The following is a 47,873-nucleotide window of genomic DNA, read 5'->3' on the forward strand; positions in this document are numbered from 1 at the left end:
CGATTGGGTGGAAGACGGCTGGAACCCGGACGAAACCGTTGAGCTGGCGCGACGCCTCCAGGCGTTGGGCGTGGACCTGATCGACGTTTCGTCAGGCGGTACGGCGGCCAATGCCGAAATTCCGACAGGCCCCGGTTATCAAACCCGCTTCGCCGAGCGCGTGCGCAAGGAGTCGGGGATTGCCACAGGCACGGTCGGCATGATTACCGAACCGGCCCAGGCCGAGCATATCTTGCGCACGTGCCAGGCGGACATCATCTTCCTGGCGCGGGAACTGTTGCGTGATCCGTATTGGCCGCTGCATGCCGATGATGATCTGGGAGGGCGCAAGGCGATCTGGCCGGCGCAGTACCAGCGGGCGACGCACCGGGAACAGCCGATTCATGAGTCGGATTTGCGTGACTGAGTGAGGCTCTGAAAACAAAAAGCCCCGATCGTTGTGATCGGGGCTTTTGTGATTTTTGGCCGGTATTTTTGTAATACTGGACCGGCCCCATCGCCAGCAGGCTAGCTCCCACAGTTGATCTTTGTCATACACAAAATCTGTGTCTTATGGCGATCCACTGTGGGAGCTAGCCTGCTGGCGAAGGGGCCAGCCCAGGCACCCAATGACTATCAGGTGTACTTACGCTTGTCCGGCGCCGGCGGGAAGTACTGGTACAACCAGGTCTCGCTCAGCGTCCGGTCATTGGTCCGAATGAACAACCTCAGCTCCACCGGCTCGACGCTATCATTGGTCGGGAACCAGTCAAAGGTAATGCGGTAACCCTTGATGTCATCCAGCACCAACACGTTGAAGTCCTTCACCTGTCCGTTGGAGCACGTCACCACCGGCTCAATCCCGGCACCTTCCGGTAAGCGATCCAGACCACCACCGGTGAAGTCCACCGCAAAGCGCCGTGCCCAGACTTCCGGGTAATGCTCGCCCGGCGCCCATCCTTCGGTGAAGCCGCCCATGCCCGAACGGGTCGCGTTGACCCGCGCCAGCGGCGTGCCGACTGGTGGCAGCGCGCTCCAGTAGAGCTTGTAGCCGTAATTCAGGGAATCCCCGGCCAGCACCGGTTTTTTCGGGGTCCAGAATGCGACGATGTTATCCAGCGTCTCGCCGGTTGTAGGAATTTCCAGCAGATCGATAGAGCCTTCGCCCCACGCGGTTGTAGGTTCTACCCACAGGCTCGGGCGCTTGCTGTACCAGTCGACAGTGTCCTGATAGCTGGCGAACTCATGGTCGGTCTGGACCAGGCCGAAACCCTTTGGATCGGTGTCGGCGAAGGCATTGAATTGCAGGGTCGCCGGGTTGTTCAGCGGGCGGCAGATCCATTCACCGTTACCGCGCCACATCGCCAGACGATCCGAATCGTGGATCTGCGGGTGAATGGTGTCGCACATGCGCCGCTCATGGGTACCGCAGCTGAACATGCTGGTCATCGGCGCGATGCCCAATTGCTCTATGGCGGTACGCGCGTTGATATGGGCATCGACACCCATGACAACCTGGTTGGCCTGGCAATCGATGTCGAAGCGGTAAGCGCCGGTGGCACTCGGCGAATCCAGCAGGGCATAGACCACAAAGCGGGTGCTGTCCTTGTCCGGTGTCTCGAACCAGAACTTGGTGAAGTCTGGAAACTCCTCGCGCTTCTTGCCGTACGTATCAATCGCCAGCCCGCGTGCCGACAGCCCGTATTGCCCGGTGTTATCCACCGCACGGAAATAACTGGCGCCGAGGAAGGACAACACATCGTGCCGGTCCAGCTCCGGGGCCTTGAACAACTTGAACCCGGAAAATCCAAGATCACCCGCGAGCTGCTTGGTGTCGACCGTGGTTCTTTCATAGTTGAACAGGGAAGGGCGGAAATGCACCTCCCGCGCCTGACGCGTCTTGGGATTGACGCTGTACATGCGCACCGGCTGCTTGAACCCCATGCCGACGTGGAAAAACTGCACGTCCAGCTGACCGTTCAAATCCTTCCACAGCGAGTGATTCGCATCGTAGCGGATGGCGTTGAAATTCTGCGGCGTCATGGTCGCCAGCGTCGGCGGCAGCACCTGTTTGGTGTCCTGATAGCGGTTGCCGGCGAGTTGCCTGGCTTGAATCTTCAGCGCTTCAAAATCGAACGCCTGGGCCTCGCCATCCGCAGTATCGTTGCCCGCCCAGGCACGGGCGGCCAGCAGGCCGGTGGCCGACAAACCGGTGTAGGCCGCAATAGCCATGGACGCTTTGAGCAAATTCCTGCGATGCATAAGTACAACCTGTCGTGAGCAATCCCGCGCCGTTCCTGGCACGTGCTGGATCAAAAATAACGGTTCGGACATGCCTTCGACCAAACGCAACGGACTTTAAAGAGATGCCAATTAGCTTAAACCGTTCGGTTGCTGACAAAAAATGATTGGTAGCACTTTGGCAGTGCGGCAATGAAACAAGACATTTCGGTTAATTTTTCCGACAGTACTTTCTGATTTATAGGGCATTTCTGCTTTTTTTGACTAATTACTCTAAAAACCGCTTTTCAGCGCGCGGATAGTTTCTATCCTGTGCTCATGACCGGCTTCTGCCCTTAAGGCCGGCGACAAACAAAAAGGAGAGGGCGATGCGGTTTTTGAAGTTTTCTCGAACGTATAAAAGGACATCGTCGATGACGAAAGTACAAGGCATCACCGAAATGTTAGGCCTCTTACCTTGCCTGGCAAGCGGCCGGCGAAGGCGCCGACTCAATCCAGACGAAATGAAGTTGTTGGAAAGGTATCGAGAGCTGTCGGAGAGCGACCGGATTGCGATGCGGTATCTGGTGGATGCGATGCGCAGTGTTTCGCGGTTTTGAGGGTTTGAGATCAAGTCTTGTTGGAAAGCCGGGGGCGGACTGTGAAGTCTGCCCCTTTTTCATCTTTTACCCTGCCTTCAACTGCAAGTGCCCATGATCTTGAATGGTAAATGCTGCTGAGGGATTAGCGGTGTGGCGTAGCTTTCGGCAATTCCAGGTTATCCAGCATCCGGTTCACCGCCAGTTCGGCCAGCATGACGATCTGCTGGATCGCCATGGCGGTGTTGCGATGCGGGCCTTCCAGATAAGCGGCGAAGTTGCTGGCCATCACACTGGCCTGGGCCAGCGATTCGCAGGTGTGGGCCAACAGGTCTTCGTCTTTGAGATCCGGTGCGAGCATGAACATCGTGCTGGGTTTGCGGGTGGGCGGTGATTTGAGCGCGGCCGGATTGAGGTAGTGATTCAACGCGCGTTCGGCGGCGTCGTGGAATTTTTTGGAATCGACGGATTCGTAGGGGGAAACGTCGTCGGTTTCGGGGGGATTTGGTGTTTCCTTGATCATGGTGAAGCTCCATTCGAAGGTAGAGAGTTCGCCACGACTGCGACCAAGCAGTTGGGTGGCAAACCGTACGCGGGTTGGTCGACCAGGGAATGGAACCCGGCAGGGCCGAAGCCCTCCCACGCACAGCTCGCCATGAAGCAAGCACGAAAAGTGCGCCATTCTAAACCTGGGCGACCAAACCCGGTCGCTGAATTTGCAGCGACGGGCAAAGCCTAGCTCTTGGCCTTCTGACACAACAACCGACAGTACCTGTCGGAATCCTCCTCAAAAATCGCCACGGCTGTAGGACATCCACCGAATTTTCAGGCCGACCTCGATCAAATTGTGGGAGCGAGCCTGCTCGCGAAGGCTGTTTAACATTCAACATGAATGGTGGCTGGCACACCGCTTTCGCGAGCAGGCTCGCTCCCACAGTTTGTTCAGTGGCGTGGCGAAGATCGCGGGCACAAAAAAGGCGACCCCCTCATGGGAGTCGCCTTTCCATTAACCGCCGCTAAAACTTACTCGGACAGTTTGTAAGCAATCACGTAGTCACCTTGCTTGGTGCCCAGCGATCCGTGACCGCCCGCAACAACCAGCACGTATTGCTTGCCGTCCTTGCCGGTGTAGGTCATCGGTGTGGTTTGCGCGCCGGCCGGCAGGCGTCCTTCCCACAGCTGCTTGCCGTTTTTCACGTCGTAGGCGCGCAGGTACTGGTCCAGAGTGCCGCTCAGGAAGCCAACGCCAGAAGCTGTAGTGAAGGTGCCACCCAGGCTCGGTACGCCCATGCTCAACGGGATCGGAACCGGTGAGCTGTCGCGCACGGTGCCGTTCTTGTGTTTCCACAGGACTTTGGCGTTGGTCAGGTCAACCGCTGCCACGTAGCCCCAGGCCGGTGCCTGGCACGGCAGGCCCATTGGCGACAGCAGGGCTTCGAGGACGACGCCATAAGGTGCGCCTTTGTTTGGCTGTACGCCTTCGGTCTCGCTTTTGCGCGGGCCTTGGGCGGCGATTTCGGCGGCCGGGATCATCTTCGATTTGAACGCCATGTAGCTCGGGTTCACGAAAGCAATCTGACGCACCGGGTCAACCGAGATACCGCCCCAGTCGAACACGCCGAAGTTGCCTGGGTAAACGATGGAGCCTTGCAGCGATGGCGGCGTGAACGGGCCGTCGTAGCGCATGGATTTGAAGTCGATCCGGCAGATCAGTTGATCAAACGGTGTGACGCCCCACATGTCGCGTTCTTGCAGTGGAGGCGGCATCAGGTTGAGGTCGGACTTGGGTTGGGTTGGCGAGGTGTGATCCCCGGCGACAGCGCCTTGTGGCACCGGCACTTCGTTGATCGGCACGATGGCTTCGCCGGTGCTGCGGTCCAGCACGTAAATGCTGCCTTGCTTGGTGGACGCCAGCACCGCCGGCTTCACGCCGTCAGCGGTTTTCAGGTCCATCAGGGTGGGCTGGCCGCCGACGTCCATGTCCCACAGGTCATGGTGGGTGAACTGGAAGTGCCAGCGCACTTTACCGGTGGCGATGTCCAGCGCGGTCAGGCCGGCGGCGTGCAGTTCCGATTCAGGGGTGCGATCGCCACCGAACTGGTCCGGGGTCTGGTTGCCCATCGGCAGGTAGAGCATGCCGAGTTTTTCATCGACGGCGAACATGGACCACATGTTCGGCGAGTTGCGGGTGTAGGTCTGGCCTTCGGCAATCGGTGTGGTGTCGTCCGGCTTGCCGCTGTCCCAGTTCCACACCAGTTTGCCGGTGTGCACGTCGAACGCGCGGATCACGCCGCTTGGCTCGTCGGTGGACACGTTATCGGTGACGTGACCGCCAATCACCACCAGGTCTTTGGTGACCGCTGGAGGCGAGGTGGAGTAGTAACCGCCGGCCGTGAAGCCGCCAATGTTGGCGCGCAGATCAACCTGGCCCTTGTCGCCGAAGTCTTCGCACATCTTGCCGGTGTCGGCGTTGAGGGCGATCAGGCGGGTGTCGGCGGTTGGCAGGAAGATACGGCGTGGGCAGGCATTCTCGACGGCGGCGCTGGCGCTGCCGGTCGGGCTTTGCTCGGAGGCGTAGGCGGCGTCATCGTGATACGACACGCCACGGCAGGTCATGTGTGCCCAACCCTTGAAGTTCGCCGCGTTTTGCGTGGAGAGCTTCGGATCGAAACGCCAGATTTCCTTGCCCGTGTCCGGATCCAGCGCGATCACCTGGCTGTGCGGCGTGCACACATAGAGCATGCCGTTGACTTTCAACGGGGTGTTTTCTGCGGTGGTCTCGCCCGGATCGTTCGGGCCCGGCAGGTCGCCGGTACGGTAGGTCCAGGCCGGAACCAGCTTGTGAACGTTTTCTGGAGTGATCTGCGCCAGGGGCGAGTAACGATCGCCATGAGCGCTGCGGCCGTAGGAGTTCCAGTCACCGTCGGGCATGGCCGGTGCGGTGTTGGTCATGCCCGGCACGCTGTCGCGGTCCAGTTGGCCTTTGATTTCACCGGGGTTGGTGAACTGGCTGGCCAACGCGGCCACGCCTGCCACTACCACGGCGACGCTCAAGGCGCCGGTGCCGATCGGGGCAGCGCCTTCGCGCAGCAGCGGACGACGCAACCACGGCAGCAGCATGACCAGGCCCAGCGCAAACAACATCGCCAGGCGCGGCACCAGTTGCCACCAGTCGAGGCCGACTTCCCACAAGGCCCACACGGTGCTGGCGAACAGCACCAGTGCGTACAGGCCCAAGGCAGCACGGCGCGCGAGCATCAGCAGCACGCCGGTCAGCGTCAGGCCGATACCGGCCAGCAGGTAATACAGCGAGCCGCCGAGCATGCTCAGCTTGATCCCGCCTGCCAACATGGCCAGGCCCATTAGCAGAAGCAGGATGCCGAGCAGGGTCGGTAACAGGCGGCTTCGACTCAAAGCACCATCAGTGCTCATAGTGTGGTTCTCCGTGACGTTTCAAGTTGTCCCGTGCAAGGTCACTGTAGATGACGATCCTGTGCGGGCATGGTTCATATAAAAAGTGTTCGGTTGGTGCAGTCCCTTGTGGGAGCGAGCCTGCTCGCGATGGCGGCTTAACATTCAACATTGATGTCGATTGATATATCGCTATCGCGAGCAGGCTCGCTCCCACAGGTTTTGTGTTTGCTTCAGAAAGACGAGGTGATCTTGATCCCGCCAATCAGTGCGTCATCGACCTGGTCCACGCCACCGGGGTGGCGGATGTATTGCAGGTTCGGGCGCACGGTCAGCCAGTTCGTCACGTGCACGCCGTAATAGAGTTCGGCGCTGTATTCGGTGTCTTGCGGCGGCAGGTACGACGGGTCGTCGTAGTCGTAAACGGCGTGCGCCTGATTGGTCGCTTCGGCGTTTTTTCGATAGGCCGGGTTGACGTGAACCCGGGCCAGGGCGAAGCCGATGTCGTCTTTGGCGCGCGCATCGAACCAGCCTTTGTAGACCACGCCGGCCTGGACGTAGTTGTCGATGGCGTTGGTCTTCTTGTCGTGCATCGTGGCGTTGGCAAACACGTTCAACCCACGGGAGTGATCGCTGGCGATGTTGGTCACTTGCTGCTGAATAACCAGCCACTCGCCGTGCTTGCTCGATGCACTGCGATACGCCTCGCCACTCAGCGCGGCAGGCTGGCCGTTGTTGTCCTTGTAGACATCGGTGGCGTTGGCGTTGCTGTAGTAATAGCCGACGCGGTATTCGCCCGGCAGGTCATTAACTTTCGGCGACCACACCAGTTCCACCGGCAAAATCGCGCCCTGGGTGCCGCTGCCGCTGAGCTTGAAGCCATTGTCGCGATCCAGGTTCGACGGGTTTTGCTCATAGGCGCCGACCTGCGCATACAACTGCGGTGTGAGGTGATATTTGACCCGCATCGCCCACTGGCTGACTGGCCAGTTGTACCAGATGCCACCGACCCAGTTACCGACCTGAGAGCCACAGAACGCCAGGTTCTGGAAGTCGCAGGGGAAGCTGTTGAAGTCTTCGCCTTCACCGAAGCGACCGACCTTGATGTCGAGTTGCTGATCGAAGAATTTCTGCTGATACCACATCTGCGTCAGGCGCCAGGTCTGTCCACGGCCCCACACTTCCTGGGCCGAGGTAAAGCCGCCCACACGCGGATCGTTGATGCGGTCGTTGCTGATGTTATTGCCATTGCGTTCGGTGATGGTCAGCTGAAATTCGGCATCGTCCCAATCGAGGATTTTCTGCAAGTCCAGGTGTGTGCCGAAGGCGAACTGGTCGCTGTAGCGCGCGGTGCGGTCGTGGTCGTAGCCACCGTGCAGATTGCTGCCCATTTCGCCGGTGTAATCGACATTGAAGTCGTAGCCTTTTTCCGCGAGTTCAGTACGTGTGCCGTTCCAGTCGCCGAGCATCCACGGTGACTCGCTATTGAAAGCGGGAGCCGCGTGGGTGCAGGTGGCGAGGCCCAGTGTGGCGAACCCACCGATCAGGGCCAGGAATTTTCGGCTGGCAACAGTCGTGCAGACAGCGCTGTCTCGCGAAGTTTGAAAGTAAGGCATAGAGAAGAAATTCGGGTCTTTTTCAGGAAATAAACGGATTGCAGCAGGCGTGAAGCAGTGTGCGGAAGCGTTTCAGCTTGGCGGGCGCAAGGATAATGTTCTGTTACAAATAGAGAAAGGGCTTTTACTGACATGGTTCATTTCAGATTCGGTAACAGTGCCGGGCGCCAGTCTTATCAAGGTCGCCTACAGTAAGAGATAGCGCACAGAGCGCTTCCACCCGATCACACCCTCGGCTAAGGTGCGCGGCTTCCCACTCCTTACATCGCTCGAAGGCCCTGCATGACCGAACAGAACAACAACCCACTGCACGGCGTGACGCTGGAACAGATCCTCAACGCCCTGGTTGAACATTACGAATGGTCGGGGCTGGCCGAACGCATTGATATCCGCTGCTTCAAGAGCGACCCGAGCATCAAGTCGAGCCTGACGTTCCTGCGTAAAACCCCGTGGGCCCGGGAAAAGGTCGAGCGCTTGTACGTCAAATTGATGCGCACCAAGCGACCGGTCTGAACATGCCGGGCTCGGCTGCGAGGCGTCGCTTTGTTGCCGTTGCGGCGCTGCTGGGCTGGTTCGGACTGGCCATTCAGCTGTACTTGATTCTCTATTCGCGCTGGAGCCTGGAAGCCAGTCTGATCGGTGGAGTGGTGAGCTTTTTCAGTTATTTCACGGTGCTGACCAACACGTTGGTGGCGACGGTATTGACCTGTGAGTGGACATCCCGCGAATCAGCGGCGCGACGCTTTTTTCTAAAACCGTGGGTCAGCAGCGCGATTGCCGTGAGCATCGCCGTGGTGGGGCTGGCATACAGCGTGTTGCTGCGACATCTATGGCATCCCCAAGGCTGGCAGTTTCTGGCTGACGAATTGATGCACGACGTTATGCCGCTGCTGTTTCTGGCGTATTGGTGGGTGTGTGTGCCCAAAGGCACGTTACGGGTACGTCACGTTGGCCTGTGGGTCATTTATCCACTGGTGTACTTCGCGTTTGTGTTGTGGCGCGGGCATGTGCTGGCGGTTTATCCCTACCCATTCATTGATGTGGAAAAGTTGGGTTATCCACAGGTGTTTGTTAATGCGGGGGGATTGTTGGCGGGGTTTATTCTCATTACTCTTGTGTTGATCGGGCTGGATCAGTGGCTTGGACGACGTGTAAATACTTCAGGTTTGTAGCGGCTGAGCTATCGCCATCGCGAGCAGGCTCGCTCCCACATTAGACCGCGATTAACTGTGGGAGTGAGCCTGCTCGCGAAGGGGCCTTGGGGCCTGTCACTCCTCTTCGCTGTCATCCAGCCGCCAGTAGCCGACGGCTTTGACGAACTGCTCATTCAGATTGTGCTCATCGAGCAATACCCGACGTATCTGCCGCGACACCTTGCTCTCGGTCGCTATCCACGCGTACAGATTGCCGCTCGGCACTTGCAGTTGCTTGACGGTGGTCAGCAGGTTGTCCTTGCCCCCTTCGCGCAGTACCCAGATAACATCGATCTGCGCAGCGCTTTCCAGAAGCTGCTGCTCGGCGCCGTTCTCCACTTCCACAATCACCAGCGCACGGCGATTCGCCGCGAGTCCTTCAAGCCGCCGGGCGATGGCGGGCAGGGCGGTTTCGTCGCCGATCAGCAGGTAGCTGTCGAACATGTCCGGCACGATCATCGAGCCGCGTGGTCCGCCGATGTGCAGGAACTGACCTGGCCTGGCTTGCTCGGCCCAGGTTGAGGCAGGGCCGTCGCCGTGCAACACGAAATCGATGTCCAGTTCCAGGGTGTCGAGGTCGTAGCGACGCGGTGTGTAATCGCGCATCGTCGGTATCGGCCCGTTGTCTTTGCCCGCGCCGAGCACCAAGGTTTCCAGCGCCGCTTGTTCCGCCGCGTTTTGCGGGAACAGCAGTTTGACGTGGTCGTCGGTGCCGAGGCTGACGAAACCGGCCAACTCCGGCCCGCCCAGTGTGATCCGGCGCATACGCGGCGTCAGATCAACTACTCGCAACACTTCCAGGCGCCGGCGTTTGATCTCATGCATGACTCGGTGGATGGATTGCACGATCACTTCAGTCATTCGGCTTTCTCCTGAAAAGGTTGAACGGCAGGGCCGTCGACAATGGCTTTTGCAGTGTTGTTGAGCAGGTCGCGGACCCGCAGGATTTCTTCCGGGCTCCAGCGCCCGTGATGCATCTGCAAGGCGTGACGCAAGTTGTGCACCGCCTCGTGGATCTCGGCCGGACGGTCATGACCGCGTAGCGAGCGCTTGCTGACTTCGATGCGCATTCGCACGCCGTCCAGCGCAATGGCTTGCTCGGTCAGCGACAGACGTCCGGCGTCGGTGACGCTGTAGCGTTTTTTGCCGCCCTCGGCGTCGCCCAGAATCATTTCACTTTCTTCAAGAAAGGTCAGGGTCGGGTAGATCACGCCAGGGCTGGGGCTGTACGCGCCGTCGAACATGCTTTCGATCTGGCGAATCAGGTCATAGCCATGGCAGGGCTGTTCGGCGATCAGTGCCAACAGCAGCAGTTTCAGGTCGCCGGGGGCGAACACCCGTGGTCCGCGTCCGCCGCGTTCACGGCCGGGGCTTGGGCGTTTTTCGAAGCCATCGCGGTTGTCGTTGTGCTCTCGATGGGAATGATGGTCTCTCATTTTGTGTCTTCTCTCGTCGTGTTTAGATACAACTTAAGATATATCTTAAGGCGAAAGCAAGGGAGCTGGACGAACGGTCGAGGGTCGAGGAGGGCCTGAAGGGAAGCAGCACGTGAGGATTGGACGGACAAGAATGTCACTCTTTTAGAGTAATAAAACTAACTCTGTAAGTTTCTATACTTATCATGGGGCTTTGAGTGTGTTAGTAGTATTGATCTTACGGAAAGTTGATGGTTTATCGTCTGTGTGTCTTTTTAGCTAGAACTGTGTGTAGTATTTGTCTGAGGGCTATACAGCCTAATTAGTGTTTTTCTGTCTTTTTTCCTGCTGTTAGAAAGTCATTGTTACTACATGTGCTTCGGAACTTACGTACTTACTTTCTCTGGCGATTGGCCGATCATTCTCTGGCGTTGAAAGTTAAGCGAATTCAGCATCGCCTCACTGTATGGTATTCGCTTGTTATAACTTTCCCGCGCCCAATCCTTTGAAAAGACAGGTACTCAATAATGTTCAAGAAGTTTGCAATCGCCGTTCCGATGACTCTCCTGACCCTCAGTTCTTCGCTGGCGTTCGCTGAGTATGACGCGAGCACGACCATCAATATCACCGCCACTATCCCAACCCAGGTATTCCACGCCCAACCGGTGAATCCTGACTTCGGTAAAGATGAAAAAATGGCCTACAACCTGGTGGCCGGCACCTTGGACCCGCTGCGTGCGACTTACGATATCCGCCACACTAACGGTTCGGTCAATGCTTATGTAGAAGGTGGTCCTCAACCTCTGTTCAACGGTAATAACAACATCGCGCTGACCTACTCCTTCAACGGCGTAACCTTGACCGGTGTGTCTCAAGAAGTGGTCGGCGATACCGAATCCAACGGCGGCATGCGAGCTGATCTGGTGGTTGCCGCTGCCAAGCCGACCGCCGCTCAGACGGGTGTTTACACGGCCAATCCAGTCGTGGTCTTCGATGCCATCCCGCGCGTCCAGTAATACGGTTATGAATTAAGGCTTGTCCTTATTCGTCAACGCCGACCGGTCGATAGGTAGTCACTGCCTGTCGATCGGGTTTTAACGCACTTATCTTCAGAGTATCCCGTTCATGTTCCCGATGACTCCCATCGCGACGGCGCTTGCCCTTTTTTTCTGCGCGACCGCGATCGCCGCGCCAGCGGATAACGGCACTACACCTCGAAGTCTGCTGGCGCAGGCCAAAGGGTTGCCGACCGAGTTCGAAGAGCACTTCTTTGACGTGCCATTGGCCGTGCGCGTGGAACTTGACCAACAATTTCTTGGTGAGGCGATGGTGGTGTTATCCCGCGACGATCGCATCACCCTGGTTGACTTCACTGACGTCAGTGACAGTATGATCAAGCCCGGCGAGCGCGACACTTGGTCGGCCTGGCTGAAACAAGGTGTGGCGCTGGGCGGTTGCGAGGCCAAGTGCCCCGAGCAGCTTCTGGCGGTGCATTACAGTCTGGAAAACTCGCTGCTGTCGATCGCCACGCAAAATGCCGAGCGTGACGAGCAAGCGCAGCATTACTACACGTTGCCCGAAGGGGGCAGCACCGGTTTGATCGTGCGCAACCAGTTGAACCTCAACGGTGGCCAGAACCAGGACCTCGGCGGCCGTTACGGGCTGGAAGCCAGCAGCAGCCTGGGTAACTGGACTCAAGCCGTCAACGTTCAGTTGTCACGACTGGGCGGCATCGATAACACGCTCTACCACTCCGTGAATGAGCTGTTCACCCAACGCGAACTTGAAGGCAACTTTCTGCGCCTGGGTCTTTTCACGCCCTCGTCCGAAGGCCTGACCCGCCAGCCGAATACCTTTGGCACCAGCCCCGACACGGCGCTGGGCGTGATGTATGGCAGTTCCGACAGTCTGGCCCTCAATAACCCGAAGGCGGCGGTTTATCCCATTTATGTCACCGCCAATCGCCAGGGGTCGGTGGAGATCTACCGCGACGGTTTGCTGATCAATACCCAGGCCGTGCCCGCCGGTTTGCAAACCCTCGACACGCGTCCGCTGCCGGGTGGCATCTATGAAGTGGAAGTGCGGCTGATCGAAGACGGCCAAATCACCTCAAGCACCCAGGAACTGATCTACAAGCCGAACAATTGGCGCAACCATGACGAACGCTGGCGCTACAACCTCTTCGCCGGCCGTGAATCCAAGGTGCTCAGCAACTGGGACGAACAGGACGATGGCGACATGACCGCTGGCGCCGCGTTCAACTACCTGCTGCATCCGCGGGTGATCCTCGGCCTGAGCGGCCGTCAGGTGCGCGACAACCTGCAATACGGCACGTCAGTCGACTGGTCGATCGTCAATAACGCCAGCCTGTATGCCAACGTCTACCAGACCGAAGACTACGGCACCGGTCTTGACGTGCAGGGGCTCTACTCCTATGGCAGCGGCAGCCTCGTCGCCAGCTATAACCGCAGCTGGCTCGACACCACAAAACTGTATGACACCCTGCCCGATGGCACGCGGGTGCGGCAGCCAAACGTGTTTGTCGGGCAAACCAGCAACTCTTCGCTGTCGATCAACCATCGATTGACCAGCAAAAGCTCGGTCAATGCGCGGGTATCCCACAGTGAGGGCAACACCAATGGCACGGGAGTGGATCTGGGATGGACCCAGCGCACCCGGCTGTTCGGCAGCGATGCCAACTGGCGACTGTCCCTGTTCGATCGGCCGGGCAGTATCAGTTCGGATGACGAACGCAACCGCGGTGTCGACCTGAGCGTCAACATTGCCTTGGGCGGCCCCGGTGAACAGCTCTCCGGCAGCATCGGCTCACGCACTGCGCGCGAGGGCGGTCGGGATAATAACGCTTCGATCTCCTACCGCAAAGACCTGCAGGATCACCTGCTGCAAAATGTCTCGGCCACGGTCCTCACCGACACCTACGGCGTGGGGTTGAACGCGATGGGGACGATGCAAACGGACCTGGTCAACGGCGACGGATTTGTCCAGCGCTCGTCCTTCAACAACGACTTCACCGGTGGCCTGAACCTGGACAGCACCGTGGCCGTCGGCGGCCAGAAAATGGTCGTGACCAGCCAGTACCACCGCAACGGTGCGGGCATGATTATCGATGTCGAATCGGACATCACCGACATCGCCTTGCGCGCCGACGATTTGAGCGGCAGCAGCACGGTACTCAAACCCGGGCGCAATTTTGTGCCGATCACCGCCTACAAAAGCAGTTCGGTCAGTTTCGATTTCGAGGGCAACCATGTGCCTGCCGCGACCATTCAGCCGGCCCGTTCCAGTTATCACCTGAACAAGGGCGGTGTGGGCTATCGCCAGATCAAGGTCATGCGAACCCTCACCGTACTCGGTCGTTTGATCGACCCTCAAGGCAACCCGCTCAAGGGCCACCACATCATCAACCACGCCAGTCGCGGCGTGAGTGAAGTGGACGGCTTTTTCTCGATGGAAATGAACGCCGGCTCACCGACCCTGGAAGTGCGCCACGGTGATCAATTGCTGTGTCAATTCCGCCTCGACCCGAGCAATGGCCGCACGGAAAACAACGTGCTGATGATCGGTGATTTGCGCTGCACGCCGGACACCTTGGCGGATGCAAGTTTTGTGGCTCGAACGGCGGGTTGATGGCCCGGCAGAACGTGATTAATCAACGAGGTAAAGGACGATGAAACGTCTGTTGGCAGTATTTGGTTTTTGTTTGATTACCCAGGCAGTGCAGGCAACACCGAGCATCAATATCGGCACGGTGTACGACTATCTGGACGGTGACAAAAGTACCTTTTTGAAACGGGTTTTCAATGGCGGCGACAGCACGGCATTCGTGAAGGTCAACATTCTCGAAATCCTTTATGACGCCGACGGCAAATCGCAGGAAGTGCCGCTCAAGACCAGCACGGATGGCAGCGCCCGTGATGGCTTGATGGCCAGCCCGGCTCGACTGATCGTCCCGGCCAACGGCATGCAGGGCACGCGATTGTTGTTCATGGGCGAGCGCGACAAAGAGCGCTATTTCCGCGTGCGTTTTGTACCGGTGGTGCCCGAGAAAGAAGATGAGTTCGCCGTCTCCAGCGAAGAGCGTGACGACTACAAGAAAACCCTCTCCGCCGGGGTCAATGTACTGGCGGGTTACGGCGCGGTTTTTTTCGTACGACCCAAGCAGGCACGCTTTGACAGCGCGATCGAAAACGGCGCGGGCACTTACCGGATCCGCAACAACGGCAACACGGTCGTGGTGATCGATGAGTTCAAGGATTGCTCGGTTAAAAGCGAGCAGGACTGCCAGCCGACCACCAAGCATCACATTCTCGCCGGTCGTACGTTTACCTTCGAAAAACAGGCCGGACGCCAGTACCAGTTCACACTGGTGGAAGGTGCAAGCAGCAAAAAACTCGACGTGAAGGGTTGATGCCATGACCAGGAAACTGATCTTAGGGTTGTTGGTGGTTGCTGCTTCGTATGCGAGTCATCCGGCCTTTGCCGCCAGGGAAGTGCATCAGTTCGAAGTGTTCGTGACGATCCCGACCCAGGCGTTCTACGTGATTCCCTCCGACCCGACCTGGATCCATCGTGAGCAGCAATTGCCCTGGAACCTGACCGCGTCGACGCTCGGCGGCTTGCGCAAGTATTTCGACGTCAAGAACGAAGCGGGCTCGATCAAGGCAAGGCTTGAAGGCCGACCGTATCTGTCCAACGGCACTCCGGCCGATGACATTGGTTTGCGTGTGCTGTTCAACGGCACGTTATTGAGTGAACTCGAGGACAGCGAAGTAGTGTCCCTGACCGACGCCGCCCCCGGCAAACGTGTCTTGCTGGAAATCGTCCCGATGCCGCCGGCCGATGGGGTTTACAAGCCCGGCAATTACTTTGGCAACGTCAATATGATCTTCAACGCGGTCATGCCAGGTGCTTGATAGCGATTCTACGAGGCTAAAGGGATGAAGCGTTTTCACAGGTTACGCCGGTGTGCCGGTGCGATGGTTTTGTGTTCGATGTGGCTGCCAACGGTCGGGGCGGAGGAGGTGTCGATTCAGGCCTCGTTCAAGCCGGATTCGGCGAATCCGCAGCGCAATAAATTCACCAATGACACACCGTCCAGTGGTTACTGCGTCAAATACCCCGAGCAGTGCCTCGCCAACGAGATGTTTAGCCTGCAAGTGCCGATTCAGTTCTATTCCAATGGACCCATTGCCGCTAATCATGGGAATCCACGTCAGGGCGCCATGCTGAAAGTCCCGGCGCAGTGGCGAGAATTGACCGTCACCCATGAAGCGACCGGAGAACCGGAGACGGTCAAGGTTCGTATCGCAGGTATTGGCTCGCGCTATGTCACTGAAGACGTGATCAGTCTGGTGGGTGGTGGGGATGACTACAGGATTGCTCATAATCAACTTTGGGGGGTTAGCTGGGTTCATGCACCGTCTCCCTGTCTCTACAGCGGCGTGGGGTTTTACACGGCCAATTATTATGGTTTTTTCTGGAAAACCCCGACCGAAGGCTCATGTGAAAAGCAGGCAAAGTTCAATGTGCCGTGGCTGCGTTATGACTATCTCGACTTTGCTTATGAACTGGTTACTCCCAACCCGTTGGGTATGTCTTCGGGCAAATACCTGGGGGCTCTGACATACACCCTCGGTCCTCACGGCGATTTCGACATGGGCGACATCATGCAGCCCACCAGCTCGACGCTGACCTTGAACTTCGCCCTGGACGTTCAGCACACCCTCAAAGTTGATATTCCACCGGGGGGCAACCGCGTGGAGCTGGTGCCGCAAGGCGGCTGGCAGTCGTGGTTGACGCAAGGGCGCAAACCGACACGGCTGTTCCGCGACCAGACGTTCAATCTTTCCGCCAGTTCACGTTTCAAAATGCAGCTCGAATGCCAGTACACACAGGATGGACAGCATTGTTCCCTGCGAGAACCCGTCAGCGGTCACGCTGTTCCCCTGAATGTCAGCGTCAGCCTTCCCCATGGGTTGAGCGATGCCAGTGGGAAACCGGTCAGTCGTTTACCGCTGCGGATTGACGGCAGTGGTACGGAACTGTTTCAACCGGGCGTTTATGTGGATCGCAAACCGGGAACGCTGCATTTCGAAATTCCCGCCGCTGAAGTCGGCGAAATGATTCGTCCAGGTGTGACTCGCCAATACTCGGGCAACGTGACAGTGATCTGGGATTCGGATGTTTAGCGGCTCCGTGAACGCAGCCCGGTGCTTGATATCGATTTTAGGAGGCTAAAGGGATGAAGCGTTTTCAAGTGTTCCGGCAATGTGTAGGCGCGACTTTTTTATTGTCGGTGTGGCCGTCATCAGCCTGGGCAGAGGAGGTGTCGATTCAGGCCTCGTTCAAGCCGGATTCGGCGAACCCGCAGCGCAATAAATTCACTAACGACACGCCGTCCAGTGGTTACTGCGCCACGTACCCTCAGCAGTGTGTCGACAACGAAATGTTCAGCCTGCGGGTGCCGATCCAGTTCGATTCCAGCGGGCCGATCACGGCCAATCACGCTGATCCGCGCAAGGGCGCGTGGATCAAGGTCCCGGCGCAGTGGCGAGAGCTGACCGTATTCCATGAAACCACGGGTAAACCGGAGTCCGTAAAGGTTCGCATTGCCGGCATAGGTTCCAGATATGTGACGGACGACGTGATCGGTCTGGTGGGCGGCGGGGATGATTATCGGCTCGCTCACAATCAACTGTGGGGCAGCAGTTGGGTGAACGCACCGGCACCTTGTCTGTACAGCGGCGTCGGTTTCTATGCGCCACAGACCTACGGTTTTTTCTGGAAAACCCCTGTGGAGGGTTCATGTGTAAAACAGGCAAAGTTCGATGTGCCGTGGATGCAATATCAGTATCTGGATTTTGCCTATGAGCTCGTCACACCCAACCCATTGGGCATGTCGTCGGGAAAATATGTCGGCGATTTGACCTATTACCTCGGTCCCAACAGAGACTTCGACATGGGCGACATCATGCTGCCCAGCAGTCCGACCCTGACCTTGAATTTCACGCTGGACGTGCAGCACACCCTCAAAGTGGATATCCCACCAGGGGGCAACCGTGTGGAGCTGGTGCCGCAAGGCGGTTGGCAGTCGTGGTTGACGCAAGGGCGAAAACCGACCCGCCTGTTCCGCGACCAGACGTTCAATATCTCCGCCAGTTCACGCTTCAAAATGCAGCTCGAATGCCTATACACGCAGGATGGGCAAAATTGCGCTTTGCGAGAGTCTGTGACCGGTCACAACGTCCCCCTGAAGGTCAGCGTCAGCCTGCCCCATGGCTTGAACGATGCCAATGAGCAACCGGTCAATCGTCGGCCGTTACGGCTTGACGGCAGTGGCACGGAGTTGTTTCAACCGGGGATTTATGTGGATCGCAAACCCGGAACGCTGCACTTTGAGATAACCCGGGACCACGTCGAGGAGATGCTCAAACCGAATGTTGCCCGAAGTTACTCGGGCAACATCACGGTCATTTGGGATTCGGAGGTGGGCTGATGCCAGTCCCTCAATGCGCGCGGCGAGACTGGCATCGACATGCATCTATTTCGACGGATCGGCCTTTTGCAATGCTTCACGGGTCAAGCGTCTGCTTAACGCCTTTTCGTCATAGCCGATCTCGTTGAGCAACCGCTCATACACGGCATCGGTCATCTCGGCACCGGTAAGCACCACGCTGTGGGGCACGGGCAGTTGATCGGCGAGATCCTGCAACTGCCGTCGCAACGGAGCGCGCCGCACTTCAGGCCATCGGGCGGAATGTACCCAGGTACGTTGCGCATCGCGCAACTGATCCAGTAGCTCGGGTTTGCCCCGGTAGATTCGAGCGTTACGGCTGTAGGCGTCGGGATAGGCCTCGCGCAGGTACTTTTCCCAGAAGGGTTGTTCGATCATTTCATTGACCAGCCCGTCGCCGACCTCCATGGAGATCACGGTGTCAAACGCCGTATCGAGGGTTCTGGCGCTCACACCAGCCGTGGGTTCGTAGAGCATCGTATTGGATTGCCATGGCAGGCCCAGGCGGTAGGCCAGGCCGGTTTCGTAGGCCAGGTACACCTCGACTTCATCGGGATTGCCCGTTCGGCTGCGGACATCGGCACCGGCGATGTCATCCACCCGCGCCAGGCGCGCGGCTCCTTTTGCCAGGGTCACCAGCCTGCTCTCCAGAATCGCGGCCGAAGTCGAGAGGGCATAGGCTTCGGTGGTCAGCACCTTGATCCCCATGTTATTGAACAACTGGGCACCGGCATCGGCGCAGGTGGTGGGGGCGGAGGTCATCTCAAACAGCTCGGTGCGCAATTCGGCGTCCAGGTCCATGGCCTCGATCATGCGCCAGACGCGCCCGCTGAGTTGTTCACGCAACGCTCCACCGGCGCGGTAGTCGGCCGATTGCTTGAGTTTCTCGATCAATGCGAAGAAGTCTTTGGAGCCTGGCTCGCTCATCAAGTCGTGCCAGGCTTCTTCCTTGAACGTGCCCAATCCGGCGACGACCTTAGTCCACCAACGGGAATCATCCGACATCGGCCAGGCATTGATCGCATGCTCGGCGGCACGGAGGTAGATATGCCCGCGGCTCAAGCCCACCGACTTTCGGTACTCCTCAAAAGCGACGCGGTTTACATCGGAGAGCTGCTTGGCGAACAAACGCGTGCGGGCCACGATGCGTGCATCTTCGGAGCCCGGCACCACGGTCGGCAATTCAGTGAGCGGGTTCTCCATCAGGTCGAGGAAAAACCCCCGTGGGCGGCGTTTCTCGAACAGACCATCAGGCCAGCGCGTCACCCCGGTGTTGCTCAAACTGAGGAGCATCAGGTTGGGCATACGCTCGACATTGGGCAGCAGGCCCAGTTCCGGGTTTTCATCGAGCCTGAGTGTTTCCATGCGGGTCAGGTTTCTCAGGATCTCGACGGCGTCGGGTGTCAGGGTGATGTGGTTGTCCGTCAGGCGCAGGGTGCGCAGAAAGTGCATCTTGTCGATGCCGGCTGGCAAGTGGGCCAGCCGGCAGTCCCTGGCACTGAGCTGCTCCAACTGAGGGAAGTCTTCCAGCAGGCTGCCGGCTCTGGGGTTGAAGGTTGCCCGGTCCAGCGTCAGTGTGGTGACTTGATCCAGCAGGTGCTGGATATCGGGCAACTTGTCCCACCACTGATCGAGGTTGATGACTTTGAGCTCCGCCGACAGATCCAGTGCGTATCCACCTTCGAGGCTGGCGCTGCGCTCACCGAAGACTATCGATCTTCGTTCAAAACACTGCAACAGTCGGTCGGCGATGAAGCTACCGCCGTTTTGCATGTAGTCAGTAAATTCGGGATTACTCACGCCCTCAAACGGGTCGCTATAGGACAGTGGCATCCATCTATCCAGGGTCTGTCGCAGCCTCTTTAGCTCGTTCTCCAGCGCGCTCATGACCTCGAACGGCTCCTCTTTGGCATTCAAGGATCGAGCGAAGGTTTCCACTTCGCGTTTATTCAGGTTGGGGTAGAGATTGCTTACCCGGTCTTCCAGCGTCGCGGCGGGTTTGGAAAACAGTGGGCCACGCAGCAGGGTGATCGTTTCCGGGGGCAGGACGGGCACGTTCGGTGGCTCGGCGAGCAGTGTCCTGCGCACGCTGGGCATTTCGGTCTTGGCCATGATCCATTGCTTGAAGAAAAGGCCTTGTCCGGGCCGGTAACCCAGTGCCTGTCGCCTGTTCGTGGGCATGGCGTGGAGTACCGACTCCATAAAATCCTCGGCTTCATGCAGTTTATTGTTGGCGCCGTCACGCACTTCGTATTGGCCGGATTCCTCGCGGATCAGCAGTCGCACGGTCGTCGCGTCATCGGCGCCGACGCTGCATCGCAGTAATCCGTCGAAGGCTCCTTCGCGCACTTCAATGCGCAGTTCGGCGAAGGTGTCGCTGTGCAGCCGCAAGGTGTTGAGCACCAGCCTTTCGGTATCCGCCCCCCACTGCGCGTCAGCATAAAAGCCCTCATAGGCGTGACTGAGCCGTGCTTCGAAGGCGGCTTCGCGGGCCAGGGTTTTCAAGCGCAGCGGCGGGCGCTGTTCTTTTGACAGGCGCTCCAGTTCAGCGCCACGGGCCCCGGTCAGCAGTGTTTCGGCCGTGCGGGCCGTCAGCTCCGGTACTGTTTGACGGAGCACACCGATACGTGGGTCGTCCGAGGTTTGCCCGGCCTGGTAGAGATAAGTGAAGATGTCTGTCCTGATCTCGCCGGCTTCATCACCCAGTCGATTACGCAGGGCCTGCACGCGATCACCCTTGGCGACCTGCGGGCCGAGCAACGCTTCCAGCTCGGCCTCGCTCAAGAAGTCGACAACGCTTTGCGCCAGTTGACCGCTCATGACAGGAGTGAGACTGGTGGCGAGGGTCTGTTCGTCAGTGGCCTGGCCGTTGCCATACTGGTGAAAGGGCCCGGTCAGGTCGGTGTTCTGGTAAACCTTCAGCGCTTTCTCTGCGGGCCAGCCGTCCAGATAGGTCACCAGAGACTCGAACCAGTAAGCGTTCGGTTCGAGGGGCTGCCCGGCACGGATTTGCTCGATCGTTGTGTCGATCTGTCGGTCAATCTTCAAACGCTGCAGGCTGTCGGCAAGCAGCGGCGGTGGTGGTGCATTGTCGATGTACATCCGGCGCAGCGCATCGTCGTCGGTGCCGCTGGCGATGCGCACTCGCTCAAGTGCTGCATCGCTGAAACCATCCACGTCATGGCCGAGGCGGCGCATCAATGTCGGGCCTTCCCAGTCCTGCGGGGTTTCGCCTTCATGGGTCCAGGCACCCAGGCCATTGGTCTTCAATTCGGGTAAATAGGCATTGGCGCGCTGAGGATGCTTGATGCGGTAGCGACCCTGCTCTACCTGGTGTTGCACGGCGTAGTGTTTGCCCTCCAGTGGCAACACACTTTGCCCCTTGTGCGAATGCAGGCCGCGATCATCAGGTTGTGAACCGTCCGGCAACGTGAGTCCGGGCTGTTCGTAGGGTGTGAGATCGGGATGCCATAGCCGGGACTGACCGTTGGGCAACCTCACCGGTTTCATGCCTTCGATCAAGGGCGAAAGCCTCAGGCGCGCGAATTTGCCAAGCTCCGCACCTGCCGCAATAGCCGCCAGTTGAATGATGTTCGTCACCACCTCGACCATGTGTTCGGCGGCTTCGGTCCATAACCCTTCGGCCATGTCGACGATGGATTCGACCACGTCACTGGTGATCTGGTAGGCGGTGTAGACCATCATCAACTCACCCAGGAAGGGCACGAACGGGGTGATGACAATCAGCGCGACGTTGAAGATGTCCGAAACGATTTTCTTGAAGTTGTCCCACCAGGCCCAGCGGGCATTGCTGTCGGCATCGGCGGTGGACACGGCGATGTGTCTGGCGTCGTTGAGAATCTTGTTCAGTTTCTGCTGATAGAGATGCGTCCACAGACCGCCGTTGATCAACTCGGTACGAAAATGCAGTCGGGGGTGAGACACCGGTTCCTCGCGCCATGGCGGTCGCTGATCCAGTGGCTCTTTTTTGTGCCAGCGCACCTCGGTCAGGTTCTGCTGGAGTTCGGCGAAAAACAGCCCGCGTTGCTGATGAGGGACGAACTGACTGAAGTATTGGCGGTAGGTCATGCCGCTAGATCTGATCAGCTTGTTTTCCCGCAGTTGGCGCGTCAGTTCGTTGAGAAAGTCGGGAAGCGAGGGGTACGACTTCAGAGGATGTTCGGGGTCCTGCGGGACATAGGCAATCACCTGTTCGGTCTGCCATGTCCGATCCAGATCGGGGGCGATCAGGACGATGCCGGTCAGCGCCGTGTCCAGCATCGACAGTTCGTGAAAGCGCAGGTGCTTGCCTTTGAGTTTGAGGTTGCGTTCGCCCTCAAGCATCGCCAGCACGACGTCACGGGTGTAAGGCCCGATGTCGCCGGTCACCACTGCCAGCTGCGCCGCCGCTACGAATGCTGCTTTCTGACTTCTGACGACTTTTTTCTTCAAGAGCGTTTTGGCAACGGCATCGTCGGGCAACAACATGCTTTGCAGATATTGGTTGTATCGGGCGCCGATATCCAGTTCGCGACACAACGTCTGGAACTGAGCGATGGACATCTTGCGTTTGATCGGTTTGATGTCGAACAGCCCACGTTCATCGGGTTGGCTGATGAAATCCGAATCGGCTTCGCAGGTTTCAGAGCGTGCAAAGTTGTGCAGCGCGGCGTCCAGCAGAGAAACTGTTCGGGTGACTACACCTTTTGAAATATCGATGGCATACCAGGGCTGTTGCTTGGGTAAATAAAGATGCAGGAATGTTGTTTTGACGTCGTCCTCGACACCATAGTGTTGCTTGAGTGCGGCACTCAATAAGGGTTCGGCAAATTCATAAACATTCTGCAACTTGTTGAACAGCTGGTCGATGCTGTTGTGTTCGGTCCACAGTTTCAGATTGGCATCTTGTAACTGGCTGTGATCGTGCTGTGAGGCGGTTGTTATCCAAGTCGCGGGGCTTATTCGCGCGGAACTTAGTTCCCTGGCTCTTTTTAGTGATGAGCTTTTGAACACGAGAGGGATGCGGCTCTTGATAAACACGTAGTGACGGCCATTGTCGCCAAGTGTGTCCGGCTCTTGATCTGCGGTTATACGTCCTTGTAAGTCAGACATTGTTCTAATAAACCTTGAGCGCTGATAGGAGCTTCCAGCCTACCTTTCATCGCTCAAAGTTAAAGTTTGAATAACTGCTGTTAAGTCAGAGTTCGTCCTTGAAAAAACATTGAAATTATCAATATCGAAAATAATTATGTACCACCTATGCACACGACCGGTTCTGCTAACGCCGCACCACTTCAATCGGCAAGCAACCGGTGTTTCCGGTGGGTTGCAGGTACGGCGTCAGGATCGGCGCCATGCCCTTGAGCACTTGCACCGGCAGCGCTGAAGTGAACGTGAACATTTCGGCGGAGCGACCCGGCACGAAGGCGGTGAGGGTGCCGAAATGGTGATCGCCGATGAAGAACACGAACGTCGCCGTACGATTGAGGGATTTCGAGCTGATGACCCGTCCACCGGAACCGATGGCTGAAATGCGGTTGTCGCCGGTGCCGGTCTTGCCGCCCATGGCCAGCGGCTTGCCATCGGGGAGGGTGAAGCTGCCTGAAACACGTCTCGCCGTACCTGCATCCACCACTTGCGACAAGGCTTCGCGCATGGCCGTGGCGACTTCGGATGGCATCACCCGCTTGCCCACTTCCGGATCATTGATCAACTTGGTTTCGTACGGTGTGTCCGCCGCGAAATGCAGCGTGTCGATGCGCAGTGTCGGCATGCGCACGCCATCGTTGAGAATGGTGCCGATCAACTCGCCTAGCGCCGCCGGACGGTCGCCGGAGCTGCCGAGAGCGGTGGCCAGCGACGGCACCAGGTGATCAAACGGGTAGCCGACTTGCTGCCAGCGCTGGTGAATGTCGAGGAACGCTTCGATCTCGAGCATTGTGCGAATGCGGCTGTCACGGGCGCCCTTGTGACGGCTTTTGAACAGCCAGCTATAGACTTCCTGGCGTTCGAAATGGCTGGCCTTGACGATCTGGCTCCACTTGGCGTCAGGGTTATTCAACAGGTAGCCCATCAGCCACAGGTCCAGTGGGTGAACCTTGGCGATGAAGCCCTGATCCGGCAGGTCGTAGGCACCGGGGCTGTAGTTTTCGTACAACCGTTTAAGGCGTTCGTCGGTGAGTTTTTCGTTAGGTTTTCCGGTGGGCTTGGGGCCTTTGAGATGCGAACGCACAAAGGTATTGAAGCTTTCCTGACTGGCCTGCGGCAGCAAATAACGGTGAATTGCCGCCAAGCGAATCGGCGTCGGGCGCGTGCTGTCGAGGAAGGTGTCGAGCCGCGCCTGAGTGTCCTTGTTTTTGTACTTTTTCCAGAACTTCAGCAGGAACGAGGTGCCTTCGCGATCGGCGAAATTGGCCAGGTATTCCTGACGTCGAGGGTCGCGGTCGTCCTTGAGCAGTTCGGCGCTGCTGTTGGGGCCGGAATACGTGGTGTAACGCACAAGGTCGCGCATCAACCGAACGAACGGCAGGTTGATGGATTCGCGCAGGGCATCGCGCAAGGTCGGTATGCGAGCGTTGTCTTCCTTGCGAAAGTTATGAAACACGTGCAACCCGCCACCGGTGAAAAACGCTTCGCCGGGGCTGGCCGAGTATTTGCGATCCAGGGCTGCGGCGAGCATGGCCGGCAGGTTGTGGTCTTTGTTCTCGATCAGGTAATCGACGGCCCAGCGGCTCAGGCGGTCCTGGTCAGGGACGTCGAGTTTTTTCAGTTCAGGGACTGTCATCCCGGCATATTTATCGTGCAATTCGGCGATGATTTGCAGGTAGGTGGTGAGCACGCGCATTTTTGCCGTGGAACCCAATTCCAGCTTGCTGCCTTCGTTGATGTCGAACGGCTGGTCGGTGCTGTCAGTCTGAATCCGCACGCGCGCGCCATCCGGTGTCAGTTCAAACAGGGTGAAGCTGTAGCGCACCTGGGTGGTGCTGGTGGGGGTGAGCAGGCGTTCGCCCATCAAACCGATCTGCGTGGCAAACTCCGGATCGGCCAGATGCTTGAGGTACTCGGTGGCCTTGGATTGCAGGTCGCCTTGCAGGGTGCTGGTGGCGGACAGATCGAGGCGATCAAGGTCGTATAGCGGACGATTGAGCAACCCGCCCAGGCGGCTGCGCGCCACGCTGATGCCTTTGTTGGTTTCGATCGGTTGAATGGTTGGCTGGGTCTGCCAGTCGCGATAAGCGACGGTGCTGGCCAGCGCTGCCGCCGCGAATGGCGCATCGATCACGTTGTTCTGTGCCAGCAGCCGAATGTGGCTGTCGGTGAGGTCCGCCAGTTCATCACGGCCCTTGGTCAGGTAATGAGAAGGGCGGCGCTGCGCAATCATCAACGAGAGCATTTCACGCAGGGCCAAGCCCTTCGCGGCCATGGTCTTTGGATCCGTGGCGGTGCTGGCCAGTGTTTCGTTGGCCTTGTTGAAGTCGGCGCCGTACCAGACGCGCAACCCCTCTGCCATGCCATGCACTTCACCGTGGCCCGGCACGGCTGACAGCGGCACGCTGTTGAGGTAGTCGCGAACCACATTTTGCCGCGCCTCAAGGGTTTGCGGACCGGCCTGATACGCACGCACGGTGGCGGAAATCATCTGCCGGATTTTTTCCGCACCCGAGACAGTCAGGCCATCGGGCGAATGCCGGTACTTTTCAAGCTGAGTCGCCAGGGTACTGCCGCCCGCCGACTGGCCCGGCAGGTGAATCATTTTAGCCACCTGAGACCATGCGGCCATGCCGAAGCGCGGCCAGTCCACGGCGGGGTTCGCCAAGGGTTGTTTGGGGTCGAGCAGAAAGCGGTTCTCGATGAACAACAGGCTGTTGACCACCACCGGTGGAATCGATTCGAAGCTCGAATACAGCTGTTGTGGATATTTGAACTGGTACAGCGGTAATGCGCGGCAATCAGTGATCGACAGGCCAGCCTGGATTTTCTCCGAGTAAGGTACGAAAAGACCTTTGGCGCTGTAGTCCATCAGTTTTTCGGAGAAGCGGGTTTGGGCTGAAATTACATAGTCGCGCTTGAGTAACCGCGGCAGGAACTCGTTCAGTGAGCTGTAGCCCAGTCGCAAATCGAAAGGCCCGGCGCCAGGGTAACGAATGGCGTCGCTGGGACCCGGTTCCAGGGTGTAATTCAGAGACGCGGCGAACTTGCTGACTTCCCGCGCCTGAAACTTCGAGGTGCGCATTTCCTTGGCAGCAGCCAGTCCCACAACGATCACGATGATGAGCAACAGCAACCAAAACGCCTTCCAGCCGTGTTTGACACGGCTGCTACGTGGTTTTTCAGGTGATGGCGCTTCATCCACAGGTTCAGTCGGGACCACAGTTTTACTCGTATCGGTTTGCCACAAAGCGCCCATAGTCGATTGATCCATTTACGCAGATTTATCGGACTTGAGTGAAGCTTAGTCGGTGGTTGGCGATGGTGAAAAAATTGTGGGCATGGTTGTCGCCTATTTTTTCTGCCCCACACAAATCCTTGTAGCAGCTGCCGAAGGCTGCGTCCGGCTGCGAAGCAGTCGCCAATCCTGCAATCCCGATTTTTCCGGCAGGCCGCGGTGTCTGTTTTACGACTGCTTCGCAGCCGGACGCAGCCTTCGGCAGCTGCTACGGGGGAGGGAGGTGTGGTCGGTTAAGAAGCTTGATCTAGAGCTGTCTAGCGGTAAATAAGGTCCCTGCAAGTGCATGACGGTGCACCAATGCTGTGCAATACTCGGCGCCGTTTTCTGTAACGGGTGAAATCACTTTCAGCCAGTTAAAGTCTCTCCGTAAATCGCGCTTTTGCCCAGAGTTGTGGCTGCAATTTGTTATTTATAGAGTGAAAACGCCTGCTCAATGCTTTTTATACTGCACGACCCGCTGATCCTGGAGGTTTTGTCCTACAGGACGGTCCTGCTCACGAAGTGGACCGGTATCAGGCAAGCAATGGCTTATCGGTCAGCGCTTCGACACTCGGTGGTCATATCCAATAACAAGACGAGGATGTCCCCTATGCCAGTCGGCAATCACCTGCCCCACGGCGAGACCGCTCAAGGCGGCCCGCTGAAACGCGAACTCGGCGAACGGCATATTCGCTTGATGGCACTCGGCGCCTGTATCGGCGTCGGTCTGTTTCTCGGATCGGCCAAGGCCATCGAAATGGCCGGCCCAGCCATCATGCTGTCGTACATCATCGGCGGTCTGGCGATCCTGGTGATCATGCGTGCCCTCGGCGAGATGGCCGTGCACAACCCGGTCGCCGGCTCTTTCAGCCGTTACGCTCAAGACTACCTCGGCCCCTTGGCGGGCTTTCTGACCGGCTGGAACTATTGGTTCTTGTGGCTGGTGACTTGCGTCGCGGAAATCACGGCGGTGGCGGTGTACATGGGCGTCTGGTTCCCCGACGTACCGCGTTGGATCTGGGCGCTGTCGGCGTTGATCAGCATGGGCACCATCAACCTGATCAACGTGAAAGCCTTCGGTGAATTCGAATTCTGGTTCGCCCTGATCAAGATCATCACCATCGTAGCGATGGTCATTGGTGGTATCGGCGTAATCGCGTTCGGCTTCGGTAACGACGGTGTAGCATTGGGGATTTCCAATCTATGGACCCACGGCGGCTTCATGCCCAACGGCGTGCAAGGCGTGTTGATGTCCCTGCAAATGGTCATGTTCGCCTACCTCGGTGTCGAGATGATCGGCCTGACTGCCGGCGAAGCCAAGAACCCGCAGAAGACCATCCCGGATGCCATCGGCTCGGTGTTCTGGCGGATTCTGCTGTTCTACGTCGGCGCGCTGTTCGTGATCCTGTCGATCTACCCATGGAACGAAATCGGCACCCAGGGCAGTCCGTTTGTGATGACCTTTGAGCGTCTGGGCATCAAGACTGCTGCCGGTATCATCAACTTCGTGGTGATCACGGCCGCGCTGTCGTCCTGCAACGGCGGCATCTTCAGTACCGGGCGCATGCTCTACAGCCTGGCGCAGAATGGTCAGGCCCCAGCCGGTTTCGCCAAGACGTCGAGCAACGGCGTACCGCGTCGTGCTTTGCTGCTGTCGATGGGGGCGCTGCTGCTGGGCGTGTTGCTCAACTATCTGGTGCCGGAGAAGGTTTTCGTCTGGGTCACCGCGATTGCCACCTTCGGCGCAATCTGGACCTGGGTGATGATCCTGCTGGCCCAGCTCAAATTCCGCCAGGGCTTGAGCGCCAGCGAGCGTGCCGGCCTCAAATACAAGATGTGGCTGTACCCGGTCAGTTCGTACCTGGCGCTGGCGTTCCTGGTGTTGGTGGTTGGCCTGATGGCGTACTTTCCGGACACTCGCGTGGCGTTGTACGTGGGACCGGCATTCCTGGTGCTGCTGACAGTGTTGTTTTATGTGTTCAAGCTGCAACCGAACACTGTGTCGCACGGTGCGGTGCGTTCGACTACGTAAGGTGCAGGGTTTGAAATGCAAAAAGCCCCGGTCGAGATGACCGGGGCTTTTTGGTTTCAGGCGACAGCGATGTGCGGTGAGCGATTCAAGCGTTTATTGAACTCCAGCCAGACCGCCAACAACCCCATCAACCCGGCCCCCACCAGTGCGGTGAAGAGTTGCATGGCAAACGCATCGTCGGTCAAGGCGTTGACCATGTCCGCCAACGGCGCCAGCAACACACCGAGGCAGAACACTTCCAGCGAAAAACGACCCATGCGCGAGCATTGCCGGGCCATCCAGTTTTGCGTCCAGTCGGTGTTCGGCAACAGTTTCGCCGTAACGTACGCCAGGGCCAGAAAGTGCAGCAATCGCACCGGCGACAGGTCGGTTTTGCTTATCGGGTAGAGCAGGTTGTTCAGCAGGGTCGGCATCAGCGCGTCATGAATGCCTGGCCAGCGCCAGGAGACGGTAATCACCCCGGCCGCCACCACGTAAATCGCCGCACAGACAAACAACGGCTGGCGCAGCAGTGGACGAGCCTCTGTCACCCGTGGCCTTTGCCAGTGAATTGCAGCGGCGCCGCCGAGTACAAACAGCAGTTGCCAGGTGATGGGGTTGAAGTACCACACGCCGTCTTTGATCGCGGCCAGGTTCCAGCCAAACGACGGCGCCAGCAAGTAAACGCTCAATGACACCGCTACTACCGCCCAGGTCTTGCGCACCAGCATTGGCAGCACCAGCGGCAACCCGGCCAGCAGCACGATATACAGCGGCAACGGATCCATCAGGTTCGGTTTGAAGCGCAACAATAATTCATCCGTCAACGCTTGCTGCGGGTTGGTGATGAAGTGATGCATGCCCATTTCTTCGACCAGATCGCGGGTTTCCACATGGCTGTTGGCAAAGAACACGATGCCCATCAGCATCGCCAGCAGGAAAATATGCACCACATACAGCACCCAGACGCGGCGCAGGATTTTTACGCAGGTTCTCAGATAACCATCGCGCGCTAAGGCCTTGCCATAGACCAGGACCGCCGCGTAGCCCGCCAGAAATACAAAGACCTCTGCTGCATCGCTGAAGCCGAAATTGCGCAGGGTGATTTGACCCAGGGGGTTTTGGGGCACGTGATCCCAGAAAATGAAGATCAGTGCCAGACCACGGAAAAAATCGATTCGGTGGTCGCGTTCAGTCGTCATGGCAGCGGGCTCTTGAACGGTGTTTGTAGGAGGAGCGGGCGGCGTCACAAAAGATTGCGCGGCGCACGCGGCGGCGCAGGTTGCAGGGATTCACCAGCAATTGCAAAAGGGGGAGGTTGCGGGATATTTCTACGCATCGCCGAAGGTCAACCGCTTGCCTGAAAGCCCGGCAGCTTTACGATTTCTTACTGCGTCGGAATCGTAAACGAGCAAGTCAAAATGACCGTTGGTCTGGAATGGTGCGCTACCTGTCAGCTCTGACAGTAGACGCGTGCCTTGCGCTGACTTTAGGTTGACACCTGAAAGAGCGGCTGGCCAAGGAACGGACATGAAAGCCTTATGGAAAGAGTTTTCCACTTACGCGGTGGTTGGCGTGGCCAATACACTGATTCATTGGCAACTGTTTTATGTACTGCGCACCGCCGCCGAATGGACTCAGGCCGCCAGTAACGTTTCGGCGTTTTGTGTGGCTGCGGCGTTCTCTTTGTATGTGCATGCGCTGTACACATTCGACGCCAAATATTCGGTGCTTCGTTACCTGGTGTATCTCTGTTTCATGGGGGTGATGAGTTTCGTTGTCGGCCATTTCGCTGATGTCTGGAACATTCACGGGTTGGTGACCGTCGCGTCATTCTCGCTCCTGAGCCTGATTTGCGGGTGGCTCTTTTCGAGATTTTTTCTGCTCGGCGATCATCAGCCATGAAGGTTTTTCAGCGCGCAACGCGCCCACTGAAACAACTCAAGGCGCCGTCTCGACCGTTTGTTGTCGATCTGGATGGAACGCTTCTAAGGTCCGATCTTCTGTTCGAATGCGCCATGGCTTTTGTCCGTCGCCAGCCGTGGCGCTGGATACAGCCTTTGGGTTGGCTATGTCGTGGCAAAGCTTTTTTGAAAGAGCAATTGGCGAAGGCAACAGTTATCGACGTCACCCTGCTGCCCTACGACCCCGATGTGCTGGCCATGATCGAGGCGCAGCGCAAGGAAGGGCGGAAAATTGTATTGGCCACCGCCAGTCATCATTCCTTGGCGTTGCGTGTTGCCGAGCATCTGAAGGTGTTTGATGACGTCTTGGCCACAAGCCTTGAATGCAATCTGTCAGGTACACACAAGCGCGATTTGCTGGTGACGTTGTACGGTGAGAGAGGCTTTGATTACGCTGGCAATGCTTTTGAAGATCTGTCGATCTGGCGCGCGGCCGAACGCGCCTATGTCGTCAACCCGTTGCCGGGCGTCGAACACGCCACTAAAAGCCTGGTAAACGTCGAACAAGTGGTTCGCGCCGGCGCGACGAATCTCAGGGATTGGTACAAGGCGTTTCGTATCCATCAATGGGCAAAAAACACCCTGATTTTTGTGCCTTTGCTGGCCGCACACCAGCTCGGCACTCCGCTCTTGGGGGATTCAGTCATTTCTGAATATCGATCTGATCGATAAGAGCCGCATAGCGACGCGCGGCTGTTATCGATTTGGTTTACGCAGCCTCCTCATTCGGCTCAAAACTATCCGCCCGTGCCATCTGCCACATCCGTGAGTAGAACTCGCCGTTCACTTCTCCAGTGAGCAACTCCCCCGGTTTGGCCCAGTCGGCGCCTATGGCCAGGACACTGGCGATGTCGAAGGCGCTGACGATCTTGCCGCTGGCTCCTGGCTCGTTTGCAAAGGGGCGGGCAACGTTCACGGCACTTGCTCTTTTTCGATTCAAACTTGAACGGAATGGGACATCAGTCGTTTTTTGTCTTCATGTTTTTGCTTGGCCCGGGGAAGGGCGTTGATGCAGTAGTTGACATAGTAGAAGCCGAAAAGCCCCGTATAGACCAGGCTCATCCGCAGTTCGAAATTGTGTTCAGCCAAGGCATAGGCTCGTAGCACTCTTCGAGCTCGGAAGCACCAGAGGAGAGATAGCAACATCAGCAACAGGAGCAAGATGCCGCTGGCGATGAGGGTGTATGGATGGTTCACCGTACTGAGATTTCCGACAACGCCGATGATAATCAGGTACCAGACAAGGAACGTCGTACTCATCGTTTTGATTCGAGTGACCTCTTCAAGTGCATTAAAGGTTTTGTACAGCCAGATATTCAGATAAAGACCACCCGTAGCCAACCCCAATAAAAACAGGTGAAACGTCTTTGTATTGATTTTTTCTTTTAGCGTTGAGATGTCGGACATACCGGGGGCTCCATTGGCTGCGAGATGGGCGAGTGACCGTTGATAAACGGGACGACCACGCTATCAAACTCGGACGTGGGAAATTTCCGAGCCGGTAAGTGGATAGCTCCTGTTGTTCACGCGATCCGGATGTCAGCCTTGTAATGTCGGTCTGGTGACGAGGCCATGGCGAGCATGTGATCCTTGTAGTTTTTACCCAAGGCCCTCTCTGATCCATGACACTTCCATCCGCTGACACACCGCGCCTCATCCGCATCGCCGCCGCCCTGTTGATAGGCCCCGACGGCCGCACATTGCTAGTGCGCAAGCGCGGCACCCAGGCCTTCATGCAGCCGGGCGGCAAGATCGAAGCCCGTGAACAACCGGTACACGCGCTGGCCCGAGAGCTGGAAGAGGAACTGGGTCTGGTCATCGATCCAGCGCACGCCCGTTACCTTGGGCAATTCTCGGCACCGGCCGCCAACGAGCCGGGATTTGTCGTACACGCCGAACTGTTTTTGCTGACTATCGACATCGACGTCACCCCGGCAGCCGAGATCGAAGAAGTGATCTGGATTGACCCGGCCACCGATGGCGATGTCACGCTGGCGCCATTGACACGGGACCTGATCCTGCCGTTTTATCGAGCATCGCTGACCGAACCTGCCTGATCATTACCGGACGAAGGATTGCTCATGATCCCACTTCAAGACCTGCTGATTTTTGCTGCCGCCGCGTTGCTGATGGTGCTGACGCCGGGGCCGAACATGATCTATCTGATCTCCCGTTCCATCTGCCAGGGGCGCAAGGCCGGCGTGACGTCATTGCTGGGCGTTGTCGCGGGGTTCTTCGTGCATTTGTTCGCCGCCGCTGCCGGGTTGACTGCGGTGTTCCTGGCGGTGCCGATGGCCTATGAAGTGTTGAAATGGGCGGGGGCGTTGTACTTGCTGTGGCTGGCCTGGCAGGCGGTCAAACCCGGTGCGCGTTCACCGTTTGAAGCGCAGCAATTGCCGCCGGATTCGTCGCGCAGACTGATCACCATGGGCTTTCTCACCAGCGCGTTGAACCCGAAGATCGCGGTTTTTTACCTGTCGGTGTTTCCGCAGTTCATCAACCCTGAACATGGCTCGGTATTCAGCCAAAGCTTCATCCTTGGCCTGACGCAGATCAGCGTCAGCTTCTGCGTCAACCTGCTGATCGCGCTGTTCGCGGCGGGCATCGCGTCCTGGTTCGTCAACAACCCGACCTGGCTGGCGGCACAGCGTTATGTCATGGGAGGTGTGTTGGCGGCGCTGGCGGTGCGGCTGATGCTTGAGCAACGCAGGACGGCGTGAACATGTGGATTGAACGGCTCGATGCCAGTCATGCCCTGGCTTACCGGGATTTGATGCTCGAAGCCTACGACTTGCATCCCCAGGCATTCACTTCGAGTGTGCGCGAGCGCGCCGCGATGCCGCTGAATTGGTGGGAAAAGCGCCTGACCAGCAAGCTGGATGCGGTGTTTGGGGCATTTGAAGAAGGCAGGCTGGCGGGCATTGTCGGGTTGGCATTTGAACCGCGAGAAAAAGCCCGGCACAAGGCGACGCTGTTTGGCATGTACGTTTCAGGTAAGGTCCGCCAGCGCGGGGTGGGGCATCAACTGGTGCAGGCGGCGTTGGCCGAGGCGCGCAACCATCAGGGCTTGAGGTTGATCAAGCTGACCGTCACCGCCGGCAACGACGCCGCGTTCAATTTGTACAGCCGTTGCGGCTTCATCCAGTTCGGCCTCGAACCCATGGCGGTGCGCGTGGGCGAGGACTACTTCGACAAAATCCATATGTGGCGTGAAGTCTAAGGCTCACCGATATCCCCTGTAGGATCGCCGCACCGCCGCTCCTACAGGGGATATGTGTTCCTAGCGGACTGCGCTCACGCCATCCAGCGTCGAGAACGACGTGTCCTTCGCCGTCAGCAAAAAATCACGCATATACGGCGCATCCAGCATGTCCGCCCGGATCCCCGCGTACAGCGTCGCAAACAAGCCTTTCTCACCCAGTCGCTTGGCCTTCACGTAACCGCGCGAGCTGTACTCATGCAGCGCCCAATGCGGCATGCCGCACACGCCGCGTCCGCTGGCCACCAGTTGCATCATCATCACCGTCAGTTCCGAGGTGCGGACCTGCGCCGGTTCGATATCGGCGGGTTCGAGGAAACGGGTGAAAATGTCCAGCCGATCACGTTCCACCGGGTACGTGATCAAGGTTTCCGTGAGCAGATCTTCCGGCACGATGTACGCCTTGCTCGCCAACCGGTGCTGGTTGGCCACCGCCAGCATGGCTTCATAGGTGAACAGTGGCACATAGGTAATGCCGGCGATGTCCAGCGGATCAGAGGTCACTACCAAGTCCAGATCGCCACGGGCCAGCGCCGGCAGCGGCGCAAAGGAAAAACCCGAGGCCAGGTCGAGTTCGACTTCCGGCCAGGCATCGCGGAACTGGTCGATGGTCGGCATCAGCCACTGGAAGCAACTGTGGCACTCGATCGCCATGTGCAAGCGCCCGGCCGTGCCGCCGGCCAAACGCGCGATGTCACGCTCGGCACCGCGCAGCAGTGGCAGGGTCGCGTCGGCCAGTTGCAGCAGGCGCAAACCGGCGCTGGTGAAGCGCACTGGCTTGGTCTTGCGCACGAACAACGGCATGCCCATGCGTTCCTCCAGTTCCTTGAACTGGTGGGACAGGGCCGATTGCGTCAGGTGCAGACGGTCGGCGGCATCGACCAGGCTGTCGGCTTCGCGCAAGGCGTGCAGGGTCTTGAGGTGACGGATTTCAAGCACCGGAGGGCTCCATGAGGAAAACTTGTGATCAACACGAAAAGGTTGAGTTTGTCTCATGATGGGTTAGCTGTCGACAATAGCGCCATGTTTACAGCAATCTTTTACAGAGAGAACTCACCATGGCGCTGGCCCATACACTTGGTTTCCCACGCATAGGCGCGGACCGCGAACTGAAAACAGCCCTCGAAGCCTACTGGAAGGGCGATCTCGATCAGGACGCGCTGTACAGCGTTGGCCGCCAATTGCGCGCCACCCATTGGCAGTTGCAGAAAGACGCCGGAATCGACCTGCTGCCGGTCGGCGATTTCGCCTGGTACGACCAGGTGCTGACCCATTCCCTGACCTTCGGCGTGGTCCCCGAGCGTTTCGACAGCGCAAAGGACGCCAACGGCCGGCCGACCCTCGACACCCTGTTCGCCATGGCCCGAGGCGCCGTAGCGACCTGCTGTGGCGGCGAACACGGCCCAGCGCAATACGCCCAGGAACTGACCAAGTGGTTCGACACCAACTACCACTACCTGGTCCCGGAATTCAGCGCTGACCAAACATTCAAACTGAGCTGGGAACAACTGTTCGATGAAGTCGACGAAGCCAGGGCTCTCGGTCATAACGTCAAGCCGGTGATCATCGGCCCGCTGACTTATCTGTGGCTGGGCAAGGCTAAAGGCAACGACTTCGACAAACTCGACCTGCTGGAACGCCTGCTGCCGGTGTACAACGAAATTCTCATGCGCCTTGCCGCTCAAGGCGTGGAATGGGTGCAGATCGACGAGCCGATCCTGACCCTCGACCTGCCGCAAGCCTGGAAAAATGCGTTCGAACGGGCCTATCACATCCTTCAATACTCACCGCTGAAAAAACTGGTGGCGACCTACTTCAGTGGTCTGGAAGACAACCTCGGCCTGGCCGTTGGCTTGCCGGTGCAAGGCCTGCACATCGACGCCGTACGCGCGCCGGATCAACTCGGCCAGGTGCTGGATCGCCTGCCAACCTACAAGATTCTCTCGGTCGGTCTCGTCAATGGTCGCAACGTTTGGCGCTGTGAACTGGAGCAAGTGTTGGCGCAACTGCAACCGGCCCAGGAACGTTTCGGCGACAACCTTTGGGTCAGCAGCTCCTGCTCGCTCTTGCACAGCCCGGTGGACCTGGAGCGCGAAGACAAACTCGACCCTGAACTGAAAAGCTGGCTGGCCTTTGCCGTGCAGAAGTGTGGCGAGATCGCCGTATTGCGCGACGCCCTCAACGATCCGCAATCGCCCAAAGTGCAAGCCGCCCTGGCCGAGAGCCGAGCGATCCAGGTCAGTCGTGCCGAATCGCCGCGCATCCATAAAGCGCAAGTTCAGGCACGCATCAACGCCATCGGCGCAGCAGACAGCCAACGCCAGTCGCCGTTTGCCCAGCGCATCGAACAGCAACGTGCATGCCTGAAACTGCCGGCATTCCCGACCACTACCATCGGCTCATTCCCGCAGACCGGTTCGATCCGTCTGGCGCGTCAGGCATTCAAGCAAGGCAAGCTGTCGGCCAACGATTACACCGATGCCATGCACAGCGAAATCCGCCACGCCGTGAAAATACAGGAACGCCTTGGACTGGACGTGTTGGTGCACGGAGAAGCCGAACGCAATGACATGGTCGAATACTTCGCCGAACAGTTGGACGGCTACCTGTTCACCCGTTTCGGCTGGGTGCAGAGCTACGGTTCGCGCTGCGTGAAACCGGCGATTATCTACGGCGACCTCAGCCGTCCGAAGGCGATGACGGTCGACTGGATCACTTATGCACAGGGCCTGACTGACAAGGTCATGAAAGGCATGCTGACCGGTCCCGTGACCATGCTGATGTGGTCGTTCCCCCGTGAAGACGTGTCGCGCAAAATCCAGGCGCAGCAGTTGGCGCTGGCCCTGCGTGACGAAGTGGTGGACCTGGAAAACGCCGGCATCAAGATCGTGCAGATCGACGAAGCCGCGTTCCGCGAAGGCTTGCCGTTGCGCCGGGCGCAATGGCAGGAATACCTGGACTGGGCGGTGGAAGCCTTCCGTTTGAGCGCCTCCGGTGTACGTGACGAAACCCAGATCCACACCCACATGTGCTACAGCGAATTCAATGACGTGATTAAGTCCATCGCGGCGATGGATGCCGACGTGATCACCCTCGAAACCTCGCGTTCGGACATGGAGTTGCTGGAAGCCTTCGAAGCTTTCGACTACCCGAACGACATTGGCCCAGGCGTCTACGACATCCACTCGCCACGGGTGCCGGACACGGGCGAGATGGTCAAGTTGATGAGCAAAGCCGTGAAACGGATTCCGGCCGAGCGCTTGTGGGTGAATCCGGATTGCGGATTGAAAACCCGGGCGTGGCCTGAGACGGAAGCGGCGCTGGTCAACATGGTCGCGGCGGCACGGCAACTGCGCAGTCAGTTGGCATAAGGAGCCCAAAACGGGAGCGGTAACACCGCTCCCGTTTTGCGTTTTAAAGCGGGTCGAAATGTTGAAGGGCTGCTGATTTCTTGCCGATGTCGGCGTAAGGCAGGTCGGCGTTATCGGCGTGAGTCAGAAACCGGTGCTCCGGCAGTTTCAGATGAGCCTTTTCAAATTCACCGAATGCAGGGGCTGCCTTGCTGTAGTGAAAATGGGCATACCACATCACCTTGGGCGGTGTTTGCGTCAGGTCTCGCACCTCGTATTCCTGCAGGTAGTCGGTGCGTCCGTCCGCACGTTTACCCAGATTTTCCATCGGTTTTTGCTTGTGGATATCAACGATTTTCTTCTGCGCGGAATTTTGCTTCATGAGGTAATCCAGCATGCCATCGGTGGGGTTTCGACTTTTCATCGAGTACTCGATACGCAGCGTCCGTCCGATGTCGGTCAGTTCTGTAGACTTGTCACGCAGTTGCTGGATGAGCGCGTTAGTGGGTTGAAGATCTTCGATCGTCAGGGCGCGCCGGCCGAGTTCGGCGGCCTCGCTGAGCATCATGTGTTCCAGGTCAACGGGCAGCATGTCCTGCTGGGCATAGGCCTCGACGCGGGTCTTGTACGCCGCTTGAGCAGCGAGTCGGCTACGGGCATCGGCCGTTAACGCTCCGAGGTCTCTGTGCGCGGGGTGAACCCCCTGTTCCTGAGGATTCAGCAGGCGAAACTTGCCGTTTGTCCCTTGCTCCCAAACCTCCTCGAATCCGCCCTGGCCTGTCAGGGTGTATTGGCGCTTTTGGGTCGTCGGTTCCCAGCGCTCTTCCCCGATCAGCAATTGATCGTCTTCGGTGGTGAACACTTTTTTGCTGCGCTTTCCGGCAGGAAGCGCTGACACCGGCTGATCGATAGCTTTGCGTGCCCGTTCGGCCATTTTCTCGATACCCAGCAGCAGTGGTCCCACAGCGTCCAGATGGAAGTGCTGGGGATAGCTGGCGGTCCAGGCATTCATATTGCGGCGAAACTCCCCGTAAAGATCGAGGCACTCTTGCAATATCTGATTGCGCTGGGCTCGGGTGGCGCTCACTTCCGGCAGGCTGTGTTGGGTGAACAGGGCGCGATCGACTTTGGTTCGCAATGTGTGTGCGCGTGTTTGCAGGTAGAACCAGGAAACATCGCTGGTGCTGTCGTAGCGTTTGACGATTTCCAGCAGTTGACCGGTTTTCAAGTACAGCTGACTGGCCTCATTGAGCTTCGCGTTCAAGTCCGCGAAGGCGCGGCTCAAGTTTGTTTTTGTCGGTTTGTCGGTAATGCGCGGGTACCACAGGTTGAGGTCGCGCATGTGGGCATCGATGGCGTCGAAGTCGCGCATTATCTCCAGGCGCAGCTTCCTGATGTTCTCCAGAATACGCAGACGCTCGGCCAGTGCCTCGGCCGGCAGTGCGTCCAACTGGTCCAGCAGATCGTCTATCCTGTCCGTCAGGGTCAGTGCCCGTTGACCGGTCAGGGCCACCCGTTGTCTGGCCCGATCGGCCAGTAAAAAGGCGACATTGCTTTGTATTTCCTTGATCTCGCGCATGTTCTTGCCACGCGTCAAGGGGCGTAGCTCAGCCAAGGTCTGGTATTGCTTGCTGCCCAGTTCCATGTCCTTGATGCACGCGGCTTCGAATGCCTGTGCCAGCGCTGGGCGAAGGTTTTCGGGGCTGGCGTTGTACGTTTTCATCAGGGCGGTGGTACGCGTCATCTGGGCGTCGAAGAGCGTGGCCGTGGCATTGGCGGTTTCGCTTAGCGCTTGTTGGCGGCGCAAGGTCTGGTCGGTCCACCAGCGCGGCAGGCGTTCGCGAATGGCGGCCGGCCAGAGGGGATCGAGGCCGTCCGCCAAGTGCCCGAGTACGCCACCGCCCCCCAGCCCGCCGCCCTCGAAGGTCACCCCGTAGACACCGAACCAAGTGTCCCAGTTACCGGCCTCATCGAGGCCCACCGGTTGCTTGTAGGTTTTTTGTCGAGTGCCGCAAAGACGCCAGTTGCGTGAGTCGCTGCTGCGCTCAACCTGGTAGATACGCCCCTGGCGGACGATAAAGTCACCGTCGGCATGCCGGTAGACATTGCGGTAAATCCCATGGGTTGCCGGCTCCAGACCGGTCAGGGAGATCGGTTTTTCGTACTCGTACCCGGCGAACCGCTGGACAACATGCCGGGCCCGGCGCTTCGACGGCGCTTGCAGTGCCCCGGCTTTTTGACCCAAGGCGCGTAGCTGACGAATACGCGTCAGCGAGCGAGCGCCCTTGGCGGTCCTGGCCCCGACGGACCCCCCCGGAAGAAGGTCCATGGCGGCATCGACCAATGACATCAACACCGATTCAATTTCCGTCAGACCATCGCCTACCTCACCGCGCAACAAGGACGCGACGGCGCGGTTTGCGCTGTTCCAGGCATCGTAGAGGGCGATGCCCGCGCCGACAAAGGGCACCATGCCCAAAGCCATTTTTATGTAATTGAACGCCCTCGGCCCGTTGAGCGCGTAGCGTTCCAGGTACAAGGCATCGTTGGAACGCGAAGTGCCGCGATGCGCTTCGATCAGGCGCCCCATGTGCGCATTGAGTAGATGGGCCGACAACGACGTTGTTTTCGGCCAAGGCAGGCCGACCCCGATCATCGCGTCGAAATGCTTGAGCACGGCCTGGTTGATGCGGCTTGCATGGGCTCGCACGTCACCGATCAAGGCGCGTGCGGCCAGATAACTGACCATCTCGCTGCGCAGGCATAGATTGAACAACGCGCGGCGAGCAGTCTCGAGGTTGTCGTAGCGGCGCAGGAATTGGCCGTCAGGGCTGTCAGGCAGATACAGCAGGGTCATCCCGCTGACTTGTTCTTGAACGAAGGTCACCCCGGACAAAGTTGTGCCTCCTTCGTTGGGGGTGTCCTTGCCCCCGGCGCTCAGGTACGCCGGCAGGAGCACGATGCGCTTGTCCGCAACGTTCCAGGCTTGCGGGGTATCGGCCGCAATGGCGATGCTCAACACCTGCCATTCGTTTTGATTGATCTGCTTTTGCAGGCGCGCGCAGGTCCCCTGCAACTGGAGCATCAGGCGCCAGGGCTCGATCAGGCATTCACGCCGGTGTTCCTTGATGAACGTGGTTTCGCTGGCCGAGCCCATGAAGGCGTCGCGAATCAGGTTTTCGTAGGCTTGGGGCAGATCCAGTTCAGGCAGCACCTTGCGCAGCCAGGGCAGGGTGATGCCGCTGGCCAACGCCCGGCGTTCGGTTTCGTCCGCTGCCGTGATCTCAAGCCGCATAAAGCCCAGTCGCAGTGAAAGAGGCTCCAGCTGCATCGACGGCGTGTTGTCGATGTTGAGCTGGGCGAGTGCTTCGAGTGACATTTTGCTACGGGCCGCACTGGGCACCGCGACGAGTTTCTGCGGGGTGCCCGGGGCGGCGCCATCGGACAGTTGTTTTTGCAGCGAGACAGAATCGGGCAGATCAAGCTGCACAGCAAAATGCCCGTGGAGCGAGAAGTCTTTTCGCAGACGCGCATGCAGCTGCTTGCGAGTGAAATCGTCACGTGGCGGCAGGGCGATTTCCAGCTGGGCGTGGCTGCGGCGCATGGCAAGCAGGTAAGCCTCCACCAAACCCTTGAGTTCGACACGCTCGGACGCCGACAAGGTGGCCAGCCACTGGGGCAGCAGCGAGAAAAGCTTGGCGCTACGGCTTTGTTCCAGCAGGTGTGCAAAGGCCAGGCTTCTGGCGGCCGGCACGGGGACCTGCAGGGTCGCCAGTGTGTGTTTGCGCAGCTTTTCCAGTTCGTCCTCGCGCTGAAGCGAATGGCGCAGGTGCGCTGCTTGTTCTTCGAAGTGGGTGGTTTGTTGATCGAGGCTGTATTGCAGCGGGTCGGTTACGATTTTTTTCAGCAGCACCGCCAGAACCCTGTCCTGGTCCTGAATCTTGAACAGCTGTCGCTCCATGTCTGTGCGGTTGGCAAACCGTTGCAAGCCACCGCCTGAACCAGGCCAGTACAGCAAAAGGCTGTGCGGCGATGGCGTATCTCGGGTAATGACGAAGGGGCCGTTGAGCGCCTGGCTGGTAATGCTGCTGTTAGGCCCGGTCATCGACAGCGTCAGGCTGGCGGCGGTGATGGTCGCGTCGCGATCAGTTGCCAGCGGCGAGTCCAGCACAGCGATGACCCAGCTGAACTCATCACTGTCGAGCTGCTTGAGCGCCAACTGAAGCTGGGCCTCGGCGCGCAGGCCATCCTTGTGCGCCTGATAGAGCGCACTGAACTCACGGTTGATGGTTGCAAAGTCGAAGGCGCGCGACCGGTAGAGCAGGGCGGAGGCCGCCGTGTCGGCGGCTTGCTCAGCCGTCTCCAGCGTCTTCAATGCCTCTTTGAATGACGGGTGGCGGTCGCTGTCGAGTTCATCGCCCAACAGCGCTTCGAGCGCATCGCGCTGTCGGTTCAGTGAGGCCTGACGCTGGGGCCATGGAATGTCGGCGAACAAGCTGTCGAACAGAGGCTGTTCATCTTCTATCGAGTTGTTCGGCAGGGGGATTTCAAGGTCTGGAGGCACGGCGAAAACGATGGCGTTCGCGTATTGCGGGCGTAAAAGCAACTCTGTGATCCCGACCGTGAGCGGCTCGGTTTTCGCGGTGTATTCAAAGCGCACGTCATCGTCGGGCAGGCCTTGCGGAACGAGCGATTGCCCGGACAACCAGTCTTCCATGTCACTGCGCCGATTGAAGCGCTGAATGGGAACAGGCCGGCCAGGCAGGTACAGCCACTGCGCGGAGGGTTGCCGATCACCCACGCTGATGACCCAGGCGGCGGGGAGTTTCAGGGTGCCGCTGTCGCTCAACACCAGGGTCAACTGCTCGGTGTGGATGGGCTGATCGTTCAGACACAGGCTCGAGGCGGGTGGCTCCAGGATTATCAGCAGGGGCTGCAACTGTTCTGCCGTCAGGGTTCTGCGAGCGAATGCCACCTGAGCGCAGGCCTCGAAATGACTGCGGTACAACTGACCCGCCCGCTCACGCCGCGACACCGGCGTACCGGGTGCCCGGGCGTCCCAATAGGCGTTCCAGCGTTCGTTGAGCGTCGGTTCCGGGCGTTGACCTCTCAACGGTGCGGCGCCGAACAACGCCTGCAAACCCTGGCTGCACTCGCGCCAACGCGCTGAAGCGCTCAGCAACAAGCTTTCATCAAGGTTGTTTTTCAGGAGCAGCGTGGAAACCGGCAGGGTGCTGAACACACTTTCATTCATGGCAACGTGGCTCTGTGCAGAGGAGCGGCGTATCCGCTCTTGAAGAACGCCATTAAAAGAAACCTGCCATGGCCCGTGGCACTACATAGTTATCGCATCGACCATTGGGCGATATTCATCAAACTGTCACGCAACTGTGGCAGCGCGCTTGATCAAACTTCATCAGACTCGCGCTCTACTGGGGTTCTGCGTTTCGGTGTTTTTCATGCGTGCACGATTTTTATCAACAGCGGCCTTTTTGGCCGCGTTGTTGTTTGGCCTGCCGTCCTTTGCGGCGTCTCGTTGTGATGTCAACGTACCGACCCAACACGCTGATCTGGCGCAGGTGAGCCTGGCGTACCAGAGCATTGGCCGTGCGTCGGACCCTGCGTTGTTGCTGGTGATGGGCCTGGGCGGGCAATTGATTCACTGGCCGGACGAGGTGGTGGTGGCGCTGTGTCAGCAAGGCTTTCGGGTGATTCGTTACGACAACCGTGATGTGGGTCTGTCCACATGGCGCCAGACCCCGGGCGAAGCCAACCTGACCTTTGAAGCCTTGCGCTACAAACTCGGCTTGCCGGTGTCGGCGCCGTATACCCTGACCGACATGGCGGACGATGCCTTTGGCCTGATGGACGCGTTGCACGTCGAGCAGTTCCACGTATTGGGTGCGAGCATGGGGGGGATGATTGCCCAGCACATGGCGGCCATGGCGCCGCAGCGTGTGGAAAGTCTGACATTGCTCATGACCAGTTCCGGCGCCGAAGGCTTGCCGGCGCCGAGCGCGGCGCTGGTGCAATTGTTGTCCCGTCGTGGCGCACCGAACCGCGAAGTGGCGCTGGAACAACAGGCGGATTTGCTCGCGGCGCTGGGCAGTCCGTCGGTGACGGATGACCGGCATGAACTGCTGCAGCAAGCGGCGCAGTCCTACGACCGGGCGTTCAACCCCGAGGGTGTGAAGCGCCAGATTATGGCCATCCTCGCCGAGCGCAGTCGCGTGGACCTGCTCAACCAGTTACGCGTGCCGACGCTGGTGGTGCACGGCACGGCCGATCCGCTGTTGCCGGTGATGCATGGCGTGCATTTGGCGGCGCATATTCGTGGCAGTCAGTTGAAGCTGATCCCGGGGTTGGCGCATCGGTTCCAGGAGGCATTCAAGGAACCGTTACTGGCGGCGGTGTTGCCGTATTTGCAGGCCCATCGCGAAGACACCTCGCATTGGGCGCAGATCGATCCAGTAACGTATCCGAATCTCCAGTAACCCCCAATTAAAACTGTGGGAGCGAGCCTGCTCGCGATGGCGTCGTACCCGTCAGCATTGATGTTGCAGACAGACCGCTATCGCGAGCAGGCTCGCTCCCACAAGGATTTATGTCGGGACGACGTTATCCAGCATCCGGTTCACCGCCAGCTCACCGAGCATCACCGAGTGTTGAATGCCCAGCAGGGTGTGGCGTTGTGTGCCGTTCAGTTGCCCCGCGAAATCATTCAACATCACACTCGCTGACGCCAACGTCTCACAGGCATTGACCAGCAGGGTTTCGTTATCGGTGTCGGGGGCGACGAAAAAGATGGTGCTGGGTTTGCGTGGGGTGTCTTTGGGGATGACCGGTTTGAGGTAGTAATCGAGGGCGCGGTCGGCGGCTCCGTTGAGCTTTTTGGACTCTGGGGTTTCGTAGGGGGAAACGTCGTCGGTTTCCGGTGGGTTCGGCGTAATCTTGAACATTTGGCGTCTTCCTAATAGTAGAGCCGCTACCTGTCTCGCTACTAAACGGAGGGGTGGCAGCTGTGCGCAAGTTAGTAGACCGGTAAGATCGCCAAAAACCCGGCGCGCCCGAGGGCGCCATGCGCACAGCTACCATCAAGTGCAGGTGAAAACCTGGCTGGATGACACTTGTGCAACCGAAGACGAAATTAGCCGGGCTACTAAACCCGATCACTGGGAATCAGTGACAGGAACCAAGTTACCGACGGCCCTCCAGGCGCACAAGCCGGCGGATTCTGACGTGGTTGTAGGCGACGGCGCAAGGCACTGTAGCTTTCAGGAAGTAACCTTAAACAGAACTAAACACATTCCCAAAAACACCGCAGTTCCCCTGTGGGAGCGAGCCTGCTCGCGAAGGCGGTGTATCAGCCAATGCAGTATTAACTGACACGGCGCCTTCGCGAGCAGGCTCGCTCCTACAGGGGATCATGCAACGGCTGCCACCTCGGTCCCTTCAGGTGTATCGTTCGATCTTTCCGGCGCGATCCCAGCCTGCGAGGTGTGTGATGAGTACCCCTTTGAAAATCGATTTCGTCAGCGACGTGTCCTGCCCCTGGTGCGTTGTCGGCCTATACGGCCTGACCCGGGCGCTGGAAATTCTGCGTGATGAAGTCCAGGCCGAGATCCGTTTTCAGCCGTTCGAACTGAACCCGAAGATGGGCCCCGAAGGGCAGAACATCACTGAGCACGTCACTGAAAAATACGGCTCGACCCCGGAACAGTCACAGAAGAACCGCGAGATGATCCGCGCCCGTGGCGCCGCTGTCGGGTTTGCGTTTCGCACCGACGGCAACAGCCGCATCTACAACACTTTTGACGCCCATCGTTTGTTGTACTGGGCGGGGCTGGAAGGGTTGCAGTTCAATCTGAAGGAAGCGCTGTTCAAGGCGTATTTCACCGACGGCGGCAACCCGTCCGATCACGGGCAGTTGGCGCAGATTGCTGAAAGCGTCGGGCTCAATCGGCAGCGCGCCGAGGCGATTCTGGCGTCGGATGAATACGCCAAAGAGGTGGTTGAGGAAGAGCAGCTGTGGCTGACCCGTGGCGTGAGTTCGGTGCCGACGGTGGTGTTCAACGGGCAGTACGCAGTGAGTGGCGGGCAGCCAGTGGAAACGTTTGTCGGGGCGATCCGGCAGATCATGAGTGAAGCGAAGGGCGGTACTGTCAGCTGATTGTGCAGGGCGTTTTTTTGTGGCGAGGGCGCTTGCTCCATCGCCACACGGGAGGCGCCGTCCGCCCCGTGTTACCGGGGCTTCTCGGGCAAAGTTCTGTTGTGTCTGTTCAAACAATCGAATCGATGTCGAACGTATGCGGTGCCCCTACCACATGCCCGTAGATCGACGCCAATAACGCGTCTTCGTTTGCGCTCTTCGGCGCCATGGCCCACTGCTCTTCGACCTGGTTTTCTGCATGGGCAAGCCAGCGTTGCAGGTTTTCTGCCAGCCGCTCGGGCTGAGTCGAAAGCGATCCGTAGACTTTTTTTTCACTGACGCGCTCGTGCCGCAAGGTTTTCAGTCGATTGAGCGTCACGTGTATTTTGTCGACCTCAAGAGCGAAGGCGTTGATTTCCGCTTCGTGAGTTTGTTGATGCTTCATGGTTTGGTTCGATAAATGATCTCGCCTGGAACGCAACTGGGTGGTAATACGTTGGAGTGCCTGCTCTATCCATTCACACTCCATGTCGGTGACCAGGGCGCGTTTTGACGTTAGTGCTTCCTGTGAGCGCTTGAATGAGGCCCAACAGACGGGAATGTAGCTGCCGACCATCGAGTGGTTACCGGCATTAAACAGTTGAGTCAGCAGCGAAGGTCGATTCGGGAGGCCGTTTTTTTGCTGGATGGCCACCGAGCAGGCGGCATGCTGGGTAATGGTGTCGCAGCCGGGCTCCCACAGGATCATGGACATTTCCTTGCGGCTGAACTGCACCGGCATCGCGTGACGCAAGGTGCCGTGGTGTTCGTAGGGTTCGCCTGTCCAGTTAGTGATGCCGGCTACAAATACGGAAAGGCCAGCCGGCACATTGACGAAGGTCAGCGCGGCCCCCGCCCCGAAAACGCCAGCCTTGGTGTTCATCCAGGTGCCGGGCACGCTCGGCACCGGGTCGTTGTGGTTGACCATTCGGTAATGCACCAAGTCTGCGGCACCTTTGGCGAAATTGGCATCACCGGCGCGGGGGGCGCCGTAGGTGTAGAGCTGGATTTTGTAGCCTTCCGGCCTGCGACGCAGCATTTCGGAGAGTAACAAAGCCACTGCGCCACCGAGGCTGTGGCCGCAGATCAGTAGTTTTTGTCCGGCATAAAATTTATCGAGGTATTTCACAGCGAAGTCGTAGGCTTTCTGCGCTGCCTGGTAAAAACCTCGGTGCACTTTGCTGTCGGTGTCTTCAAATGGCACTTGGAATGCATCGGCGTCGCGCAGGCCATCCGCGACGATTTCATAGGTGCCACGTACTGCGATCAGGATCAGTTCGTCGTAGTGGGTAATGAAGGCCTGAGTATCAGTCGAATCTGCGCCCAGCTTCCTGTCGTCGAGGAAATGAATCTTGGCAGGGTGTTCCTGATCTTCACCCAGTTCCGGGTCGTTTGCCGTATAGAGATCGGGGTCGAACGGCACGATCTCCAGTCGCTTGGAGTACGGTACATCCTCGTACAGTGGGTAATAAGCTCTTGTCTGCGTCGCATCGACTTGCCCAAGTTCATCAAATTTTGCCAGTGCATCCCCGAACCAGTTGCCGACGCTGGGTTGCAGGGGGAAGCTAACGCTCCTGGTCCTGACGGGTTGTTCATCGGGCTGCTGACCAAAGGGGCAATAGCTCAAAGTGGCCATCAGCGCGAGTTGGTAAAGGTTGAGCGCACAAAATTCAGGGTCGGTCGAGAGCATGGGGCGCAAGGCCCGCAGCGGGCGCACTTCCAGCACGGTGTGTTGCAACGGCAACAGGGCAATGCCAAGTGCGCCATGTTTACCCATGAGTTTCGCCCGCCCCGTACCGTGTGGGTAATGGCGATAAACCTCAGGAGGCAGGTGCGAGACATGCTTGACCAGATGGCGCACTTCCACCTGAAAAAACTCATCCGCGCAGGCTTGTGCAGGGTTTTCTTTGGTGCGAGTGGAGTTTTGGTTCAGATAGCGGGTTTGCTCGGCGCGGACTTGGAGCTCAGTGATTTTGAGGGGATAGTGCGGCCTTGTTTGTAAATCCTTATACAGCTCTTCATCCCCTTGGTACTTCTGATCAATGAGGAGTGTTACTGGTCCTGCAAAGTGCTCAGTAACTTTTCCTGTGCCCGTGATATCCAAAGTGCCATCGTAAGTCTTCCCTTCCGAATCGGTTACGACGTAGGCCAACCCGGCATAGGGTTCGCCAGAACCGAACTCGTCGACCAACTGAAAACTGCTCCACTTACCTTGAACGGGGCAGGCGAGTACGCGACTGCTTAACCGTGATTCCAGCTCTTTTTGCAATGACGTCATGTCGAAATCTCCTTATTCCGTGCAGCCTGGGTAAATGGTGCATTGCCTGCCGTCAGGCATTTGAAAACCGCTGAAGTCGGTGTAATTGCCGTTGCAGTAAGCACGCTGATCCTCAAAGCCTTTGCCCATGCAACGCTTCCAGCCATTTGGCACTTTGACCCACGTGTCTCCCCAACCAGGCTTTTCCTCATCCGCCAACTTAATGCGCATCCTCACGGTTTTCCCCGGCAACTGATCGAGGGTGTACGCCGAAAACGGACGACCCCGCCCCGGTTCGCCCTGCGCATCGGTTTTTTTGCAATCGAGGATTTTTCTGAGGATGCGCGGCTTGCCCGAAGTGCGGAACAGCCACTGGCATTCACCGGAAAAGGTACTTTCCCCCGCTTCGTTGAAAGCACGTTTGTACTGCGGGTCCAATTCATCGCGAA

At 58.3% G+C, this 47,873-nt stretch carries 33 protein-coding genes and 2 pseudogenes (1 of these 35 running past the window's edge); 19 read left to right on the top strand and 16 right to left on the bottom strand.

What is annotated here, in order from left to right; all coding sequences use genetic code 11:
* On the top strand, positions 1-406 hold the end of the coding sequence (locus PMI22_RS18845) for an NADH:flavin oxidoreductase/NADH oxidase (RefSeq protein WP_007944889.1). 701 nt of this gene lie to the left of the window's left edge; 406 of the gene's 1,107 nt are visible here — the last part of the coding sequence; the start codon falls outside the window, past its left edge; it ends in the stop codon at positions 404-406.
* Positions 407-615: 209 nt separating this feature from the next.
* Here the strand turns inward: PMI22_RS18845 and PMI22_RS18840 are convergent, their stop codons facing one another.
* Entirely contained in the window at positions 616-2,241 is a 1,626-nt protein-coding gene (locus PMI22_RS18840; RefSeq protein ID WP_007944890.1) for a glucan biosynthesis protein D, read from the bottom strand.
* A gap of 392 nt (positions 2,242-2,633) precedes the next feature.
* Here PMI22_RS18840 and PMI22_RS18835 point away from each other — a divergent pair, with 392 nt between their 5' ends.
* A complete protein-coding gene (locus tag PMI22_RS18835; protein WP_007944891.1) occupies positions 2,634-2,819 on the top strand; it encodes a hypothetical protein in 186 nt (61 codons plus the stop codon).
* 124 nt (positions 2,820-2,943) lie between these two features.
* Here the strand turns inward: PMI22_RS18835 and PMI22_RS18830 are convergent, their stop codons facing one another.
* The 3 genes from PMI22_RS18830 to PMI22_RS18820 all read right to left on the bottom strand — a co-directional run bounded on the left by PMI22_RS18830 (position 2,944) and on the right by PMI22_RS18820 (position 7,825).
* Entirely contained in the window at positions 2,944-3,321 is a 378-nt protein-coding gene (locus tag PMI22_RS18830; RefSeq protein WP_007944892.1) for a DUF6124 family protein, read from the bottom strand.
* Between the two features lie 500 nt (positions 3,322-3,821).
* On the bottom strand, positions 3,822-6,230 hold the full coding sequence (locus tag PMI22_RS18825; RefSeq protein ID WP_007944893.1) for a glucose/quinate/shikimate family membrane-bound PQQ-dependent dehydrogenase: 2,409 nt from the start codon (positions 6,228-6,230) through the stop codon (positions 3,822-3,824).
* 212 nt (positions 6,231-6,442) lie between these two features.
* Positions 6,443-7,825: a carbohydrate porin gene (locus PMI22_RS18820; protein WP_007944894.1), complete on the bottom strand. Its 1,383-nt coding sequence runs from the start codon at positions 7,823-7,825 to the stop codon at positions 6,443-6,445.
* Between the two features lie 282 nt (positions 7,826-8,107).
* Between PMI22_RS18820 and PMI22_RS18815 the strand changes: the two genes are divergently transcribed.
* Positions 8,108-8,338 carry a VF530 family DNA-binding protein gene (locus PMI22_RS18815; protein WP_007944895.1) on the top strand — a complete coding sequence of 77 codons (231 nt, stop codon included), beginning with the start codon at positions 8,108-8,110 and terminating at the stop codon, positions 8,336-8,338.
* A gap of 2 nt (positions 8,339-8,340) precedes the next feature.
* Positions 8,341-8,997, top strand: coding sequence for a Pr6Pr family membrane protein (locus tag PMI22_RS18810; protein ID WP_007944896.1), 657 nt, complete (start codon positions 8,341-8,343; stop codon positions 8,995-8,997).
* A 96-nt stretch (positions 8,998-9,093) separates the two neighbouring features.
* Here PMI22_RS18810 and PMI22_RS18805 read toward each other — a convergent pair whose 3' ends face one another.
* Complete coding sequence (locus tag PMI22_RS18805; protein ID WP_007944897.1) at positions 9,094-9,879, bottom strand: siderophore-interacting protein; 786 nt, start codon at positions 9,877-9,879, stop codon at positions 9,094-9,096.
* Positions 9,876-10,454 carry a PadR family transcriptional regulator gene (locus PMI22_RS18800; protein ID WP_007944899.1) on the bottom strand — a complete coding sequence of 193 codons (579 nt, stop codon included), beginning with the start codon at positions 10,452-10,454 and terminating at the stop codon, positions 9,876-9,878. Before PMI22_RS18800 ends, PMI22_RS18805 begins: the two co-directional genes overlap by 4 nt.
* A 506-nt stretch (positions 10,455-10,960) precedes the next feature.
* Between PMI22_RS18800 and PMI22_RS18795 the strand changes: the two genes are divergently transcribed.
* The 6 genes from PMI22_RS18795 (at position 10,961) to PMI22_RS18770 (ending at position 17,949) form a co-directional block, all read left to right on the top strand.
* Positions 10,961-11,449 (top strand): CS1 type fimbrial major subunit, encoded by a 489-nt coding sequence (locus PMI22_RS18795; RefSeq protein ID WP_007944901.1) that lies wholly within the window; start codon positions 10,961-10,963, stop codon positions 11,447-11,449.
* A gap of 109 nt (positions 11,450-11,558) precedes the next feature.
* Positions 11,559-14,081 carry a TcfC E-set like domain-containing protein gene (locus PMI22_RS18790; RefSeq protein ID WP_007944902.1) on the top strand — a complete coding sequence of 841 codons (2,523 nt, stop codon included), beginning with the start codon at positions 11,559-11,561 and terminating at the stop codon, positions 14,079-14,081.
* 40 nt (positions 14,082-14,121) lie between these two features.
* A complete protein-coding gene (locus PMI22_RS18785) occupies positions 14,122-14,862 on the top strand; it encodes a hypothetical protein (RefSeq protein WP_007944903.1) in 741 nt (246 codons plus the stop codon).
* 4 nt (positions 14,863-14,866) lie between these two features.
* Positions 14,867-15,367, top strand: coding sequence for a CS1 type fimbrial major subunit (locus PMI22_RS18780; protein ID WP_007944904.1), 501 nt, complete (start codon positions 14,867-14,869; stop codon positions 15,365-15,367).
* Between the two features lie 78 nt (positions 15,368-15,445).
* Positions 15,446-16,642: a hypothetical protein gene (locus PMI22_RS18775; protein ID WP_238543922.1), complete on the top strand. Its 1,197-nt coding sequence runs from the start codon at positions 15,446-15,448 to the stop codon at positions 16,640-16,642.
* 53 nt (positions 16,643-16,695) lie between these two features.
* Positions 16,696-17,949: a hypothetical protein gene (locus PMI22_RS18770; protein WP_007944908.1), complete on the top strand. Its 1,254-nt coding sequence runs from the start codon at positions 16,696-16,698 to the stop codon at positions 17,947-17,949.
* A gap of 45 nt (positions 17,950-17,994) precedes the next feature.
* Here PMI22_RS18770 and PMI22_RS18765 read toward each other — a convergent pair whose 3' ends face one another.
* Positions 17,995-23,079: an NEL-type E3 ubiquitin ligase domain-containing protein gene (locus tag PMI22_RS18765; protein WP_007944909.1), complete on the bottom strand. Its 5,085-nt coding sequence runs from the start codon at positions 23,077-23,079 to the stop codon at positions 17,995-17,997.
* Positions 23,080-23,245: 166 nt separating this feature from the next.
* On the bottom strand, positions 23,246-26,374 hold the full coding sequence (locus PMI22_RS18760) for a transglycosylase domain-containing protein (protein ID WP_007944910.1): 3,129 nt from the start codon (positions 26,372-26,374) through the stop codon (positions 23,246-23,248).
* 631 nt (positions 26,375-27,005) lie between these two features.
* Here PMI22_RS18760 and PMI22_RS18755 point away from each other — a divergent pair.
* The gene (locus PMI22_RS18755) at positions 27,006-28,427 is read left to right on the top strand and encodes an amino acid permease (protein WP_007944911.1); all 1,422 of its coding nucleotides are present in this window, start codon (positions 27,006-27,008) and stop codon (positions 28,425-28,427) included.
* A gap of 56 nt (positions 28,428-28,483) precedes the next feature.
* Here PMI22_RS18755 and PMI22_RS18750 read toward each other — a convergent pair whose 3' ends face one another.
* Positions 28,484-29,608 (bottom strand): OpgC family protein, encoded by a 1,125-nt coding sequence (locus PMI22_RS18750; protein WP_007944912.1) that lies wholly within the window; start codon positions 29,606-29,608, stop codon positions 28,484-28,486.
* 328 nt (positions 29,609-29,936) lie between these two features.
* On the opposite strand from PMI22_RS18750, the gene PMI22_RS18745 reads away from it, so the two are divergent.
* Together PMI22_RS18745 and PMI22_RS18740 are read left to right on the top strand one after the other, a co-directional pair.
* The gene (locus tag PMI22_RS18745) at positions 29,937-30,311 is read left to right on the top strand and encodes a GtrA family protein (RefSeq protein ID WP_007944914.1); all 375 of its coding nucleotides are present in this window, start codon (positions 29,937-29,939) and stop codon (positions 30,309-30,311) included.
* The gene (locus tag PMI22_RS18740; RefSeq protein ID WP_007944915.1) at positions 30,308-31,042 is read left to right on the top strand and encodes a haloacid dehalogenase-like hydrolase; all 735 of its coding nucleotides are present in this window, start codon (positions 30,308-30,310) and stop codon (positions 31,040-31,042) included. Before PMI22_RS18745 ends, PMI22_RS18740 begins: the two co-directional genes overlap by 4 nt.
* Positions 31,043-31,079: 37 nt before the next feature.
* Here the strand turns inward: PMI22_RS18740 and PMI22_RS18735 are convergent.
* Positions 31,080-31,253: pseudogene (locus PMI22_RS18735) on the bottom strand (hypothetical protein); the annotation flags it as partial.
* A 53-nt stretch (positions 31,254-31,306) separates the two neighbouring features.
* Positions 31,307-31,777 carry a hypothetical protein gene (locus PMI22_RS18730; protein ID WP_007944918.1) on the bottom strand — a complete coding sequence of 157 codons (471 nt, stop codon included), beginning with the start codon at positions 31,775-31,777 and terminating at the stop codon, positions 31,307-31,309.
* Between the two features lie 215 nt (positions 31,778-31,992).
* On the opposite strand from PMI22_RS18730, the gene PMI22_RS18725 reads away from it, so the two are divergent.
* From PMI22_RS18725 to PMI22_RS18715, 3 genes are read left to right on the top strand one after another with little or no spacing between them, the layout of a single operon-like run.
* Positions 31,993-32,427, top strand: coding sequence for an NUDIX hydrolase (locus tag PMI22_RS18725; RefSeq protein ID WP_007944919.1), 435 nt, complete (start codon positions 31,993-31,995; stop codon positions 32,425-32,427).
* A 24-nt stretch (positions 32,428-32,451) separates the two neighbouring features.
* Positions 32,452-33,090, top strand: coding sequence for a LysE family translocator (locus PMI22_RS18720; RefSeq protein WP_007944920.1), 639 nt, complete (start codon positions 32,452-32,454; stop codon positions 33,088-33,090).
* A gap of 2 nt (positions 33,091-33,092) precedes the next feature.
* Entirely contained in the window at positions 33,093-33,590 is a 498-nt protein-coding gene (locus PMI22_RS18715) for a GNAT family N-acetyltransferase (protein ID WP_007944921.1), read from the top strand.
* 60 nt (positions 33,591-33,650) lie between these two features.
* On the opposite strand, the gene metR is transcribed toward PMI22_RS18715, so the two are convergent.
* On the bottom strand, positions 33,651-34,568 hold the full coding sequence (gene metR, locus PMI22_RS18710; protein WP_007944922.1) for a transcriptional regulator MetR: 918 nt from the start codon (positions 34,566-34,568) through the stop codon (positions 33,651-33,653).
* A gap of 119 nt (positions 34,569-34,687) precedes the next feature.
* Here metR and metE point away from each other — a divergent pair, with 119 nt between their 5' ends.
* Positions 34,688-37,000 (top strand): 5-methyltetrahydropteroyltriglutamate--homocysteine S-methyltransferase, encoded by a 2,313-nt coding sequence (gene metE, locus PMI22_RS18705; protein WP_007944923.1) that lies wholly within the window; start codon positions 34,688-34,690, stop codon positions 36,998-37,000.
* Positions 37,001-37,043: 43 nt separating this feature from the next.
* Here metE and PMI22_RS18700 read toward each other — a convergent pair whose 3' ends face one another.
* Entirely contained in the window at positions 37,044-42,233 is a 5,190-nt protein-coding gene (locus PMI22_RS18700; RefSeq protein ID WP_007944924.1) for a dermonecrotic toxin domain-containing protein, read from the bottom strand.
* Positions 42,234-42,438: 205 nt separating this feature from the next.
* Here PMI22_RS18700 and PMI22_RS18695 point away from each other — a divergent pair, with 205 nt between their 5' ends.
* Entirely contained in the window at positions 42,439-43,473 is a 1,035-nt protein-coding gene (locus PMI22_RS18695) for an alpha/beta fold hydrolase (protein WP_007944925.1), read from the top strand.
* Positions 43,474-43,581: 108 nt separating this feature from the next.
* Here the strand turns inward: PMI22_RS18695 and PMI22_RS18690 are convergent, their stop codons facing one another.
* The gene (locus PMI22_RS18690) at positions 43,582-43,938 is read right to left on the bottom strand and encodes a DUF6124 family protein (RefSeq protein ID WP_007944926.1); all 357 of its coding nucleotides are present in this window, start codon (positions 43,936-43,938) and stop codon (positions 43,582-43,584) included.
* Between the two features lie 545 nt (positions 43,939-44,483).
* Here PMI22_RS18690 and PMI22_RS18685 point away from each other — a divergent pair.
* Positions 44,484-45,149: a DsbA family oxidoreductase gene (locus PMI22_RS18685; RefSeq protein WP_007944928.1), complete on the top strand. Its 666-nt coding sequence runs from the start codon at positions 44,484-44,486 to the stop codon at positions 45,147-45,149.
* Positions 45,150-45,258: 109 nt separating this feature from the next.
* On the opposite strand, the gene PMI22_RS18680 is transcribed toward PMI22_RS18685, so the two are convergent.
* Positions 45,259-47,445, bottom strand: a complete 2,187-nt coding sequence (locus PMI22_RS18680; RefSeq protein WP_007944929.1) for a lipase family protein — start codon at positions 47,443-47,445, stop codon at positions 45,259-45,261.
* Between the two features lie 12 nt (positions 47,446-47,457).
* Positions 47,458-47,873, bottom strand: a pseudogene (locus PMI22_RS18675) (hypothetical protein); the annotation flags it as partial.

Origin of the sequence: Pseudomonas sp. GM21 (genome assembly GCF_000282215.1) — a bacterium.
In the GTDB taxonomy this organism is placed as follows: Bacteria; Pseudomonadota; Gammaproteobacteria; order Pseudomonadales; family Pseudomonadaceae; genus Aquipseudomonas.

Coding starts and splice junctions, on each gene's coding strand:
- PMI22_RS18695 (WP_007944925.1), top strand. CDS start 42,439: ATGCGTGCACGATTTTTATCAACAGCGGCCTTTTTGGCCGCGTTGTTG.
- PMI22_RS18730 (WP_007944918.1), bottom strand. CDS start 31,777: ATGTCCGACATCTCAACGCTAAAAGAAAAAATCAATACAAAGACGTTT.
- PMI22_RS18720 (WP_007944920.1), top strand. CDS start 32,452: ATGATCCCACTTCAAGACCTGCTGATTTTTGCTGCCGCCGCGTTGCTG.
- PMI22_RS18820 (WP_007944894.1), bottom strand. CDS start 7,825: ATGCCTTACTTTCAAACTTCGCGAGACAGCGCTGTCTGCACGACTGTT.
- PMI22_RS18805 (WP_007944897.1), bottom strand. CDS start 9,879: ATGACTGAAGTGATCGTGCAATCCATCCACCGAGTCATGCATGAGATC.
- PMI22_RS18815 (WP_007944895.1), top strand. CDS start 8,108: ATGACCGAACAGAACAACAACCCACTGCACGGCGTGACGCTGGAACAG.
- PMI22_RS18725 (WP_007944919.1), top strand. CDS start 31,993: ATGACACTTCCATCCGCTGACACACCGCGCCTCATCCGCATCGCCGCC.
- PMI22_RS18785 (WP_007944903.1), top strand. CDS start 14,122: ATGAAACGTCTGTTGGCAGTATTTGGTTTTTGTTTGATTACCCAGGCA.
- PMI22_RS18775 (WP_238543922.1), top strand. CDS start 15,446: ATGTGGCTGCCAACGGTCGGGGCGGAGGAGGTGTCGATTCAGGCCTCG.
- PMI22_RS18715 (WP_007944921.1), top strand. CDS start 33,093: ATGTGGATTGAACGGCTCGATGCCAGTCATGCCCTGGCTTACCGGGAT.
- PMI22_RS18765 (WP_007944909.1), bottom strand. CDS start 23,079: ATGTCTGACTTACAAGGACGTATAACCGCAGATCAAGAGCCGGACACA.
- PMI22_RS18690 (WP_007944926.1), bottom strand. CDS start 43,938: ATGTTCAAGATTACGCCGAACCCACCGGAAACCGACGACGTTTCCCCC.
- PMI22_RS18840 (WP_007944890.1), bottom strand. CDS start 2,241: ATGCATCGCAGGAATTTGCTCAAAGCGTCCATGGCTATTGCGGCCTAC.
- PMI22_RS18825 (WP_007944893.1), bottom strand. CDS start 6,230: ATGAGCACTGATGGTGCTTTGAGTCGAAGCCGCCTGTTACCGACCCTG.
- PMI22_RS18750 (WP_007944912.1), bottom strand. CDS start 29,608: ATGACGACTGAACGCGACCACCGAATCGATTTTTTCCGTGGTCTGGCA.
- PMI22_RS18740 (WP_007944915.1), top strand. CDS start 30,308: ATGAAGGTTTTTCAGCGCGCAACGCGCCCACTGAAACAACTCAAGGCG.
- PMI22_RS18780 (WP_007944904.1), top strand. CDS start 14,867: ATGACCAGGAAACTGATCTTAGGGTTGTTGGTGGTTGCTGCTTCGTAT.
- PMI22_RS18830 (WP_007944892.1), bottom strand. CDS start 3,321: ATGATCAAGGAAACACCAAATCCCCCCGAAACCGACGACGTTTCCCCC.
- PMI22_RS18835 (WP_007944891.1), top strand. CDS start 2,634: ATGACGAAAGTACAAGGCATCACCGAAATGTTAGGCCTCTTACCTTGC.
- PMI22_RS18745 (WP_007944914.1), top strand. CDS start 29,937: ATGAAAGCCTTATGGAAAGAGTTTTCCACTTACGCGGTGGTTGGCGTG.
- PMI22_RS18770 (WP_007944908.1), top strand. CDS start 16,696: ATGAAGCGTTTTCAAGTGTTCCGGCAATGTGTAGGCGCGACTTTTTTA.
- PMI22_RS18700 (WP_007944924.1), bottom strand. CDS start 42,233: ATGAATGAAAGTGTGTTCAGCACCCTGCCGGTTTCCACGCTGCTCCTG.
- PMI22_RS18685 (WP_007944928.1), top strand. CDS start 44,484: ATGAGTACCCCTTTGAAAATCGATTTCGTCAGCGACGTGTCCTGCCCC.
- PMI22_RS18795 (WP_007944901.1), top strand. CDS start 10,961: ATGTTCAAGAAGTTTGCAATCGCCGTTCCGATGACTCTCCTGACCCTC.
- PMI22_RS18680 (WP_007944929.1), bottom strand. CDS start 47,445: ATGACGTCATTGCAAAAAGAGCTGGAATCACGGTTAAGCAGTCGCGTA.
- PMI22_RS18810 (WP_007944896.1), top strand. CDS start 8,341: ATGCCGGGCTCGGCTGCGAGGCGTCGCTTTGTTGCCGTTGCGGCGCTG.
- PMI22_RS18755 (WP_007944911.1), top strand. CDS start 27,006: ATGCCAGTCGGCAATCACCTGCCCCACGGCGAGACCGCTCAAGGCGGC.
- PMI22_RS18790 (WP_007944902.1), top strand. CDS start 11,559: ATGTTCCCGATGACTCCCATCGCGACGGCGCTTGCCCTTTTTTTCTGC.
- PMI22_RS18800 (WP_007944899.1), bottom strand. CDS start 10,454: ATGAGAGACCATCATTCCCATCGAGAGCACAACGACAACCGCGATGGC.
- PMI22_RS18760 (WP_007944910.1), bottom strand. CDS start 26,374: ATGGGCGCTTTGTGGCAAACCGATACGAGTAAAACTGTGGTCCCGACT.
- metE (WP_007944923.1), top strand. CDS start 34,688: ATGGCGCTGGCCCATACACTTGGTTTCCCACGCATAGGCGCGGACCGC.